The following is a 55983-nucleotide window of genomic DNA, read 5'->3' on the forward strand; positions in this document are numbered from 1 at the left end:
TGGGGGACTGCATCCGGATCTTCCGCAGGAGGCCGGGAGATGGGAACCGAGGCTGTGGACGTACGCCGTCTCCGCGGTCGTTCTCTACAGCCGAGCGGCGGCTGACCGTCTCGGACTACCCCTCCCCCACGTCGCATCGAAAATCGCTGAGGGGCTTGACCTCGAGCTGTCTGCGATGCCGTGAGGCTGAGCTGCAATCTCCAGACCTCCTGCAGTACCGGGACACGACCTCGAAACACCGGCAGCCGCACGTCGTGGCCGAACTGGAGACTTTCCGGAGGTCTCTCCCAGCATCAGGCGGAAGATGGCAGGCAGCGACTGACCGACGGTCGTCGACTGGAGCCGTACCGGAGGCGCCTGGGGACGCTCGTCGACGTGGCCCATCGGACCGACGTGCGCGCCGACGACCCGCTCCTCGCGGTCGCCGAGGTTGGGGACTCTTTCGAGACAGATGAACGCCTCATCCGTCGGCTGATCGCCCAGCGACCCATCACCTACGTGCACAGCTCGGGAAGCACCCGCCTCCAACGAAGGGCCTCGGACGCCTTCATCGACGCCGGCCGAATCACCAACGAGCAGTGACGGCACTCGCGACAGCCGCACTCGTCGTCAACGGGACCCGTTGCCCCACCGGACCGAAAGCCTCCAGAGTCCCGTCATGCCAGCGAGCAGCAGAAGACGGTTCGGCCGCGTCCGCAAGCTGCCGTCCGGCCGGTGGCAGGCGCGCTACCCGGGCCCGGACGGACGGGACCGGTCAGCACCGAGCACGTTCGCCACCAAGACCGACGCGGCACGCTTCCTTTCCGCGGTGGAGGTCGACATGGGTCGCGGCGTGTGGCTCGACCCGTTGCGCAGCGGCGTCACGCTCCGCGAGTACAGCCAGGCGTGGCTGGCCGAGCGGACCGTTCGAGGTCGTCCCCTGGCCGTGCGAACTCGCGAGACCTACCAGCACTCCCTGGACCGCTGGGTGCTTCCCGCGCTCGGAGGCCTGCCGCTCGACCGGATCACCCCGGCCGCGGTGCGGCGGTGGCACGCCGAGACGAGCGCAGCCACCGGCCCGACGGCGACCAGGCAGGCCTATGCCCTCCTCCACGCCATCCTGGCCACGGCCGTCGCAGACGACGCGCTCCCCCGGAATCCCTGCCGGATCAAGGGTGCGGGCCAGGCCCGCAGTGACGAGCGACCGCTGCTGGACGTCGACCAGGTGCAGCACCTCTCCGCGCAGATGCCCGAGAACCTCCGGGGCCTCGTCGACCTGGCCTTCTGGGCCCACCTGCGCCTCGGCGAGCTGCTGGCCCTCCGCATCGGCGACATCGACCTGGACGCGGGCACCGTGGCCGTGCAGCGGCAGGTCGTGGAGACGGACGCGGGCCCCGTGGAAAGCCCACCGAAGGCGGGCAGCCAGCGCGTCGTCCACCTTCCCCCGCAGGGCGTCTCAGCACTGGCCGAGCACCTGAAGACCCGCTCCCCGGCGCTGCCGACCGCTCGGCTGTTCGTGCGAAGAGACGGGAGAGTTCTTCGCGCCCATCACGTCCATGCCGCCTGGACCACGGGCCGGCGAGCAGCCGACCTGTCCGGCGTCCATCTGCACGACCTGCGGCATGCGGGACTCACCCTGGCGGCGCAGAGCGGGGCGACCCTGGCCGAGGTCATGCGACGTGCCGGCCACTCGTCGTCCCGCGCGGCGATGATCTACCAGCACGCGGCTGAGCGGCGCGACGCCGAGGTTGCGGCCCGCCTGGGGCACCTCGCAGCGGGCACGACTCCGAACCGTACGGGCACGTAGCGGGCACGCGAGCGGACGACGGCGCCGGACGCCCCCTGCCGAAGCTCTTCGGACAGGGTAAATCCCCTGGCCAGGAGCGGAGGGCGTGGGATTCGAACCCACGATGGGTGTAACCCCATAGCGGTTTTCAAGACCGCCGCCATCGGCCACTAGGCGAGCCCTCCTGAGGGCTCCGAGGCTAGCCGGTGGCGGACGGCGTGCGGCGGGGCCGGTCGCCGAAGGGGGTGCCGACGACGGCGCCGTCCTCGGGGCGGGGCGGCACGTCGGCGAACAGGTCGACGAGCGCGTCCCAGCGGGTCCGCCGGCCCGGCGGGAAGCGCTCCTCCGACCGGTGGCGACGCCGAGACCCCGACGGGTACCAGCGGCGGGCCCACGGCGACTGCGGCCGGCCCAGCCGCAGCGCGCCGACGATCGCGACGACCGGCACGAAGACGCCGACGACGCCGAGCACGACCCGGCCCTTGAGGATCGCCACCAGCCCGAAGACCAGGGTCACGACCACCGCCAGGGCGAACGCCCCCTCCCCCGCCGCCGGGTCGGCGTCGAACGGGTTCGCGCCGACCAGCAGCAGGCCCCCGACGACGAGGGCGACCAGGACGGCGTCGACCGAGCTGCGGCCCTCCCGGCTCCAGTAGACGTCCTCGAGGTGCAGCCACAGCGCGAACTCGTCGAGCGTCAGCGCCGCGCCCACCCCGAACAGCGCTGCCAGCACGTAGAGCCACGGTGGACTGGGGCGATAGGTCAGCTCGACCGTGCCGGTGCCGAGCAGCAGGAAGATGCCGTACACCTCGTGGTGGATGTGCACGCCCCCGACGCTGGCGTCGCGGAACGGTCCCCGTCCGCTCCGGATCGCACGGGTGACCAGCCGGGTGGTCAGGAAGGTCACGAGGAAGGCCCCGAGCATCCACGCGACGGCCGCACGGCGCCCGGTGAGGTCGGCGAACAGCTCCGGCTCGACCACCGGCGTCACCTCCGCCCGTTCGCGCCCGATCGTCCTGCGGGTGTCAAGACGGCTTGTCCCGGGAGTCCCGACGGCGGCAGGGTCGGCCACACCCCCGAGGGGAGGAGCCCGACGTGGACGACGCCCTGGCGATCGATGCCCTCGTGGCGGTCACCGCGGTCGCCCTGGTGGCGCCGATCGTGGTCGGGCTGTTCCCCCGCCTGCCGGTGCCGCAGGTGGTGCTCCTGCTGGCCGGCGGCATCCTCATCGGCCCGCAGGTGCTCGGCCTCAGCTCCCCCGACTCGGTGCAGGTGCTCGCCGACGTCGGCCTGGGGTTCGTCTTCCTGCTAGCCGGCTACGAGGTCGACCTGCGGCTGTTCGGGGAGGACGCCGGACGGCGGGCGGTCGGCGCCTGGTTCGTCAGCCTGGGCCTGGCCCTCGGCGTGGTCGCGCTGCTCACCGGGGCCGGGCTGGTCCGCGCCTTCGTCCCGGTCGCGCTCGGGCTGACCACCACCGCGCTCGGCACCCTGCTGCCGATCCTGCGCGAACGAGGGCTGCTGCGCGGCCCGCTCGGCCGCTACCTGCTCGCCGCGGGCGGCGTCGGGGAGCTGTTCCCGGTGCTGGCGATCGCCCTGTTCCTCGGCAGCCAGAACCGGTTCGTCGCGCTCGCCTCCCTCGCCGCCGTCGGGGTGCTCGCCCTGGTGCTCGGCCTCGCCCGCCGGCTCGTGCGCCGCGGGGGGCGGCTGGCCGGCGTGATCTCGCGGGGCCAGCACGAGACGGCGCAGATCACCCTCCGCGGGACGATCCTGCTGCTCATCACCCTGATCGCGCTCACCGACGAGTTCCACCTCGACGCCGTGCTGGGCGCCTTCCTCGCCGGCGTGGTGCTGCGCCGCTGGGCGGGACCGGGCGCACCGGTGCTGGAGTCCAAACTCGACGCGGTCGGCTACGGGTTCTTCATCCCGCTGTTCTTCGTCTACTCGGGGATGCGCCTGGACCTGACGGCGATCGCCGAGGCGCCGCTGCGGCTGCTGCTGTTCTTCGCGCTGATGGTCTCGGTGCGCGGGCTGCCCGCGTTCGCCGTGTACCGCGGCGTCCTCGGGCTGCGGCAGCGCGCGCAGACCGCCCTGGTGACGGCGACGGCGCTGCCGGTGCTGGTCGCGCTCACCGAGATCGGCCTGCGCAACGGGACGATGCTGCCGGAGAACGCCGCCGCGCTGGTCGGCGCCGGCGTCGTCACGGTGCTCACGCTGCCCGCGCTGGCGATCGCGATCGACCGCCCCCAGGCCGAGCCGGCCGACACGTCCGGCCTCAGCACCGCGCCGCGCCCGCCTGCGCCCGGTCGCGGCTGAGCCACCGGCGAGCCGTCACGTCTGCCGCTCGCCGGCGTCCGCCCCGACGAAGCCGGTGCGGTAGGCCCACACCACCGCCTGCGTCCGGTCCCGCACCCCGAGCTTGGCCAGGATGCTCTTGACGTGCGTCTTGACCGTCTCCGGCGACAGCCAGACCCGACCGGCGATCTCGGCGTTCGACAGCCCCTCGGCCAGCGCCCGGAGGATGTCGGCCTCGCGGTCGGTGAGGCGTGCGGCCAGCTGCAGCCGGTCCCGGTCGGGCGCCCGCCGGCCGGCGTACGCGGTCAGCAGCCGCCGGGTCACCGCCGGGGCGACCAGCGCGTCGCCGGCGTACACGGTGCGGATCCCGTCGATCAGCTGCTCGGGGGTGGCCCGCTTGAGCAGGAACCCGTCCGCGCCCGCCTCGAGGGCGTCGTCCACGACCTCGTCGAGGTCGAACGTCGTGAGCACGAGGACCCGCGGCCGGCGCGGCCAGGACACGATCTCCCGGGTCGCGGCGACGCCGTCCAGCCGCGGCATCCGGACGTCCATGAGGACGACGTCCGGCCGCGCCGTCCGGGCCTGCTCGACGGCTTCCCGCCCGTCGGCCGCCTCGGCGACCACGGTGAGGTCGGCCTCGGCGTCCAGGAGCGCGCGCAGGCCGCTGCGGACCAGGCGGTCGTCGTCGGCGAGCAGGACGCGGATCACGAGCTCACCCCCGCGCTCACCGGCAGCGTCGCGCGCACCCGGAAGCTGCCGCCGACCGGTCCGGCCTCCAGCTCGCCGCCCTCCAGCCGGGCCCGCTCGCGCATGTTGACCAGCCCCCGCCCGGGCACCGGGTCGACCGGCCGGTCGCACTCGTTGACGACCTCGAGCAGGACGTCGGGACCGGCCTGCTCGATCTCGACGCGGATCGGCCCGCTGGACGTGTGCCGGACGGCGTTGGTCAGCGCCTCCTGCACGATCCGGTACACCGCGCGGGCGCTGCTGCCGGAGAGCTCCGCGCCGTCGGTCCGCAGCTCGACGGGACGGCCGGTGGCCCGGATCCGCCCGGCCAGCTCCTCCAGGTCGGCGACCGTGGGCGCGAACGGTGCCGCCGAGGCCTTCCGCTCGTCGGGTTGCAGCACCCGCAGCAGCCGGTTCAGCTCGTCCAGGGCGCCGCGCCCGACGGTCTCGATGGACTGCAGCGCCTCGCGGGCGAAGGCCGGGTTGTCGGCGAACACCCGCCGGCCCACCCCGGCCTGCAGGACCATCACGTTGACCGTGTGTCCCAGGGAGTCGTGCAGCTCCCGGGCCAGCCGGGCGCGCTCCTGCAGCAGCAGCCGCTCGGCCGCCGTGGCCCGCTGGCGCTCGTCGGCCGCGCGGCGGGCCTCCGCGGCCACGGCGCGGGTGCGCCGGCGGCTGAGCTCCCCGGCGACCATGGAGATGACGAAGCTCGTGACGATCTGGGGCAGGGCGGCGACCGGGTCGGCCCGGTCGAAGGCGACGTACCCGAGGACGCCGAGCCCGGCGAGCCCGGCTCCGGCGACCTGGAGCCGTCGTCCCCCGGCGGCGAAGCAGCTGAACAGCGCGATCCAGGCCGACCAGTCGAGGAACCCGATCGGCGAGCCGGCCGCCGCGGTGGCCGTCACCGCGAGGCTCGCCCCCGCCTGGGCGACCAGCGGGGCGGTCTGGCGCCAGAGCAGCGCCAGCGGGCCGGCCGCGGCCAGCAGGACGGTGACCGCGCCCGCCGGCTCGTACGGGGGCCCGGCCGGGAAGGCGAACACGTAGCCGACGGACACGACCGCGAGCGCGACGGCCAGCACCGCGTCGACGCGGGTGCCGGCCCACGTCCGCGGCCTGCTCAGGGACGACGGCAACACGCCCCATCGTGGCGCCCCGGGACCGCCGGGGGACATACCCGCGCGAGCCGTCCGTCCTCCCTCGCGCGAGGGAGGACGGTGTCCCGGAGGCCACTCCCGCGGGCCGGGAGCCGACCCGCGGGGGGCTGCTCACCGGGGCCGCCGCGGCAGGACGCTGGCGCGGTCCGATTCGTCGGCGTCCCCGGAGGAGCACCCATGACCCTCGCCGCGCCGCGGACCTCCACGTGGCGGACGCGCGCCGCCTACTGGTGGATCTGCCTCAGCGCGCTGGCGATCGCCACGTTCGCCCTGCGGCCGTATCTCACGTCCTCGCTGGAGGAGATGGGCGCCGCCCCCACCGCGCTGGCCGCGACCTACCTGCACCAGGGCCCCGCGGTGCGGACGGCGCTGTACCTGCACGTGTTCTTCGCGGGCGTCGTCCTCGTCCTGTCGCCGCTGCAGTTCGCGGCGCGGCTGCGGGCCCGCGCTCCCCGGGTGCACCGGGCGACCGGCCGGATCGTGCTCGGCTCGATCGCGATCGCCGGCTGCGCGGGCCTGGTCATCGCGCCGTTCAACCGGGCCGGCCTGGTCGGGACCCTCGGCTTCGGCCTGCTGGCGGTGCTGTGGCTGACCTGCGCGGCCGTGGCCTTCCGGGCGATCCGCCGCGGGGACGTGCCCGCCCACCGACGCTGGATGGCGCGCACCTTCGCGCTGACCTACGCCGGGGTGACGCTGCGGCTCTGGATGATGGCGATCCCCCCGGTCGTCGCGGCCCTGACCGGCGTGGACGGGCAGGTCGCGTGGGACCGCACCTACCTCGTCATCGCCTTCCTGTGCTGGGTGCCGAACCTGCTCGTCGCCGAGCTGTACCTGCGCGCCGGACGGCGCCGGTCCCGGCCGGACGACGTCCCTGCTTCTACCCCCTCGCGTACCCCGTCCCTGCACTCCGGAGGTGTCCGGTGATCACCGTCCCGCCCCCCGTCCGCCGGCGGTCCCGCACCGCCGGACGCACCGTCGCCCTGGTGTTCGGGGTGCTGCTCCTCCTGCCCGGGATCGGGCTGCTCGCCGGCGGCGGAGTCCTGCTCTGGGCGCACTGGTTCGACCGGTCCGACGGCTTCGTCCAGTCCCCGGCGGAGGACTTCGGGTCCTACGGCTACGCCCTGGTGAGCGACCGGATCGACCTGCGCGCCGGCCCCGACTGGCTCCCGGTCTCCGCGGCGCTGGGCGACGCCCGGCTCGAGGTCACCGGGAACGGAGCGGACGACGTCTTCGTCGGGATCGCGCCGGTCGCCGACGCGACGGCGTACCTGGAGGGCGTCCAGCGGACCGCCGTCGACGGCCTCGGCTTCGACGGTCCGGCCACCAGCAGCGACCAGCTCCCGGGCGGCGAGCCGGCCGGACCGCCGGCCGACCAAGAGTTCTGGATCGCCCAGACGAGCGGCCCGGGGACGCAGCAGGTCACCTGGGACCCGGCCGAGGGCGACTGGATGTTCGTGGTGATGAACGCCGACGGCTCGGCCCCGGTGGACGTGCGGGCCCGGATCGGCGCCGAGTTCCCCGCCCTCGGCGGCATCGGCTGGGGCGTGCTGGCGGCGGGACTCGTCGTCACCGTCCTCGCCGCGGCCCTCATCCGGCCGACGGTCCGGCGGCTGCCCGAGCGCTCCGTCGACTACGCCACGCGGCGGCCGGTGCGGTCCCGTCCGGTCGAGGACGAGCTGGTCGACGACCGCTCGAGGTGAGTCCCCTACCGGTAGCACCGCGCTCCGGGCGACCCCGTCGAGGGGCCGCCCGGAGCGCGGTCGCCCGGCTCAGCTGCAGCGCGTGACGGTGTCGCCGCTGTCGCGGGTGCAGAGGTTCCTGCCGCCCTGGCCGTCGGCCGAGTCGCCCGCCGCGCCGTCGCGGACGTCGAGCAGGTCGTCGCCGTCCCCACCGCGGACGACGTCCTTGCCGGTGCCGCCGGTGACCACGTCCCGGCCGGCCTCCCCGTCCAGGGTGTCGTTGCCGCTGCCGCCGACGGCGGCGTCGTCGCCGCGGCCGGCGAGCACGGTGTCGTTGCCGCCCAGGCCGCACAGGACGTCGTTGCCGGTGGTGCCGGCCAGCCGGTCGTTGCCCTGGGTGCCGACCTTGGTGCACGCCACGCCGACGACGGACGTGTCCGTGCCGCCAGCGTTGTCGGCGGACGTCGACTCGTTGGTGGTCGTCGAGACCGTTGCACCGAACGCGGCCGTGCCCGGCCGGACGGGCGTGACGGTGAGGGGCAGCGTCGTGGAGGCACCCGCGGCCAGGTCGCCGAGCGTGCAGGTCACGGGACCGGTGCCGGTGCACCCGGCGGGCAGGGTGGCTCCCCGGACGGCGCCGGCCGGCAGAGTGACGGTGACCTTGGACGCGGTCGCCGCGGCGGGGCCCTCGTTGCGCACGCTGACCGTCGCGGTGACGTCGGAGCCCACCAACGAGTTTCCCGGCGCGGTGGCCTGCACCGAGAGGTTGGCGGTCACCGGCGCACCTGCGCTCAGACCCACGTTCCACGCCGAGGCGTGCGAGGACAGCGCCACGATCCGGATGTCGCCGCCCGAGTCCCCGCGACCCAGGACGCACGGGTCGGGAATCGCCTGGGTGTCGCTCTCGCAGGGTGCGATCGGCTGCCCGTCGCGGAACAGCTGCACCGTGGCCGCCGATTCGCCGGGCGGAACGAGCGACGCGTCGATCAGGAACGACAGCCGCAGCGGGTCCTCGACGGTCTGCGTGGGCGCGGTGATGTCGACCTGATGACCGAAGAAGGTGAAGCCGGCCGGCGCAGCCTGGGCCGTCGGCACCTCGGTGATCGTGACCGTGCCGGCCACGGTGGTCGTGACCTCCGCCTCGATCGGATCGCTCACGGTCGCGATGGTGCCCGTGCCCGCTGTGCCGCCACCGTCGCCGAACTCCTCGGTCGTCTCCTCCTCCACGACCGGCGGCGCGAGGTCGGGGTTGAGGATCGCCTGGGCGAAGGAGGTCAACCCATCGGAGTGGGCCTCGACGGCCACCGCCCCGGTGATCCCTGGGACGGGGGCCGGAAGCGGCTGGACCTCGGTCGCCCCGGAGCGGCCGTTGCCCGACCCGCCGTTCCGGTTCGACCCGAGCGCGAGCACGCCGCCGTCCCGGGTCACCACGTACAGGTTCGTCGAGCTGGCGGCCACGACGTCCTCCGGGTTCACGGCGGCGTTGGGCACGTCGCTGATGCCCTCGACGAGCTTCGGGACGGCGTCGGCCACCGGTCGGTCGGTGCCGCTGCCCGCGCCGCCGTCGTCGGCGCGGCCCAGGTTGCCGTAGAAGTTGTCACCGAACGCGTACAGCCGGCCGTCGCGGGTGATCACGTAGCTGGCGAAGGGGCCGGCCTCGACGCCGGCGAACCCGCCGGCCTCCAGACCGACCGGGGTGCCCGGCGTCGCCTGGGACTCGGTGAACGCGCCACCGCCCAGCTGGCCGTCCCGACCGTCGCCCCAGGTGTAGACCCGACCGGCACCGTCGATCGCCACCACGTGGCGCCACCCGACCGCGATGTCGACGATGCCGGTCAGGCCCGGAACGGGCTGCGGCGTCGGGTCGTACTGCTCCGCGGTGGTGCGACCGAGCTGGCCGCGCTCGTTGGCGCCCCAGGTCCACACGGTGCCGCTCGTCCCGTCGAGGGCGACGCCCAGGTCGTCGCCGGCGCCGATGGCGGTGATGGCCTCCGCGGGCAGGCCTTCCACCACGGTGGGGGTGGACACGTCGGCACCGCCCACCGTTACCCACTGGAGTACGTCGGCCAACTTCGTGCGGGCCAGTTGGTAGTTCCGTCCGGCGCTGACCTCCCGGTACCCGCCCGTGCGGACCTCGGGCGGCGGGACCAGCACCGCACCGCGTCCGGCTTGGATCTCCACGAGCGCGTCGTTCCGGACGGCGAAGCCTCCGTCCACCGAGTCGACGATGGCGTCGAGACCTCTGACGCGGGCGGGCGTGGTCAGGGGGTCGGTGGCCGCCCCGGTGCCGAGCGCGCCGCCGGGGTTGCCACCCCAGGCGTAGACGGCCCCGTCGCCGAGGACCGCGGTGGCGGGTGGTGCGAACAGGACCGTGCACGAGGCGACGGCGAGGCCTGTCGCGAGAGCGGGCAGGACGCGGCGCATGATCAGGGGTACAGAGGACTCCTGAGGAGCGGGGACCGGCGGGGAGCGCGCCTTCGGCCGGTGGGGCCTCGGCCGCCGAGACGAGCGGGAAGGCGCAGGGAGACGTCCGCGTGCGAACGATTGCGGACGCTTGTCAGAGTGAATGCTCGACCGTCCGCGCGCAATCCCCCCGCACACAATTATTTTGCGTGCCGAGCCATTCACGGCAGTCATTCCATCTCGCCGGGAAACCATTTGGTCGCCCGAGACGGCCATGAATAGAAACCATTCCTCGCCGGAACCCGGCGGCACCGGAACACTCGACCGCGCAGAATGCACGGCGCTCCGAGCGACCACTCGTGGATCGCCCGGAGCGCAGCGCTTCTCCCGGTCGGCTCAGGTGCAGCGGGTGACGGTGTCTCCGCCGTCGCGGGTGCAGAGATTCCGGCCGGCCTGGCCGTCGGCGGAGTCCCCGGCCGCGCCGTCGCGCACGTCGAGCAGGTCGTCGCCGTCCCCACCCCGGACGACGTCCTTGCCTGTGCCGCCGGTGACCACGTCTCGGCCGGCCTCCCCGCTCAGCGTGTCGTTGCCGCTGCCGCCGACCACGACGTCGTCGCCCCGACCGGCGAGCACGGTGTCGTTGCCGCCGAGACCGCAGATCACGTCGGTGCCGGTAGTGCCGGTCAGCCGGTCGTCGCCCTGCGTGCCCACCTTCGTGCAGGCCACCCCGGTCACCGAGGTGCTGGTCGCGGCGGTGTTGTCACCGGCCAGCGGATCGGGCGCGCCGGAGGAGACGGTCGCGGCGAACTGCGCGGCGCCGGGCTTGACCGGGGTCGCGGTCAGCGTCAGCGTCGCCGTCCCGCCCTTCGCCAGGTTCGGCAGCCTGCAGGTGATCGGCCCGGTGCCGGTGCAGCCGGTCGGCAGGGTGGCCGGGACGGCGCCGGCCGGGAGGGTCACGGCGACCCGCGGCTTGGTCGCCGTGACCGGGCCGTCGTTGCGCACGGTCACCGTGGTCGTGAGGTCGGAGCCCACCAGCGACGTCGCCGGTGCGGTCGCCGCCACCGACAGGTTCGCGGCGATGCTGACCCCCACGTTCCACGCCGAGGCGTGCGACGACAGCGCGGTGATGCGCAGAGCCCCACCGGGCAGCGTCTCCCGGGACACGATGCACGGGTCCGGCTGGGCCTGGGTCTGCGAGGTGCAGCCCACGATCGGCTGCCCGTCGCGGAACAGCAGCACCGAATCCGCCGTCTGCCCCTCCGGGATCACCGACGCGTCGACGGTGAACGCCAGCCGCAGCGGGTTGTCGGCGCTCTGCAGGGGCGCCGTGATGTCCACCTGCCGCCCGAGGAACGTGAAGCCCTCGGGCGCCGCCTGGCCGACGGGGCCCTCGACGATCTGGACCCGGCCGGCCACGGTGGTGGTGACCGTGGCGTCGATGGGGTTGGTCGAGCTCAGCGCCGTGCCGTCACCCGTGCTGGCCGTGCCGCCACCGTCCCCAAAGGTCTCGTCGGCCTCCGCGGCCGGCGGCGGGGGGCACTCCAGCGGCACCGTCATGGCGCTGCCGATCTGCACGTCTTCCGGACCGTTCAGACCGTCCGCGTTGCGGTCGACGAAGGCGACGAGCTCCATCGGGAAGTTGTCACCGCCCGAACTGTCCTTGAAGCCGCCGGACATGGCCCACGCGTCGGTCAGGGCGCCGGTCCCGTCGGTTGTCCCCAGCGACCCCAGCCCGAGCGACAGCCCGGCCGCCGTCCTGCCGACGTAGACGATCGGGGTGTTGGTGGGCCCACCGGTGACCGACGCCCGGACGATCGCACCGACCAGCGGCCCCCCTGGCTCCACGGCGTAGCACTCGGACACGCGGGGAGAGAACGTCCCCATCGAGGTCACGCCCGGAGGGATTTCACCAGGAGGGGGCGGCGGGTCCACCGGAGGCGGCGGCGGGTTCGGGCACCCTGCGAGCGGCAGGGTCACGGGGTCGCCAATCTGCTCGTCGGCAGACCACTGCTCGTCGCCGTTCGTGTCGGCGTACCCGACGATCACCATGGGGTAGTTGTCCCTGCCGTCGGGGGTCTTGCCGCCCGCGGAGAAGCTCACCGCGCTGACCGATCCGGTCCCGTCGGTGGTCCCGACGAGCGACATGGTCGTATCTCCGTACGGCACCGTGAACCGGACAACGATCTTGGTGTTGGCGGGCCCACCGGTGACCCCTGCCTGGATGCGGGCCCCGGCGGGCTCGGACTGTTCGTTGTAAGTGCAGTCGGCGATGCTCGCGGTGAACGTCCCCGGCACCGCCGCCGCGGCGGGAGGGGCGAACAGGGCCGTGGACGAGGCCACGGCCAGGCCCGATGCGAGGGCGGCCAGGGTGCGGCGCGGGGTCAGGGGCACGCGGGACTCCTGGAAGAGAGTGGACCGGCAGAGGAGAGCGCCGTCCGAGCAGGGCTCGACCGCGGAGAAGAGGCGGGATGGCGCCGGGGGGACGTCCGCTGCTAACGATTGCGGACAGGTGAGAGTGTGAGCGCTCTCAGGCGATTCGCGCAATCCCTTGGTGCAAAACTATTTTGCGTACAAGGTCCATTACGGGAGGTCATGCCTCCCGAGGACCGTCGACCATTCCCCCCACGGCCGCGCGATGGGCAGGCATGACCCTCGACCGGAACCAATCGGCGCCGGAATGACCATTCGGATCAGCGGGGCCGAATGGTTCCCACGAGATGGCCCGTGCCGTTGATCGCATTGCGCACCGCGACGTCCCAGCCGCCGCCGGCCTCGGCCGTGGACAGGGCGACGGTCGACGGCAGGTAGAGCGGCTTCTGGAAGCCGACGTCGACCGAGAAGGCGTCAGGCAGCCGGCCGGTCAGTGCGGCGAGCACCCGCGCCTTGACCCACATGCCGTGCGCGATCGCCCGCTTGAACCCGAACGCCTTCGCGGTGAGCCCGGAGAGATGGATCGGGTTCACGTCGCCGGAGACCTTGGCGTAGCGGCGCCCCGCGTCGTCCGGCATCCGCCACGTGGCCGCCGGCCGGGTCTCCCCCACGTGCACCGCCGTGTCGGACTCCGGCGCACCCTCCGGCGCCTTCGCACCCCGGGCCAGGTAGGTCGAGCGACCCCGCCAGACCACCTCGCCGTCCACCGTCGCGCTCGCGCACAGGTCGACCGTCGCCCCCTTGGCGTGCCGCGCGAACCGCTCGGCCCACACCTCGAGGTCCAGGGCCGCGTCGGCGCGGATCGCGCGCAGCACGTCGATGCGGTTGCGCACGTGCACCAGCCCGGGCAGCGCCAGCGGGAAGGAGCGGTCGGCCATCAGCGCGACCTGCAGCGGGAAGGCCAGCATGTGCGGGTACGTGGCGGGCAGGACGTCGGAGAGCGGGAAGCCGCACACCCGGTCGTAGGCCGCCAGCTGCCCCGGGTCGACGACGACGCCGGTACGGGCCACCCGCGCCTCGGGCAGGTCGCCGCCGCGACCCCGCGCGGTGAGCACAGCCCGCGCGAACAGCGCCGGCATCGCGGGCGGGGAGGTGAGCACCGTGCGGGCGTCCATCGCAGTCCCTTCCTCAGGCGCCCAGCATCGACTGGCCGCAGACCCGCACGACCTGGCCGTTGACGCCCGCGCTGCCCGGCTGCGCCAGCCAGGCGATCGTCTCGGCGACGTCGACCGGCAGCCCGCCCTGCTGCAGCGAGTTGATCCGCGACCCGATCTCGCGGCTGCCGAAGGGCATCTTCGCCGTCATCTCGGTGACGATGAAGCCCGGCGCCACCGCGTTGATCGTCGCGCCGCGCTCGGCGAACGCCGGCGCCCACGCCCGCACCATGCCGATGACCCCGGCCTTGGATGCGGCGTAGTTGGTCTGCCCACGGTTGCCGGCGATGCCGGACTGCGAGCTGACGCAGATTACGCGGGCGCCGGGCCGGAGCACCCCGTCGGCGTCCAGCAGTGCCTGGGTGAGGTCCAGTTGCGCCTGCAGGTTCACCGCCATGACCGAGTTCCACCGGCCGGCGTCCATGTTGACCAGCAGCTTGTCCCGCGTGATGCCGGCGTTGTGGACGACCACGTCCACCCCGCCGTGCCGCTCCTCGAGGTGCGCGATCAGCCGCTGCGCGGCGTCCGGGGCGGTGATGTCGAGCTGGAGCGCCGTCCCGCCGATCTCGTTGGCGACGTCGGCCAGCGACTGGCCCGCGGCCGGGACGTCGACGGCGACGACGTGCGCGCCGTCCCGGGCCATCACCTTCGCGATCGCGGCGCCGATGCCCCGCGCGGCACCGGTGACGACGGCGACCTTGCCGGCCAGCGGCTTCTCGTCGTCCGGCTCCGCCGGCACGTCGGCGGGAGCGAGGGTGACCACCTGGCCGTCGACGTAGGCCGAGCGGCCGGAGAGGAAGAACGTGAGCGGGCCGGCCACCGACGCCTCGGCGCCCGCCGGAACGTAGAGCAGGTTGGCCGTCGAGCCGTTCAGCAGCTCCTTGCCGATCGAGCGGACCAGTCCGTCCAGCGCCTGCCGGGCCGCGGCCTGCGCCGGGGAGTCCGCCTGGGCCGGCGGGTCGGCCAGGATCAGCACGCGCCCGCTCGGCCGCAGCCGCTTGATCGCCGGGGCGAGGAAGTCGTGCGCGGCGGCCAGGTCGGCCGGGGTGGTCAGGCCGGTGGCGTCGAGGACCACCGCGGCCGGCTTCTCGCCGTCCGTCGACCCGTCGGCGGCGACCGGGGACAGCACGGTCACGCCGGCGTTCTTCAGGACGTCGATGACGGTGTCGCGCAGCCGGCCCTCCCCCGCCGAGCCGACGACCGCCGGGCCGGGCAGCAGCGGCTCGCCGGGCTCGTAGCGGCGCAGCACCGCCGGCCGGGGCAGCCCGAGCCGCTTGGTGATCGTCGTCCCGACGCCGGAGTTGGCGAAGTCGCGGTACCAGTCACTCACGTGCAAAGCCTCCAGAAGGTGGTTTAGCCCGATAAGCCACGCGTGGTTCATCGGGCTGAACCACGCGGGACGGGGTCAGGACTCGAGGATGGCGACGACGCCCTGGCCGCCGGCGGCGCAGATGGAGATCAGGCCGCGCTTGCCCGGGCCCGCCTCGTGCAGCTGCTTGGCCAGCGACGCCACGATCCGGCCGCCGGTCGCCGCGAACGGGTGCCCGGCCGCCAGCGACGAGCCGTTGACGTTGAGCTTGGCGCGGTCGATGGAGCCCAGTGGCGCGTCGAGGCCGAGCTTGCCCTTGCAGAACTCCGGGTCCTCCCAGGCCTTGAGCGTGGCGAGGACGGTCGAGGCGAACGCCTCGTGGATCTCGTAGAAGTCGAAGTCCTGCAGGGTCAGGCCGTTGCGGGCCAGCAGCACCGGCACCGCGTAGACCGGCGCCATGAGCAGGCCCTCCCCGCCGTGCACGTAGTCGACGGCGGCGGTCTGCGCGTCGACGAGGTGCGCCAGGACCGGCAGCCCCTGCGCCGCGGCCCACTCGTCGGAGGCCAGCAGGACGGCGGAGGCGCCGTCGGACAGCGGTGTCGAGTTGCCCGCCGTCATCGTGGCCTCGGCCTCGGGCGGCAGGGCCCGGCCGAAGACGGGCTTCAGCGTGGCCAGCTTCTCCAGCGAGGAGTCCGGGCGCAGGTTCTGGTCGCGGGTGAGGCCGAGGTACGGGGTGACCAGGTCGTCGAAGAAGCCGCGGTCGTAGGCGGCGGCGAGGTTCTGGTGCGAGCGGACGGTCAGCTCGTCCTGCTCCGCGCGGCCGATCTCCCACGCGTGCGCGGTGAGCTGCGCGTGGTCGCCCATCGCCAGGCCGGTGCGCGGCTCGGCGTTGCGCGGGATCTCCGGCGCGAGCATCCCGGGCCGCAGCCCGGCCAGGGCCTTGAGCCGCTGCTGCACCGTCTTCGCGCTGTTCAGCGAGATGAGCACCCGCCGCAGGTCGTCGTTGACCGCGAGCGGGGCGTCGGAGGTGGTGTCGACGCCGCCGGCGATGCCCGACTCGATCTGCCCGAGGGCGATCTTGTTGGCGACCAGGATCGCCGCCTCCAGGCCGGTGCCGCACGCCTGCTGGACGTCGTAGGCCGGGGTGGTCGCCGACAGCCTGGAGCCGAGGACGCTCTCCCGCGTCAGGTTGAAGTCGCGCGCGTGCTTGAGGACGGCGCCGGCGACGACCTCACCGACCTGCTTGCCCTGCAGCCCGAACCGGGCGACCAGCCCGTCGAGCGTCGCGGTGAGCATGTCTTGGTTCGAGGCCTGCGCGTAGGCCGAGTTGGACCGGGCGAACGGGATGCGGTTCCCGCCGACGATCGCCGCCTTGCGAGTCGTAGCCATGGGGTCCTCCGAAGTCGTCGAATTGCTCGGTACCAACAGTATCAGGTACCGTTCGACACATGAAAGCTGAGTCGGTGAGACCTGCGTCGCAGGACAAGATCGCTCAGGACGAGGGCTCCCGCGAATCGGCACCGGCCGCTACCGCTCGCGATCGCCGCGACTCGAGATGGGACGAGCACCGGGCCCAGCGGCGCCGGGAACTGGTCGATGCGACCCTCGCCGCCGTCGGCAAGCACGGCTCGGCCGTGGGCATGGAGGAGATCGCGGCCGAGGCCGGGACGAGCAAGACCGTCGTCTACCGCCACTTCGCCGACCGCGCCGAGCTGCACGTCGCCGTCTGCAACCGGGTCGCCTCGCAGCTGCTGCCGAAGCTGCGCGAGGCCATCGAGGGAAGCGCGCAGCCCCGGCAGATGGTGGCCGCGGCGATCGAGACCTACCTGGCCTTCGTCGAGGCCGACCCCGAGCTCTACCGGTTCGTCGTCCACCCGCCCGACGGGGCCGGAGCGGCCGACCCGATCGGCAGCCTTTCCGACCTCGTCGGTGAGCAGGCAGCCGCCGCCGTGTCGGTCGCCCTGCAGCAGGCCGGTCGCGGCACCGAGGCCGCGGCGCCGTGGGGCCACGGCGTCGTCGGGCTGGTCCGCTCCGCCGCCGACTGGTGGCTCCGGGCCGACCGACCCATGCCCCGTGGCGAACTCGCCGCTCATCTGACGGATCTCGCCTGGGCCGGGCTCAGCGCGATCGGAAGCACCCCCCAGGAGGAGAAGTGACCTCGACCCTGCCGACGGCCGTGGACCCGGCGAGGATCCAGGAGGTCCTCGACGGGCGCTGGCGGCACGTGCGCCGCGACGCCCGGGAGCATCTCGGCGACCCCGAGTTCGCGCCGGTCTACGGCGAGACGATGCAGGAGGCGCGGGAGCGGATCACCCGGCTGGCCAAGAAGCTCGCCGAGAGCGGGCGCGTGGGCCTCGGCTTCCCCGAGGAGTACGGCGGTCAGGACGACGCCGGCGGTTCCGTCGCCTCGATCGAGATGCTGGCCTTCGGCGACCTGTCGCTGATGGTCAAGGCCGGCGTGCAGTGGGGGCTGTTCGGCGGCGCCGTCCAGCTGCTCGGCACGAAGCGGCACCACGAGGCGTACCTGCGCGACATCATGAGCTTCGACCTGCCCGGCTGCTTCGCGATGACCGAGACCGGGCACGGGTCCGACGTCCAGCAGCTGCGCACGACCTGCACCTACGACCCCGAGACGCAGACCTTCGACCTGCACACCCCCCACGAGGCGGCGCGCAAGGACTACATCGGCAACGCGGCCAAGGACGGCCGCATGGCCGTCGTCTTCGCCCAGCTGATCACCCGGGGGAGGAACCACGGCGTGCACGCCTGGCTGGTGCCGATCCGCGACGCCGACGGCAACCCCTGCCCGGGCGTCACCATCGGGGACGACGGCCCCAAGGCCGGACTGCTCGGCGTCGACAACGGCCGGCTGACCTTCGACCACGTGCCGGTCCCGCGGGAGATGCTGCTCGACCGGTACGGCCAGGTCGCCGAGGACGGCACCTACACCTCGAGCATCGAGAACGAGACCCGCCGCTTCTTCACGATGCTGGGCACCTTGGTGCGCGGGCGGGTCAGCGTCGGCGGCTCGGCCGGGTCGGCGACGAAGATGGCGCTGGACATCGCGGTCCGCTACGGCGACGTGCGCCGCCAGTTCGCCGCTCCCGGCAAGGACCGCGAGATCGTCGTCAACGACTACCTCGTGCACCAGCGCAAGCTGCTGCTGGCGCTGGCCACCTCCTACGCGCTGCACTTCGCGCAGGAAGAGCTGGTCGGCACGATGCACGACGTCCAGCACAAGACCCACGTGCTCGGCGAGGAGATCGACGAGGCCGGGCAGCGCGAGCTGGAGTCGCGGGCGGCCGGGCTGAAGGTGGCCAACACCTGGCACGCCACGCGCACGATCCAGCTGTGCCGCGAGGCGTGCGGCGGCGCCGGCTACCTGGCCGAGAACCGGCTGCCCGCTCTGAAGGCCGACACCGACGTCTTCACGACGTTCGAGGGCGACAACACGGTGCTCCTGCAGCTGGTCGCGAAGGGCCTGCTCACCGGATACCGGGACGCCTTCGGCTCGCTCGACGGCTGGGGCAAGGTGGGCTTCATCGCCGACATGGTCCGCGAGACGGTCCTGGAGCGGACGGCGGCCCGCAACCTCATCGCCCGCCTGGTCGACGCCGTCCCCGGCCGGGACGACGACGTCCCGATGCTCGACCGCGGCTGGCAGCTGAAGATGTTCGAGTTCCGCGAGAAGCACACCCTCGAGGGCGCGATCAAGCGGCTGCGCAGGAACGCGGCCACCGCCGGCATGGAACCCTTCGACATGTTCAACGACGTCCAGGACCACGTCCTGCGGACGGCGCAGACGCACATCGACCGCGTGATCCTGGAGGCGTTCGTCGCCGGCGTCGACCGCACCACCGACCCGGACGCGCGGGCCCTGCTCGACCGGCTCTGCGACCTCTACGCGCTGTGGACGATCGAGCAGGACAAGGGCTGGTTCCTCGAGCACGGCCGGCTCACCCCGACCCGCGCCAAGGTGCTGACGGCGACGGTGAACCAGCTGCTCAGGGAGCTGCGGCCGCACATGGTGACGCTGGTCGACGCGTTCGCCATCCCTGCCGCGTGGAAGGCCGCGCGGATCCTCGACGAGGAGGCCGGCCGGCAGGAGGCGATGGCCGCCCGCGACGCCGAGGTGCGCGCCCAGGCCACCGCGACCGAGATGGAGGTCGCCCCCGCCTCGTAGGGACCAGCTAGTTGACCATCGGCGAGTGGCTGCTCGACACGCCGCCAGCGGCAGCCACTCGCCGATGATCACGGCCGAGGGCGGCGGTCAGACGAGGGCGGGCTCGCGGGCGGGCGGGGCGGGGAAGCCGCCGACCAGCTGCTCGAACGCGTGCGCGACCGTGAGGCAGGTGGCGTCCTCGAAGCGCCGGCCGACCAGCATCATCCCGACCGGCAACCCCTCGGAGAGACCGGCCGGGACGCTGGTCGCCGGGTGCCCGCTCACGTCGAACGGCGCGCAGTTCACGATCATCTCCAGCGCGCGGGCGACCTGGATCTCCAGCGGGTCGTCGGGCGCCGGGATCTCCCGGGCCACCATCGGCACGGTCGGCAGCACGAGCAGGTCCACGTGGTTGAGCGCCTGGTCGTAGTGCTCGCGGACCTCGATCGCGAGGTTCTGGGCCATCGCGTAGTGCCGGCTGTGCAGCTGTTCGGTGGACCAGCGCCCGGCCATGGCGACGAGCTTCACCGTCGGCGACCAGCGGTCGGGCACCTCCCGCCGCTGCCGGCCGTAGTACTCCACCAGCTCGGGGTCGAAGAGGCCCTCGTAGTTGTGGCCGTAGCCCTCGCCGTTGATCATCTGGACCGAAGCGCCGGTCGTGGCGATCACGTTCCACACGTGCATCGCGTGCCGGTGCCACTCCAGGTCGACGTCGACGACCTCGATCCCGAGCTCGCCCAGCCGGCCGGCCGCCGCCCGCACGGTCTCGTCGACGCCCGGCTCGGAGAGCTCCGGGATGCCGAAACCCTGGGCCAGGACGCCGACCCGCAGGCCGGAGACGTCGCCGCCGAGCGCGGCCGCGTACTGCTGCGGCTCCAGGCCGGCCGGCTGGCGGGGGTCCAGTCCGTCGCGGCCGGCGATCACGTCCAGGACGGCGGCGGCGTCGGCGACGGTGCGGGTCATCGGGCCGAGGTGGTCGAGGGTCAGCTCGATGGGGAACGCGCCGGTGTAGGGCACCAGGCCGTGGGTGGGCTTGTGCCCGACGATGCCGCTGAACGCCGACGGCATGCGGATCGAGCCGCCCTGGTCCCCGCCGAGTGCGAAGTCGACCTCGCCCGCCGCGACCAGCGCGGCGCTGCCGCTGGAGCTGCCGCCGGTCGTCCGCGACGGGTCCCACGGGTTGCGCACCGGCCCGGTGCACGAGGTGTGGCTGCCCCCGGAGAAGCAGAGGTCCTCGCAGACGGCCTTGCCCGCGATCGTCGCCCCGGCGCCGAGCAGCCGGCTCACGACCGTGGCGTCCCGGGCGGGGACGAAGCCCTCGAGGGTGTCCGAGCCGTTCATCATCGGGACGCCGGCGACCTCGACGTTGTCCTTGATCGCGACGGTGCGGCCGGCCAGCGGGCCGTGGTCGGCGCCGCGGATCTCGGTGCGCACGTACCAGGCGCCGAGCGGGTTGTCCGCGGCGTCGGGCCGGCTGCTGGGGCGGTCGGTGCGGGGCTGCGGCGCGATGCCGGAATACAGCTCCTCGACCGCGTCGTAGGAGTCGAACGCTCCGGCGACCATCAGCGCGTAGGTGTCGAGCTCCGCGTCGCTCGGCTGCATTCCGTAGGAGCGGGCGAGTGCGGCGACGTCGTCCCTGTCGGGGCGGGAAACGGCCATGACGACTCCCTGGGCGAGACCGGTGGCGGCCACGCTAGTGAGCCGCGGCCGCCCCTGTCACCGCCCCCGGGCGGCGATGGATCAGCCGCGCACCGGCGGCGACGGCTCGATGCCCGGCGGCACCTCCTGCGGGCCGGCCTCCGGCGGCCGCAGCCGGTCCTGCGGGTGCAGGCGCACGGCCAGGACGGCGACGTCGTCCTCGGCGTCGGGCAGGAACAGCCGGGCGAGCACCCGGTCGCACATCTCGGCCAGCGGCAGCCCGGCGCAGCCGCGCAGCACCTCGACCAGCTCCGCCGTCCCCGCGTCGATGTCGCGGTCCCGTCGCTCGACCAGCCCGTCGGTGTAGAGCAGCACGGTCGACCCGCGGGACACCTCGACCACGCGGTCGGTGCGGCTGGTGTCCGGGGCCACCCCCAGGAGCAGGTCCGCCCGGCCGTCGTCGAGCACCCGGACGTCGCCGTCGGCGCCGAGCACGAGCGGCGGCGGGTGGCCGGCGTTGGCCCAGCGCAGCCACGTCGTCCCCGCCGGCCCGTCCTGCTCCATGCGGGCGACCAGGCAGGTGGCCATCGTGTCCAGCGCCAGGCCACGGACGGCGCGGTCGAGCTGGGTCAGCGTCTCGGCCGGCGACGAGCCGCTGGTGTAGCTGATCCCGCGCAGCAGGCCGCGGACCTGGCCCATCGCGGCGGCCGCCCGGCTGTCGTGGCCGACGACGTCGCCGATGGCGAGCACGGTGGCCCCGTCGGACTGCAGGAACGCGTCGTACCAGTCGCCGCCGATCTCCGCGCCGGCGGCGGCCGGGACGTAGCGGACGACGATCTCGCTGTGGTCCGGCTCCGGCGGGGCGGTGAGCATGCTGCGCTGCAGGGTCTCCGCCAGCGCCCGCTGCTGGCCGTAGAGCCGGGCGTGGTGCAGCGCCAGGCCGGCCCGGCGGCCCACCTCGACGGCGGTGTCCACCTCGGCCTGCGACAGCGGGCCGCGCCGCGAGCCGGTGAACAGCCCCAGCGCACCCAGCGTCTGGCCGCGCGCGACCAGCGGGACGACCGCGCCCGCGGCCGCGCCGAGGCGCGCGAGGGCCTCCCGCGCCGCCGGGTCGGGCAGCGCCCGTTCCACCCGCGCGCAGTCGATCTCCGGCATGACCAGCGGCCGGCCCGTGCTCGTGACCACCCGGGCCGCCGCCTGGTCGGTCATCGAGGTCACCATCGACCGGACGTACTCCTCGAGCTCCCCCGCCCTGCGGGGGTCCCGGTGCGCGGAGGCCATGTCGTGCAGCCGGCCCTGGTCGTCGGTGACGACCAGCCAGCACCAGTCGCCCAGGGTCGGGACGACGAGGCCGGCCAGCTGCTCGATCTGCGCGGCGATGTCGAGGGTGCCCGAGAGCACCTGGCCGGCGTCGGCGAGCAGCTGCAGGTGCCGGTTGGCCTCGGCCATCGCGGCCACCGCCGCCGCCCGCTCGGCCGCCGCCTGCAGCCGGGAGACCGAGAGGGCGATCTGCGCGGCGAGCGCCTCCAGCACCTCGAGGTCGTCGCCGGCGAAGGGGTGCTCCGTCGCCCACACGACCACGAAGCTGCCGAGCACCCGGCCCTCCACCCGCAGCGGCAGCGCGGCCAGCGCGTGCACGCCCAGGACGGCGGTGATCTCCTCCATCCGCGGGAACTGCGCGCGGGCCTCCTGGGGGGTGGAGAGGAACACCCGCCGGCCGTGGCGGGCGGCGTACTGGGTGGGCAGGGAGTCGTCGAGCTCGATCTCGATGCCGTTGGGCGGGAGTTCGACGTCGGCGCCGGTGCGGGCCGCGTCGACCAGCCAGTGCGTCAGGTGCAGCCGGAGGGGACCGCCGTCCGGGTCGAACACCGCCAGGGCGCTGGAGCTGGCGCCGAGCACCTGCGCGCCGCGCTGGGCGACGTCGGCCAGCTCCTCGATGCGGGTGGCGTTGGCCAGCGCCGCGGCGACCTCGGCGATCGCGGCCGCGCGCTGGACCGCCGTCAGCCGGCGCTCGGCCTGCTCCCGGGCGTCGGTGACGTCGACGACCGTGCCGAGGACGCGCACCGGCCGGCCGCTCGGGTCGACGACGACGCGGGCCCGCGAGACGGTCCACCGCACCGCTCCGTCGGTGCGCAGCACCCGGCACTCGACGAGGAACGTCCCCCGCTCGGCGAGGGCCGTCTGCATCTCGGCCTGGACGGCGGCGTGGTCCTCCGGGTGGATGTGGCTCATCAGCTGGTCGAGCGACTCCAGCTCGACCGCGCCGTCGAAGCCGAAGATGCCCGCGCAGCGCTCGTCCCAGAAGACGGTGCCCGTGCGCAGGTCGCGCTCCCAGATGCCGACCGAGCCGGCCTCCAGCGCCACGTCCAGCCGGGCCGACGTCGCCCCGACCGCCGACTGCGCGGCGGAGAGCTCGAGCTCGGCGACCACCGAGGCCGACAGCTGCTCCAGCAGCCGGGCGGCGTCGTCGGTCCAGGTCCGCGGGACCGGGTCGTAGACCGCGAGGACGCCGACGACGTGCCCCGAGGCGGCGACCAGCGGGGCGCCGAGATAGGCCTGCACCTGACCGGAGGTGACGGCGGGCAGGTGCGCGACGCGCTCGTCCTCCTGCGCCGCGGGGATGTTCATCGGGGCGCCCTGGCGAACGACGATCTCGGAGAGGGCGCCGGTGAGCAGCGCCGGACCGCCGATGACGCCGGCCGGCAGGCCGTAGCCGCCGATGACCGTGTCCTGGTCGGTGAACAGGGTGACCTTGGCGTGGCCGGCGCCCACCAGCCGGGCGGCGAGGGCGGAGAGCCGGTCGAACGCGGCCGGGCCGGGCACCTCCACCAGCAGCCGGCGGGCGCTGGCGATGCGGTGCGCGTCCCGCAGGACGTCGGAGGTCGAGGGGGCAGGCAGCGCCGACACGCGTCGTCTCCCCTCGGACTCGCGGATGGGCGCGGTGCTGGCCCGGATCGCCGTCCATGCTGTCATGCGCGCCGGCCGGAACGGCATCGTGCCGCAGAGTGACGCCGCGCCGCGTCACCCGGGAGGGTGAGACGCCGTCCCGCCGCAGTTCACGAGCGCGGGCCCGGGGCCGATGCCCTCCCCATGCCGGGGACCCGTGTGCTCGCCCTGCCGGACTGCCGGCCGCTGCTGGCGACCCCCGACGACCTGACCCTCGCCTTCCAGCCCATCGTCGATCTCGCCGGCGCCACCGTGGCCGGGTACGAGGCGCTCGCCCGCTTCCCCGGCACCGCCGGCCCGGACGTCTGGTTCCGCGCGGCCGCGGAGGCGGGGCTCGGTGCCGAGCTCGAGGCGCTGGCGATCCACAAGGCCCTGGCCGCCGTCCCGGACCTGCCCGACAACACCTTCCTGACCGTCAACGTCAGCCCGCACCTGCTCGGCACCGACCCGGTGCAGGACGCGCTGGCCACCCGCCGCGATCTGCACCGCGTCGTCGTCGAGCTGACCGAGCACACGCCGGTCGACGACCTGGCCGCGCTCAAGCGGCAGACGGCGGAGCTGCGCGAGCGCGGCGCCCTCATCGCCCTGGACGACGCCGGCTCCGGCTACTCGGGGCTCCAGCAGATGGCCGAGCTGCGCCCGCAGGTGGTCAAGCTCGACCGGGCGCTGGTGACCGACGCCGACAGCGACCCGGTCCGCGTGGCCCTGGCCGAGATGGTCGGCGAGTTCGCCGGCCGGATCGACGCCTGGCTGCTGGCCGAGGGCCTGGAGACCGCCGGCGAGCTGGCCGCCTTCATGCGCCTGGGCGTGCCGCTGGGCCAGGGCTGGGTGCTCGGCCGGCCGGCGCCGGGGTTCGCCCCGCTCGCGCCCGAGGTGGTCCGGCTGGTCAAGGCGCAGGCCGCCCGCGCCCAGCTGACCGAGAGCGTGGCCAGCCTGCTGCGCCCCGTGCGCCAGGTCGAGTCCGGCGGGGACGGCGCCGAGCCGCCGCCGGCCGTCCTGGTCGGACCGCTCGGTGAGCCCACCGCCCTGCTGCTGCGCGACCTGCGGACGGCGGAGGTCTACCTGGCGCCGGTGTCGCTGCGGGTGCACCCGTCGGCCGACATCGCCGAGACCCTGCAGCGGGCGCTCACCCGGCCGCCGGCGCAGCGCTTCGACCCGGTGCTGTGCACCGACCCGACCGGCGCCGTCCTCGGCCTGCTGCGCGTCGAGGACCTCGCCTCGGCCCGGCACGCGAAGTAGGGCGGGCCGGGAGACCGACACAGACCCCGACCGCCCGACCGGGCGGCTCGGCCCCGTGACAAGGAGTCCCCAAATGAAGACCTTCGCCTGCGGCGACGTCATCCCCGGGTGCAACGCCCGGTTCTCGGCCGCCGACGAGAGCGGCATCCTCGCGCAGGTCGCGGGCCACGCCGCCGCCGACCACGGCGTCCACGACGTCACCCCGGAGCTGGTGCAGGCCGTCCGCGACCGCATCGCGTGAGGGTGCGGAGGAGATCTGTGCGCGTGACGCGCACGGATCTCCTCCGCGACTACGCCGAGGCGTCGGTCAGCAGGGCGCCCTCGTCGTCGGTGAGGACGAGGTCCTGCATCGGCAGCAGGTCGGCCAGCTGCTCCACATTGCGGGCGCTGGCGATCGGCGCCACCACCGTCGGCTGGTCGGCCAGCCAGCGCAGCGCCACCGCGGCGCCGGTCACGCCGTGCGCCCCGGCCACCCGGTCCAGCGCGGCCAGCACCCGGTCGCCCTTCTCCCCCACGTACTTCGACGCGCCCTCCGCGCGCGGTGAGTCGATCCGCTCCCCGGCGCGGTACTTGCCGGTGAGGAAGCCGCGGGCGAGCCCGTAGTACGGGAAGCTGCCCAGCCCGTACCGGGCGACGACGTCGCGCAGCCCGTCCTCGTAGACCGGCCGCTCCATCAGGTTGTAATGCGGCTGCAGCGCCACGTAACGCGTGACCCCGAGCCGCTCCGAGGTCTCCATCGCCTCGCCCAGCCGGGCCGCCGAGTAGTTCGACGCCGCGACGTAGCGCACCTTTCCGCTGGTCACGAGCTCGTCGAAGGCGGTCAGCGTCTCCTCGAGCGGCGTCGTCTCGTCGTCGCGGTGCGCGTAGTAGACGTCGATGACGTCGGTCTGCAGGTTGCGCAGGGACCGCTCGGCCGCCGTCCGGATCTCCGCCGCCGACAGCGGGTGCTCCTTGTCCAGCTTCGAGGCCTTCGTGGCGACGACGACGCGGTCGCGGACGCCGCGCTCGGCCATCCACGCGCCGAGGATCTGCTCCGAGCGGCCGTTGCCGTAGCTCTCCGCGGTGTCCACGAACGGCCGCAGCGTGCCGGGCGTCCCGTCGAGGTAGCGGTCGAGGACGGCGTAGGACGTCGGCTGGTCCGCCGTCCAGCCGAAGACGTTCGCACCCAGGCACAGGTCGCTGACGTCCAGATCGGTCCCGGGGATCACAGGCACCCTCCCACGCTAGGACGGCGACCCGAGGGCGCCCGCGCCGGGGCCTCGCAAGGGAGCGAAACGCCTGTGACATCAGGGATTTCCCGAGGTCCGGGCTGGCGAGACCCCCGGTCGGCATGGCAGCGTGCCCCCGGTCCGACCTTGCTGCCGAGGTCGGACCGCATCCGGGCGGTCCGCGAGATCCCGCGGGCCCGGGGGAACTCCCTGCCGGCGCTGTCGCGTCCAGGGAAGGGGCCGGTCCCGCGCCGCGCCCGGAAGCCAGCTGTCACACCGACGAGAGGAACCCTGTGAACAAGAGCGAACTGGTCTCTGCCATCGCCAAGCGCGCCGACGTCCCGGCCTCGACCGTGAACTCGGTCCTCGACGGCCTGCAGGACGAGCTCGTCGAGGCGATCACCCGCGGCGAGAAGGTCGCCGTCTCCGGCCTCCTGACCGTGGAGCGCACGCAGCGCTCCGCGCGGACCGGCCGCAACCCGCAGACGGGTGAGTCGATCGACATCCCGGCCGCCAACACGGTCAAGGTCACCGCGGGCTCGAACCTGAAGAAGGCCGCCAGCAACGTCCCGGTCTGATCGACCGGCGCCTGCCCCTGTGTCCCTCGCCACGTCGCGTGGGTGAGGATGCGGGGGCAGGCGTCGTCCGACGGGGGACGGCGCGCGACGCGGAGGTGCACGTGGCAGCCGAGCTGAAGGTGGACATCGATCCCGCGGAGGTCGGCCTCGACCCCGACCGCCTGGACCGGCTGGACCGGCGGTTGTCCCGCTACGTCGACGAGGGGCTGCTCCCCGGCTTCCTCGTCACCGTCGCCCGGCACGGCCGGCTGGCCCACGTCGGGATCGGCGGGCAGCGGCACGTCGAGGACGGCCTGCCGGTGGAGACCACCACCCGCTGGCGGATCTACTCGATGACCAAGGCGATCACCTCGGTGGCCGCGATGATGCTCTACGAGGAGGGCGCGTTCCTCCTGACCGACCCGATCACCCAGTGGCTGCCCGAGTACGCCGACACCCGGGTCTACGTCGCCGGCTCCGCGCAGCGGCCGGTCACCGAGCCGCAGACCGAGCCGATCCGGGTCTGGCACCTGCTCAGCCACACCTCGGGGCTGACCTACGGCTTCCACCACGCGCACGCGGTCGACGAGATGTACCGGACCGCGGGGCACGAGTGGTGGGTGCCGGAGGGGTTCGACCTGGCGGCCTGCTCCGAGCAGTGGGCCTCGATGCCGCTGCTGTTCCAGCCCGGCAGCGAGTGGAACTACGGCGTCTCCACCGACGTCCTGGGCCGGCTGGTCGAGGTCGTGTCCGGGCAGTCGCTGGACGAGTTCTTCGAGCAGCGGATCTTCGCCCCGCTCGGCATGACCGACACGAGCTTCGGGCTGCGGGAGGACGACGACCCGGCGTCCCTGGCCCGGCTCTACGCGCCGGTCCGGGAGAACCCGCTCGGCCCGCCGGTCGGCATCCAGCCGCTGGACGCGCTCGGCGCGCTCGCCCTGGCCAAGCCGCACTTCCTCTCCGGCGGCGGCGGGCTGGTCTCGACCGCGGCGGACTACCTGCGCTTCGTCGAGATGCTGCGCCGCCGCGGCGAGCACGACGGCGGCCGGCTGCTCGGGCCGCGCACCGTCGACCACATGACCCGCAACCACCTGCCGGGCAACGCCGACCTGGAGACCTTCGGGCGGCCGCTGTTCGCCGAGACGCCGCTGCGCGGGGTCGGTTTCGGCCTCGGCTTCGCGACCGTGATCGACCAGGCCCGCTACGGCGTGGTCTCCAGCCTCGGTGAGTACAACTGGGGCGGCGCGGCGTCGACGGCGTTCTGGGTGGACCCGGTCGAGGACCTGACCGTGACCTTCTACACGCAGCTCATGCCGTCGTCCACGCTGCCGGTCCGCACCTACCTGCGCGCCCTCGTCTACCAGGCCCTGGTCGACTGAAGACAGTGGTTTTTCGGGCCGAAGCGCCGCGCTTCGGCCCGAAAAATCACCCTTCACAGGTAACGGCGGGAGACCGTCGTCGCCACGCAGGCGGGCTTGCTGGAGCCCTCGACGCCCTCGAGCGGGGTCTGAGCCATCTGCGCTGTCCCCTCCGGCACGGTCTGGTTGGCTGACTCCACCACACGGTCGTCGGCGGAGGTGGGCGGGCTTGCTCCGGGTCGGTGCGCTGGACGTGCCAGACGGCGCGTTCGTGCTGATGGCGATCGTGAACCGGACACCCGACTCGTTCTACGACCGCGGCGCCACCTATGCCATGGCCGCGGCCCTCGAGCGGGTCGACCGGGTGGTGGCCGAGGGCGCCGACATGGTGGACGTCGGCGGCGTGAAGGCGGCCCCCGGCGAGGAGGTGGACGCCGCCGAGGAGATCCGCCGGACCGTCGACCTGGTCGCCGCGATCCGCGCCGCCCACCCGGCGCTGCCGATCTCGATCGACACCTGGCGGGCGGAGGTGGCGAAGGAGGCACTGGCCGCGGGCGCGGACGTCGTCAACGACGCCTGGGGCGGCGTGGACCCGCAGCTGGCGCACGTCGCCGCCGCGGCCGGCGCGGGGATCGTGTGCACGCACGCCGGCGGGCTGCCGCCGCGCACCCGCCCGCACCGCATCACCTACGACGACGTCGTGGCCGACATCGTCGCCCGGACGACGGCGCTGGCGACGGCGGCCGTCGCGGCGGGCGTCGCGCGGGACCGGGTGATGATCGACCCGGGCCACGACTTCGGGAAGAACACCCGCCACTCGCTGGAGGCCACCCGCCGGCTCGGCGAGCTGGTCGGCACCGGGTGGCCGGTGCTCGTGGCGCTGTCCAACAAGGACTTCGTCGGCGAGACCCTGGACGTCGCGCTCGAGGAGCGGCTGACCGGGACCCTGGCGACCACCGCGGTCAGCGCCTGGCTGGGCGCCCGCGTGTTCCGCGCGCACGACGTCGCCCCGACCCGGCAGACCCTCGACATGGTCGCGTCCGTCCAGGGCGCCCGGCCGCCGGCGCGCACCACCCGAGGCCTCGCCTGAGCGGCCGGCCGCCGACCGCGGTCAGGCCACCCGGGGCGGGATGTTCTGGTTGTGCCGGAAGACGTTGTCCGGGTCCATCCGCGCCTTCAGCGCGGTGAGCCGCCGCCACGTGGCCGCCGGATACGCCTCGCGCATCCGGTCCTGCCCCTCGTCCTCCAGGTGGTTGACGTAGGTGCCGGCCGCCAGCCGGCGGGTGGATGCCCAGGTCCGCCGCGCCCACGCGGTCTCCGGTGCCGGATCCGCGTCGGCGTCCCACGCGCCCAGGATCAGCGACATCGAGGCGGCCTGGCGGTGGGCGAAGGCCGTCGCGTCGCCGGCCCGGTCGGCCACCGCGCCCCCGAGCCGGCGCAGCAGCACGTGCGACTGCGGGTGCCCGCGGCCGGCGGCCGCCTCGGCCAGCGCCTCGATCGCCGGGTCGTCGAGCTCGTCCAGGAAGTCGCTCTTCACGTAGCCGCGCATGCCCCACGGCGCGCTGGCGTCGACCGACTGCTGCAGCGCCGTGTAGGGCAGCACGCCGAGCAGGTCCACGACCGGCCGGCCGAGCGCGGTCCGCAGCGGCGCCAGCGCGCGCTCGCCGTCGGCCGGATCGCCGATCCAGGCCGTGGAGAGCCCGGCCAGCTGGTGCCCCACCAGCTCCGGCGGCACGAACGGTGCCGGGGGCGCGGTCACCAGGGCGGTGACCAGCGACAGCTCGCGGGGGGCGGTGGCGCCCAGCTCCCGGAACAGCCGCAGCACGTCCGCCGTCCGGTCGCCGGGGAAGAACACCGGGCCGCCGTACACGGGGCCGACCGGGTGCAGCCGGAAGGTGAAGGCGGTGACGACGCCGAAGTTGCCGCCGCCCCCGCGCAGCCCCCACATCAGCTCCGGGTCGCTCGCATCGTCGACCGACCGGATCTCCCCGTCAGCGGTGACCAGCTCGACGGCGAGCAGGTTGTCGCAGGCCAGCCCGTGCAGCCGGCTCAGCCAGCCGATGCCGCCGCCGAGGGTCAGCCCGGCGACGCCGGTGTGCGAGACCTCCCCGCCCGGGGTGGCCAGCCCGTGCGCCTGGGCGGCGGCGTCGAACCCGGCCCAGGTGACCCCGGGGCCTACGACGGCGGTCCGCGCGACGGGGTCGACGGTCACCGCCGTCATCGGGGACAGGTCGACGACCAGGCCCCCGTCGCAGACCGACCATCCGGGGATGCTGTGCCCGCCGGCGCGGACGGCGACCACCAGGTCGTGCCGGCGGGCGAAGGCCAGGGCGGCGACGACGTCGGCGGCGCTGGTGCAGCGGGCGATGAAGGCCGGCCGCCGGTCGATCCCGCCGTTCCAGAGCCGGCGGGCCTCGTCGTAGCCGGCCGAGTCCGGGGTGAGCAGCGTCCCGGTGAACGCCGGCGCGGTGGCGGTGGACATGTCGGTCTCCTCGGGCAGCGGGAGCGGTTCGGTCGGGGCCGACCGTGCGCCTCGGGGGGACGAGCGGCCATCCCTCGTTCCAGGGATCTCCCCCGCCGGCCGCGCAGCGGCGACACTGCGCTCATGCGGGCGGAGATCACGGTGGACATCGACGCGCCACCGGAGGTGGTGTGGGCGGTGCTCACGGACGTGGAGTCCTGGCCGGAGTGGACGCGGTCGGTCACCTCGGTGCGCCGGCTGGGCACGGAACCGCTGAAGGTCGGGTCACGGGTGCGCCTCCGGCAGCCGAGGATCGGCACCACCGTGTGGACCGTCTCCGACCTGGTCGACGGCGAGCGGTTCACCTGGACGGCCACGAACCCGGGCGTGCGCACCCGCGCCGACCACTCCGTCGCCGCGCGGCCCGGAGGGTCGGCGGTCACCCTGTCCGTCGACCAGCAGGGCCTGCTCGGCGGGTTGGTGGGACGGCTCTACGGCGGCCTCACGCGTCGCTACCTGCAGATGGAGGCCGCCGGCCTCAAGCAGCGGGCCGAGGAGTCCGCACCGCGGATCTGAGACCGCCATCCCTGGTCCGGGGGATTCCGCCGGAAGGTGCCGCGGCGGAGACTTCGGCCATGGACCGCCGGCGCCGGGTGCTGGCCGAGGTGGAGCGGATCTGCCGGAGTGAGGCGGACCCGACGGGCCTGCAGCGCGCGGTGGCCCGGGCGCTCTCCGCCGCGCTGCCGTTCGACCGCTGGTGCGCGATGAGCTTCGACCCGGTCACCGCGCTGCCCACCGGCGGTTTCCACGCCGAGGGCCTGCCGATGCCCGTGCTGCCGCGGCTGCTCGAGCTCGAGTTCGGGCCGGAGGCCGACGTCGGCCGGCTCCGCGACGTGGCCCGCGCCGAGCGGCCGGTGGCCGTCCTGTCGGAGCTGACCGGGCCCGATCCGCTGCGCAGCCCCCGGTTCCGCGACGTCCTGCAGCCCTCCGGCCTGCCGCACGAGGCCCGGCTGGTGCACCGGGACGGCCGGACGCCCTGGGGCGCCATGATCCTGCTCCGCGGCGGCGACGTCCCCGACTTCACCCCCGGCGAGGCCGACCTGCTCGCCGCGCTCGGGCCCCGCATCGCCGCGGCCCTGCGGGCCGCGCAACTGCGGGAGGCGGTGGCGACGGCGGGAGCGGACGACGCACCGGGGGTGGTGCTCCTGGCGTTGACCGAGCGCACCGTCGGCATCGAGTCCGGAACGCCGTCCGCCCGGCGCTGGCTGGCCGAGATCGACGACAGCGCGCTCGACGGCGTGCCGGTCGTCGTCGCCTCGCTGGCCCGCAGCGCCCTGGCCCGGCAGCGCGTGGCCCGCTGCCGGCTGCGGTCGCGCACCGGGCGCTGGCTCACCCTGCACGCCGAGCGGATGTCCGACGCGACGGTGAGCCTGGTCGTGGAGCCGTCCCGGCCGGCCGACGTGGCGGCCCTGCTCAGCGACGCCTACCGGCTGACCGCCCGCGAGGCCGAGGTGGTCGCGCTCACCGTCCGCGGGCACAGCAACGCCGAGATCGCCCGGCTGCTGTGGCTCTCGCCGTGGACGGTCGCCGACCACCTCAAGAGCGTGTTCGAGAAGACGGGCGTCCGCAGCCGCGGTGAGCTGACCAGCCGGTTGTTCTTCGACCACTACCTGCCGCGGTCCGGCGGATAGCTTCCGGCGCCGGAATCCGGTCCGCGCAGGATGGGGCCATGAACGCCGTCCCCCTGCTCGAGCCGGACGCCCGCACGCTGCACGGCTGGTTCGACCGGGACCTCCCGCCGGTGCTCACCGTCGACCCGGGGACGACGGTCCGCTTCGCCACCCTGGACTCCGGCTGGTCGGCGGGGCCGTACACCGGCGGGGAGCGGCAGCGGGTGCCCGAGCACACCGCGGGCGCCGGCCACGCGCTGACCGGGCCGGTCGAGGTCCGCGGCGCCCGGGCCGGCGACGTGCTCGCCGTCCGCGTCGACGACGTCGTCCCCGGACCGTGGGGCACCACCTTCGCCGGGGCCCGCGCCACGGCCTGGAACGTCCGGCTGGGCGTCGAGCAGCCCGCCGTCGTCCCCTGGCAGATCGACGTCGCCGCCGGCACGGCCTCCAGCTCCGTGGGCACCGTCGCGCTGCGGCCGTTCCTCGGCGTGATGGGGATGCCGCCGGCGGAGCCTGGCAGGCACTCGACGATCCCGCCGTACTGGCACGGCGGGAACCTCGACTGCCGCGAGCTGGTCGCCGGCGCCACGCTCTACCTGCCCGTCCCGGTGGACGGCGCGCTGTTCTCGGTCGGCGACGGGCACGCCGCGCAGGGGGACGGCGAGGTCAGCGGGACGGCGATCGAGTGCCCGATGGTGCGCGCCGACCTGACCCTCGACGTCCGGCCCGACCTGTTCGGCCGGCCGCTGACCACCCCGGTCGCCGACACCCCGGCCGGCTGGGTGGCGATGGGCCTCGGCGACGACCTGGACGAGGCGGCGGCCGACGCGCTGGACGCGATGCTCGGCCTGATCGGGGCGCTGCACGGGCTCGCCCGCTCCGACGCGATGGCGCTGGCCAGCGTCGTGGTCGACCTGCGGGTCACCCAGGTCGCCAACCAGGTGTTCGGCGTGCACGCCGTCCTCCCGCGGAACGCCGTCCGGGCATAGCGTCGCCGCCGTCGTGTCGTCCGACGACAGGAGGTGGCGAGATGAGCGGCCGGGTCGTGCACTTCGAGATCCCCTTCGACGACGGGGACCGTGCACGCAGCTTCTACAAGGAGGCGTTCGACTGGCAGCTGCAGGAGATGCCGGGCATGGACTACACGCTGGTCATGTCCGGACCGAGCGGGGACCAGGGACCGACCGAGCCGGGCTTCATCAACGGCGGCATGCTGTCGCGGTCGATGAGCGCCGCGCCCGGGCCGGTGATCGTCGTCGACGTGGAGAGCATCGACGTCGCCCTGGAACGGGTGGGTGAGCTCGGTGGGTCGACCGTCGTGGGGAAGACGCCGGTCGGCGACATGGGCTTCACCGCCTACGTCACAGATCCCGAGGGCAACGTGATCGGGCTCTGGGAGACCGCCTCGGCCTGAAGGACGGGCTTTCTGTACCGAAAGCCCCCGGGCTTTCGGTACAGAAAGCGCGGCGGCGTTAGGTTGCCCGGCATGGCCGCCACCGGGTTCCACACCGTCGAGCAGCTCAACGACCTGCTCCCGGGCACGCTGCCCGGGCTGCTCGGCCTCGTCTTCACCGCGCACGAGCCGGGCCGCATCGAGGCCTACGTCGACATCCGCCCCGAGATCCTGGCACCCAACGGCTACCTGCACGCCGCCACCGTGGTCGGGCTGGCCGACACCGCCTGCGGTCTGGGCACCCGCGCCCTGCTGCCGGAGGGCTCGACCGGCTTCACCACGATCGAGCTCAAGACCAACTACCTGGGGACGGCGCGCGAGGGCCGGATCGGCGTCGTCGCCACCAACGCGCACGCCGGGCGGACGACGCAGGTGTGGGACGCGACCGTCCGCGCCGAGGCCACGGGGAAGACGATCGCGCTCTTCCGCTGCACCCAGTCGGTCCTCTGGCCGAAGTGACCCGGCGGTAACCGCGGGCCGCCGCGATGTGAGACTGGCGCCACAGTCATCAACGAGGAGGACACCCCCGTGGCGCTGGCCAGCCCCTTTCCCGACGTCGACATCCCCGACCTGTCGGTCCCCGCATTCGTCCTGGCCGCGGGCCGCGAGCGGCCGGAGGCCCCGGCGCTGATCGACGGCCTCAAGGGCGACGTCATCACGCACGGCCAGCTGGCCGGCTACGTCGACCGGCTGGCCGCCGCCCTGCACGAGCGCGGCCTGCGCAAGGGGGACGTCGTCGCCGTCTTCTGCCCGAACACCATCTGGTACCCGGTCGTCTTCCACGGCATCGCCGCGGCCGGCTGCGTGATGAGCCCGATCAACTCGCTCTACACGCCCGAGGAGATCGCCTTCCAGCTGCGCGACTCCGGCGCGAAGATCATCATCACCATCTCGCTGTTCCTGGACCGGGTGACCGCCGCGGTCGAGAAGACGCCGGTCGACGAGATCGTCGTGATGGACGGCGCCGAGGGCCATGCCTCGCTGGTCGACCTCCTCAGCAGCCAGGCGCCCACGCCGCAGGTCGACATCGACCCGGCGAACGACCTCGTCACGCTGCCCTACTCGAGCGGCACGACCGGCCTGCCGAAGGGCGTCATGCTGACCCACCGCAACCTGGTGGCCAACGTGTCGCAGTGCCGGCCGCTGATCCAGCTGGCCGCGGACGAGCGGATCATCGCCGTCCTGCCGTTCTTCCACATCTACGGCCTGACCGTGCTGATGAACCAGGGCCTGGCGTGGGGCGGCGCCGTCGTCACGCTGCCGCGGTTCGACCTCGAGGACTTCCTCCGCACCATCCAGGACCACAAGATCACCCGTGCGTTCGTGGCGCCGCCCATCGTGCTGGCCCTGGCCAAGCACCCGGTGGTGGACCAGTACGACCTCTCCTCGCTGACCTCGATCATGTCCGGCGCCGCGCCGCTGGACGCCGACCTGGCGCTGGCGGCGGAGAAGCGGCTGCGCAGGGGCGCCGACACCGGCGTCACGGTCGCGCAGGGCTACGGCATGACCGAGCTGTCTCCCGTCTCGCACACGACACCGGACCCCGGCCAGCTGCCGGCCGGCGTGACCGAGGTGCCCAAGGGTTCGGTCGGGTTCGCGATCCCGAACACCGAGTGCCGGCTGATCGACCCCGAGACCGGCAGCGACGCCGCCGAGGGCGAGCGCGGCGAGCTGTGGGTCCGCGGACCGCAGGTGATGAAGGGTTACCTGAACAACCCGTCGGCCACCGCCGACACCCTGGACGCCGACGGCTGGCTGCACACCGGCGACGTCGCGGTCGTCGACGAGCACGGCTGCTACACCGTCGTCGACCGGGTCAAGGAGCTGATCAAGTACAAGGGCTACCAGGTGGCCCCGGCCGAGCTCGAGGCCGTGCTGCTCTCCTCGCCGGACATCGCCGACGCCGCGGTCATCGGCGTCAAGGACGAGCAGACCGGCGAGGAGCTGCCGAAGGCGTTCATCGTCCGCGCCCCCGGCTCGACGATCGACGAGCAGGCGGTCATGGAGTACGCCGGCAGCCGGCTCGCGCCGCACAAGAAGATCCGTGCGGTCGATTTCATCGAGGCCGTGCCGAAGTCCGCGGCCGGCAAGATCCTCCGCAAGGAACTGAGGTAGGTCGGAGGGGATTCGTGCGCGTCACGCGCACGGATCCCCTCCGCTCACGCGCCGAGGACGGCGTCGCGGGCCCGGGCGTAGCGCCGCTGCCCGACCCGCAGCAGCAGGCGGGCACGCGGGTCGGCCTCGGCCAGCACGGCCGACAGCTCCGCCGGGTGGCACTGGTCGGCCAGCCACGGCACGAGGAACCGCAGCCGCGCGGTCGGGGTGCCCGCCCGCAGCCGCGTCCGGCAGCGGTCGAGCTCGGTCCGCGTCACGTGCTGCCGGAGCTGCCCGAACACCCGTGCCTCCTCCTCGGCGAGGTGCTCCTCGACCAGGTCGGCGAGCCGGCCGAGCACCGGGGCCAGGTGCGGCGCCCCGGAGCTGGGGCAGCGGGCGAAGATCCGCAGCGCCGACCACGCCCCGGTCAGCAGCTCCGCGAACTCGGCGTGCTGCGCGGCCAGCGGAGCGAGGTCGGCCCACCCGTCCGGGGACTGCACGGCCAGCGGCCACAGGGCGGCGTCCTCCCGCTCGACGTGCGCGCGGACCTCGGTCAGCACCGCCCCGGCGAACGCGACGATCCCGCGCTGCCGGTCGGCGTCGCAGGCGTCGTCGCGGGCGATGCCGTCGACCGCGTCGGCCAGCAGGCGGGTGCCCGAGCGCAGCGCGCGGTGCGCCAGGGTGAACCCGGTGAGGTCGACGGCGGTGCGGGCAGTGGCGGTGCGGGGAGTCGCGGCGTCCGTCACGGCGGCGGGAGGAACGATCGTCGTCATGGCGCACACGGTGGCGGGGAGCGCTGGGGAGCTACTTGCGCGCCACTAGGACGTAGGCTGCCGCCCGCTATGACGGTCGCATTCGGGGTGCTGGGCGGCGTGTGGGCCACCCGGGACGGCGCCCCGGTCGACCTCGGCGGCCACCGGCAGCGCTCGGTGATCGCGCGGCTGCTGGTCTCCCGCGGCGCCGTCGTCCCCGCCGATCTGCTGGTGGCCGACCTCTGGCACGCCGAGACCCCGCCCCGCGCGCAGGCCGCCCTGCAGGCGCACGTCAGCCACCTGCGCCGCGCGCTCGAACCCGACCGGCCCCCGCGCACGCCGGCCCGGCTGCTGCTCACCGTGCCCCCGGGCTACGCGCTGCGCCCCGACGACGACGCCGTCGACGCGCTGCGTGCGGCCCGGCTGCTCGCCGACGGCGACCGGCTCGCGGACGACGACCCCGCCGCCGCCCGCGACCGCTACGCCGCCGCGCTGGAGCTGTGGCGCGGTCCGGCATACGCCGAGTACGCCGACGAGCCGTGGTGCGCGCCCGAGGCCGCCCGCCTCGACGAGCTGCGGCTGACCGCGGTGGAACGGTGGGCCGCCGCGGCGCTGGCCGCCCCCGGCCGCGCCGACCCGCTGGCCCGGCTGCGGGCGCACGTGGCCGAGCACCCGCTGCGCGAGGAGGGCTGGCGGCTGCTCGCCCTGGGTCTCTACCGCGCCGGGCGGCAGGCCGACGCCCTGGCCGCGCTGCGGGAGGTCCGCGCGCGGCTGGCCGACGAGCTCGGGGTGGACCCGGGCCCGGCGCTGCGCGCGCTGGAGGACGACGTCCTGGCCCAGGCGCCGCACCTCATGCACCCCGGCTCCCCACCCGTTGCCACCCGCGCTGGTGCTCTGAGTGCAGGGCGCACTCAGAGCACAAGGACGCCGGACGACGTGCCACGGCCGGCGCTGGTCGGCCGGGACGCCGAGCTGACCGAGCTCCGCGACGCCGCGACACGGGCGGCGGCGGGACGGCCGGCGGTCGCCGTCGTCACCGGCGAGGCCGGCAGCGGCAAGTCGGCGCTGGTCGAGGCGCTCGCCGCCGAGCTGGGCGCCACGGGCTGGACGACGTGCCTGGCCCGCTGCCCCGAGACCCGAGGGCGCGCCGAGCGGCTGGCCGTGGACCGAGGCGCTGGGCCGGCTGGCCCGCGCGCACCCGCCGGCCGACCGGGCGCGGCTGGCGCCGCTGCTCGAGGACGCCCCCGCCGACGAGGCCGGTGACGCGCTGGCGTCGCGGTTCCGGCTGCACCGCGCGGTCGCCGAATGGCTCGGCGGTCTCGCGGCGCAGGCGCCGCTGCTCGTCGTCCTCGACGACCTGCACCGCGCCGACCAGGAGACGGCGTCCCTGCTGCTGGACCTGGTCGCGGCGCTGCCCGACGTCGCCCTGCTGGTCGTCGTCGCCACCCGGCCCGAGCCGCTGGCCGAGCTGGACGCGGTGCTCGCCGCGCTGGCCCGCCGCTCGCCGGTGCGGCTCACGCTCGCCGGCCTGGACGACGAGGCGGTCGGCCGGCTGGTCGACGACGTGTCGGCCACGCCGGTCGACGACGCAGTCCGCGCCGCCATCGCCGAGCGCACCGGCGGCAACCCGTTCCTCGTGCGCGAGCTGGCCCGGCTGGTCTCCACGGGCGCCGACGTCGGCGCGGTGCCGGGCGGGGTGCGCGACGTCGTCCGGTCCCGGCTCGCCGCGCTGCCCGCGCAGACCGGCAGCCTGCTGCGGCTGGCCGCCGTCTGCGGCCGGGACGTCGACGTCGACGTCCTGCTCGCCGCCGCGCAGATGGACCGCGACGACGACGAGGCGGTCGTCGACGCACTGGAGTCCGCGCTGGTCAGCGGGCTGCTGGTGGAGCCCGGACCCGGCCGGCTGCGGTTCGTGCACGCGCTGGTGCGCGACACGCTCTACGAGGACCTCTCGTCGCTGCGCGCCACCCGGCTGCACGGGCGGGTCGCAAAGGCGCTGGAGCGGCTGCGCCCGCAGGACGTCACCGCGCTGGCCCACCACTCGGAGGCGGCCGGCCCGTCGCACGCCGCGGCCACCGCGCGCTGGGCCGCCGCCGCCGCGGAGCTGGCCGAGCGGCGGTTCTCCCACCGCGATGCGCTGCACTGGTGGCAGCGGGCGGCGGCGGCCTGCGCGCTGGCCCACCCCGACGACGAGGCCGGCCGGCTGCGCCTGGTGGCCCGCGCCGCGCGGGCGGCGACGCTCGCCGGCGACATGCCCACCGGCCGCGAGCTGCGCAACGGCGCCCTGCCGGCCGCGACCGCGCTGGACGATCCGCTGGTCGCCGCCGAGGTGCTGCTCTCCTGCGACGTCCCGACCCTGTGGGCACCGCGCCAGACGCCGGCCGAGCCGGCCCTGGTGACGGCGATCGAGCGGACCGTCGCGGCGCTGCCCGACCGGCCGGACCTGCGCTCCCGGCTGCTCGGCGTGCTCGCCGTGGAGACCGCCGGCGCGGTCCACCCGCGGGGGTACGAGGCGAGCCTGGAGGCGGTGCAACTGGCCCGCAGCACCGGGGATCCGATCGTGCTGGCCTCGGCCCTCAACGCCCGCTACATCAACACCTACCGGCACGGCGGGCTGGCCGAGCGCGGCGAGCTGGGCCGGGAGCTGCTGGAGCTGGCGCAGCGCGAGCAGCTGGGCCTGTTCGAGGCGACCGCCCGGCTGGTGCTCGTGCAGTACAGCTGCGGCGTCCTCGATCTCGAGGCCGCCGACGAGCACGCGACCGAGGCCGAGCGGCTGGCGCTGGTCCACGGGCTGCCGCTGCTGCACGCGATCGCGACCTGGTACCGCGGCCTGCGGGCATCGATCGCCGGCGACTACGCCGCGGCCGAGGCGGCGTACGGCGCGGCGGTCGCGAGCGTCGGCTCGACGGGGTTCTGGGCGCGGCAGGCACAGGCGCTGTGGTGGGTGTCGGTCTTCTGCCTGCGCCTGACCGCCGGGCGCTACGACGACCTCATCGCGCAGTCGCGGGACCTGCTCGACGTCGCCCCCGACGAGCTCGCCGAGCTGCTCGCGGTGGCGCTGATGGTCGACGGGCAGACCGAGGAGGCGCGCCGGTTCGCCGCGGTGAAGCCCTCGGTCGGGCGGGACTACTTCACGCCGGTCCTGCTGGGGCTGCGGGCGGTCCTCGGGCTGGGCCTCCGGGACGACGCGCGGGTCGAGGAGGCCTACGCCGGCCTGCTGCCGCACGCGGACACCGTCTGCGGCGCGTGGACGGCGACGATCTCGCTGGGCCCGACGGCGACGCTGCTGGCGCGGCTGGCCGCCTACCGCGGGGACGCCGCGGCGGCGGCAGCCCACCAGCGCACCGCCCTCGAGGTGGCCGAGCGGACCGGCAACCCCGACTGGATCGCCGCCGCCCGCCACGCCCTCGACTGAGGAGGGGCCAAAGTGGCCACTTTGGCCCGTCAGAGGCCGAGGACGAGGGCGCGGCGGCGCTGCCAGCGGCCCTCGCCGAGCCTGAGCAGCAGCTTCAGCGGCGCCGGGGCGTCGGCGAGCGCGGCCGACCGCTCCTCGGGCGTGCACCGGGAGATCACCCACGGCAGCACGAAGAGCAGGTGCTTCGGGCTCGAGCCCTTCTGGAACCGCTTCTCGCAGGCGGCGAAGTCCGCGGCCGAGACGTGCTCGCGGATCACCGGGAAGACCTCGGCCTCCTCCTCGACGATGTGCTCGTCGAGGAGGTCGGCCAGCTCGGTCAGCACCGCGCCGAGCGGCGCGGCTGCCGAGACGTCGGCGGCGAACGCGGCCAGCGCCTCCTCGGCCCGGGCGAGGACGGCCTGCAGCTCGGCGTGGTCGTCGGTGAGCGGCTCGAGGTCGACGGCGGCGCCGGCCGAGGCGGCGATCACCGGCCACAGGACGTCGTCCTCGCGGCTGTGGTGGGAGTGGATCTCGTGCAGCACCTCGGTGGCGAAGCGGACGTAGGCGTCGCCGCGGACGGCGGAACACGGGGCACCCCGGCCGATGGAGACGGCGGCGTCGGCCAGGTCGCGGGTGCCGGAGCGCAGCGCGCGGTGGATGAGCGTGAAGCCGGTCAGGTCGGCCTCGGGCTCGCCGGGACGGCGCGGGGTGACGGGGAACGGCAGGGCGGGCAGCTGAGTGGTCATGCCGGCACGGTGCGGCCGGCCACTTGCGAACGACTTGCCGGTCACAGCGCGCCCGCCAGCTCGGTCACGACGTCGGCGGCCGGACCGGAGCGGGCCAGCCGGAACCCGGTGCCCGCCCACAGGTGCAGCCGGTCGGCGTCGCCGGCCTTGGCGGCCGCGGTGCGCAGCGGGCGGGTCAGGTGGTGGATCTCCGGATAGCCGATCGGCGCGGTGCCGGAGTGCCGCTCGAGGAAGCCGTTGACCAGGCCGCGGGCCGGGCGGCCAGTGAACGCCCGGGTGAGCGCGGTGCGGGTGAACCGCGGGTCGGCCAGGGCGTCGCGGTGGGTGCCGGATGCGCCGCTCTCGTCGGTGCGCAGCAGCGCCGTTCCCACGAGGACGGCGACTGCCCCGGCGGCGACGGCGTCGCGCACCTGCGCCGCGGTGGCCAGCCCGCCCGCGCCGAGCAGCGGCAGCGGCGTGACCGCCCGGACCCGGGCCAGCAGCTCGGGCAGCGGAACCGCGGACGGCGTCCGCGCGGGGTCGTGCACGCCGCTGTGCGCCCCGGCGTCCGCGCACTGCACGACCAGCCCGTCCGCGCCCGCCTCCTCGGCGGCGCGGGCCTCGTCGTCGGCGGTCACGGTCACGAGCACCCGGGAGCCGGCCCGCCGGAGGGCGGCGACCACGTCGGCCGGCGGGACGCCGAAGGTGAAGCTGACCACCGGCACCGGATCGGCCAGCAGCAGGTCGATCTTCGCCGTCCACGCGTCGTCGTCCCACCGCGGCTCGGCGGCGGCGAGGTCCAGGCCGTACGGTTCCCCCTCCGGGGCGAGCTCGGCCGCGTACCGGCGGAACTCCTCCTCCGGCATCCGCGCCGGCGAGGGCACGAACACGTTGACCCCGAACGGGACGTCGCGGACCTGGGCGATCTCCGCCGCGACCGCGCCGGGCTCCTTGTAGCCCGCGGCGAGGAAGCCCAGCCCGCCGGCGGCGGCCACCGCCCGCACCAGCGAGGGCCCGGACGGGCCGCCGGCCATGGGCGCGGCGACGACCGGCAACTCGGCACCCAGCAGAGCAGCGGCGTTCATCGAGGCCACCCTAGGGTGCGGGCATGCGCGCGGTGACGATCAGCGAACCCGGCGGTCCGGAGGTGCTCGGCTGGGGCGAGGTCCCCGATCCGGTGTGCGGCCCCGGTGAGGTGGTCATCGACGTCGCGGCCACCGCGGTGAACCGCGCCGACCTGCTCCAGCGGCAGGGCTTCTACCCGCCGCCGCCCGGCGCCAGCGAGATCCTCGGGCTGGAGTGCAGCGGGATCATCAGCGAGGTCGGCGACGGCGTGGACGGCTGGGCGGTCGGCGACGAGGTGTGCGCGCTGCTCTCCGGCGGCGGGTACGCCGAGCGGGTCGCCGTCCCGGCCGGGCAGGTGCTGCCCCGCCCCTCCGGGGTGGAGCTGGCCACGGCCGCCGGCCTGCCCGAGGTGACCTGCACGGTCTGGTCGAACGTGTTCATGCTCGCCGGGCTGCGTCGCAGCGACGCGTTCCTCGTGCACGGCGGCTCCAGCGGCATCGGCACCATGGCCATCCAGCTGGCCGCCCGCGCCGGCGCGCGGGTCTTCACCACGGCCGGCAGCGCCGCCAAGCTCGAGTTCTGCCGCGAGCTCGGCGCCGAGGTGCTCATCGACTACCGCGAGGAGGACTTCGTCGAGCGGGTGCAGGAGGAGACCGACGGCGCCGGCGTCGACGTCGTCCTCGACAACATGGGCGCGAAGTACCTGGCCCGCAACCTCGACGCCCTCGCCATCGGCGGACGGCTGGTCAGCATCGGCATGCAGGGCGGCACCAAGGCCGAGCTGGATCTCGGCAAGCTGATGCGCAAGCGCGGTGCGGTGCACGCGACGACCCTGCGCTCCCGGCCGGCGACCGGTCCCGGCGGCAAGGCCGAGATCGTCGCCGCCGTCCGGCACGACGTCTGGCGCGACGTGGAGCGCGGCGTGGTCCGCCCGATCATCGACCGGCGGCTGCCGATGTCCCGGGCCGCCGAGGCGCACCGCGTGGTCGAGGCCAGCGAGCACATCGGCAAGGTCCTGCTGCTGGCCGGGGAGTGACCGGGCCGGGTCGTGGCCATCCGCGGGGGCCGGTTCGGCCACGACCCGGCGGTCGGTCAGTAGACGGGGCCTCCGGGCGCCGGCGCGGGCGCCGAGGACGACGACGAAGCCCCCTCGTCGGTGATCTTGGTGCCGTCCGGCGCGACGACCCACCAGACGCCCTGCACGCCCTGACCTGTAACGTCGCCGGGCTTGCGGTCCTTCACCCAGGTGTAGAGCGGCAGGCCGTTGAGCGTCACCTGCGTCGTGCCGTCGTCCCGGGTGATCGTGCCGACGGTCCCGGTGACGCCGTCGACCTCCGGCGAGTCGGAGTCGGCGGTCACCGGCGGCCAGTTGGCCAGGCACTGCCCGGAGCACGCGCTGGTCCCGGAGGCCGCGGTGTCCTTGTCGAAGTAGTAGACGGTCATGCCCTCGCCGTCGACGACCACGGTGCCCAGATCGGTGTCCGCCGTCTTCAGCACCGCGTCGGCCGACGCCGCCGACGAGCTGCCCGTAGCGGCGGACGAGGAGTCGGTGGAGTTCGAGCCGCAGGCCGCGAGGACGAGCACGGCAGCGGACGACAGCGCCAGGATCGAGGACCTGCGCACGAACGGGCCCCCTTCCTCGCGGGCGCCGGTCGGTGCCCCTTGCCAGGGAGCACGGCGCTGTGCGGCCGCGCGGTTCAGGGGCGTCAGCGCAGGCGGAGGGCGGCGACCGAGTCGATCACGTAGCCGACCTCCTCGGCGGTGTTGTAGTGCAGCAGCCCGAGCCGCACCGCGCCGCCCTGCTCGTTGACGCCGAGCGCGTCGAACAGCTCGCGGGCGTAGTAGTCGCCGTCCCAGGCGCAGATCCCCCGGCGCGAGAGCTCGGAGGTGACCGCCCGCGGGGACATGCCGGCCACGGTGAACGACAGCGTTGGCGTCGGGTCCTCCGGCCGCCCCAGCACCTGCACGTGCCGCATCGCCCGCAGCGCGTCGTCCAGCCAGCCGAACAGCTGCCCCTCGTAGTCGGCCACCGCCGCCATCGACGCCCGCAGCCGGTCCCGCCGCGACCCGGTTGCCTCGGCGCACAGCCCGGCGAGGTGGTCCACGGCCGCCGGCACCCCGGCGAGCAGCTCGAACGGCGGTGTGCCGGTCTCGAACCGGTCGGGCACGCGGTCGGAGGCCGGCACGAGCTTGTCCGGCCACAGCCGCTCCAGCAGCGCCGGGTCGGCAACGACGGCACCCACGTGCGGCCCGCACCACTTGTAGGCCGAGACGGCGAGGAAGTCCGCGCCCAGCGCCGTCCGGTCGAGCAGGCCGTGCGGGGCGGCGTGGACGGCGTCGACGTAGACCAGCGCCCCGACCGCGTGCGCCCGGTCGGCGATCGCCGCGACGTCCGGGCGGGTGCCGAGAGCGTTGCTCGCGGCCGTGACCGCCACCAGCCGGGTCCGCTCGGTCAGCAGCTGGTCGTACTGCCAGGCGGGCAGCTCCCCGGTCTCGATGTCCACCTCGGCCCAGCGGACCAGGACGCCGGCCTCCGCGGCCAGCTGCAGCCAGGGGCGGATGTTGGCGTCGTGGTCGAGCCGGCTGACCACCAGCTCGTCCCCCGGTCGCCAGGTCCGGGCCAGCGTGCGGGCGAGGCTGTAGGTCAGCGTCGTCATGTTGGCGCCGAGGACGACGCCGGCCGCCGCCCCGCCGGTCAGGTCGGCCACGGCCGAGCGGGCGGCGGAGACGATCGCCTCGGCCCGCCCGGACGCCGGGAAGACCCCGCCCCGGTTCGCGACCGGCATGCGCATGGCGTGGGCCACGGCGCGCGCCACGCTCTCCGGCATCAGGGAGCCGGCCGGGCCGTCGGTGTGCACGAACCCGTCGGCCAGCGCGGGGAACAGGCCGCGGACGCGTGCGACGTCCAGCCGGCCCTCCCCCATGCTGCGCACCCTAGTGCGCCGCGGGTTTATGGTGCCGGGCCGTTCCGTTGCCGGCGTCCCGGCCGCCGACCGCCTCGGTCGGCGGTCAGCGGCACGGGGCAGGATGGGGTCATGACTGCACCGGGAAACGGCAGCGAGCGTCCGCACCAGGTCGTCGTCGTGGGCCCCGACGGTCGGCCGGTCGGCGCGATGCCGATGCCGGCCGCCCCGGCGGGCGACGAGGACGGCCAGGCCGGCGGCATGACGGTCGGCGACATGGTCGAGGAGCCGGCCAAGGTCATGCGGATCGGCACGATGATCAAGCAGCTGCTCGAGGAGGTGCGGGCGGCGCCCCTGGACGACGCCAGCCGCAACCGGCTGCGCGACATCCACGCCGCGTCGATCCGCGAGCTGGAGGAGGGACTCTCCCCCGACCTGCGCGACGAGCTGGAGCGGATCACCCTGCCGTTCAGCGAGGACGCGACGCCGTCCGACGCCGAGCTGCGCATCGCCCAGGCCCAGCTGGTCGGCTGGCTGGAGGGCGTCTTCCACGGCATCCAGACGGCGCTGTTCGCCCAGCAGATGGCCGCTCGCGCGCAGCTCGAGGAGATGCGCCGGCGGGCGCTGCCCGGCGGGTCGCCGCAGGCGCCGCAGCAGCCCGACTTCCGCCCCGGCGGCGGCCAGTACCTGTAGTCGTTCGCCGTGTGTGATCGCTTCACCCGCGCGGGTGAAAGAGCGATCTCGCGTTGCCGCCCCGACCTGGGGTGATCACCGTCGGTTCCGACGGCCGGGAAACCCCGGCCCCGAGGAACCGGAGGCACGTGTGAGCACACCAGGGTCGGCCGCCCCGACGCGCAGCACCCAGAACGGCATGGGCATCGCCGGATTCGTCACGGGCCTGCTCGGCCTGCTGCTCTGCTGGATCCCGCTGCTCGGCGTCATCCTCGGCGCGCTCGGCGTGATCCTCGGCGGGGTCGGCATGAGCCAGGGCCGCAAGCGGGGAGGCCCGACCGGCCTGGCGCTCACCGGCGTCGTCCTGGGCGCGATCGGCGCCGTCATCGCCGTCGTCCTGTGGGTGATCGCCTACAACGCCCTCACCTGACACGAGAACGACGACGGCCCCGGCGCAGCGTCGCGCCGGGGCCGTCGTCGTCCTCGCTAGACGGTGAAGCGGCGGACGGCGTGCGGGTGTTGCTCGGCGTCCAAGGGTGGTTCTCCTGGTCCCAGACGCCTGGTTGCCGGCGTCACACCCCTGGAGTGTCGGCGGACGGGTTCCGGGCTGAAGTCGACCGACACCTTCCGCAGTGACGAAACCGGACCGCGCCCCCGGCAGAAATGGACATCGGCGGGTGACCGGCGCCGTTGCCGGTCACCCGCCGATGCGGGAGCGGAGCCGCGTCAGAAGCGGAAGCCGCCCACGAGTTCCTCGAGGCGGTGCGACACCGTCGCCAGCTCGCCGGCCGCCTCCTGAGCGGCGCCGACGTGCTGGGTCGTCGACTGGGCGACGGCGGCGACCGCGTCGATGTTCTCGGCGATCTGGCCGGTCCCCGTGGCGGCCTCGCCGACGCTGCGGTTCATCTCGTTGGTCGTCGCGGTCTGCTCCTCGACCGCCGAGGCGATGGTCGTCTGGTAGTCGTTGATCTGCGAGATGACCTCGGCGACCTCGGCGATGGCGCCGACCGCGCTGGTGGTGTCGGCCTGGATCGCCTCGACCCGGCGGGCGATGTCCTCGGTGGCCCGCGCGGTCTCCTGCGAGAGCTCCTTGACCTCGTTGGCGACGACCGCGAAGCCCTTGCCGGCGTCACCGGCGCGGGCGGCCTCGATGGTCGCGTTCAGGGCGAGCAGGTTGGTCTGCTCGGCGATCGAGCTGATCACCTTGACGACGTCGCCGATGGTGCGGCTGGACTCGCCGAGGCGCGAGACGGTCTCCGTCGTCGTCCCCACGGCGACGACCGCCTTGCCGGCCACCGTGGCGGCCTCGTTGGCGTTGTGCGCGATCTCGCGGATCGAGGCGCCCATCTGCTCGGACCCCGCCGCCACCGTCTGGACGCTGCGGGACACCTCACCGGCGGCCGCGGCCACGACGCCGGCCTGGGCGGAGGATTCCTCCGCGCCGACCGAGATCTGCTGGCTGAGCGCGCCGACCCGCTCGCTGGCGGTGCTCAGGGCCCGGACCGCCTCGTGGAAGGTCGACATGACCTCGCCGATGGAAGCGAGCGCGGTGTTCGTCGAGGTGGCCATGCGGCCCACCTCGTCCTTGGCCGAGACGTCGAGCCGCTGGGTCAGGTCACCCTTGGCGACGGCGGCGAACACGACCTCGGCCTGCGCGAGCGGCCGGGTGATGCCGCGGGTCAGCTGCCAGGCGATGAGCACGGCCAGGACGGCGGCCGCGGCGCAGAACAGCACCATGGTGAGGAGGAAGCCAGAGGCGACGTCGCGGGCGTCGGCCGACAGCCCCTGGTTCATCGCCTCCTCCATGTCGATGAGCACGTTGATCGTGCGCAGCCACTCGACGAACAGCGGCTTGGCCTGCAGCAGCGCCAGCTGCGCACCGATGAAGTCGCCCGTGGACTGCGCCTGGACGATCCGCTCGATCAGCGGGAGCGTCTGCTGCTCGACGTTCTCGATGTCGGCCAGCGCGGCGCGCTCGTCGGCGTTGGCGTTGGACTCGACGGCGAACAGGTCGTCCATCGGCCCGGCCGAGTCGGTGTACTTCTTGGTGAGCTCCCCGATCAGGTCGACCTGGGTCTGCAGCTCGGCCGGCGAGGTGGACAGCACGACGTCACGGACGGCGATCGACCGGTCGTGCACGCTGCCGCGGAAGTTGATCGCGTAGCGCTGCTTGACCGCGTTCAGGTCGTTGATGGTCGTGAGGTGGTCGTTGATCGTGTCCACGCGGGTCACGCCGATGGCGGTGAGCCCGACCATGCTCAGGACGACGATCAGGAAGCCGAGGGCGAGCCGCCGGCTGATCGACAGGTTCTTCAACATCGTTGTCTCCGTGGACCGATGAGGGTGGTGGCGAAGCACCGAGCGGCTTCACCGTCCTTCTCGGCTGTGCGTCCAGTCACTCGAGCCGACGGCCGGGCACGATCCACCCACGGCCGTCACACGCGTCGCGTGCGTCCCGGTGGTCTCAGAGGCCGGCGAGGAAGGCCGCGACGCCGTCGTCCTCGTTGGTGCCGGTGACGTCGGTGGCCGCGGCGAGGAGGTCGGCGTGGGCCTGCGCCATGGCCACGGCCCGGCCGCCAGCCTCGCGCACCCAGTCGAAGGCCGCGATGTCGTTGGGCATGTCCCCGAAGACGACGATGTCCTCCGGCCCGACCCCGTGCCGGGCGGCCACCCTCGCCAGCCCCGAGGCCTTGGTGACCCCGGCCGCCGAGATCTCGGCGAGCGCCTCGCCCGAGGAGGTGGTGACGGTCGCCCGGTCGCCCACGACCTCCTCGACGAGGGCGACGAAGGGGTCGCGGGGCAGGTCCTCGTGGCGGGCGAGCAGCTTGGCCACCGGGTTGCGCAGCAGCTCCGGCAGGGGCGCGGCCGCGACGCCGGGCACGTCGACGTCCCAGCGCGGGTGGTAGTCCGGCTCGTGCCGGAACTCCATGCCGTACTCCACGCCGAAGCGGGTGCCCGGGGCCCGCCGGCGCAGCTCACCGACGAGCTCCCGGAGCACCTCGGGGGCCAGCGGGTCCTCGTCGACGATCGTGAAGGACTCCAGGTCGAGCAGCACCGCGCCGTTGCAGCAGACCGCGGTGCCGAACTCCAGCACCCGGCGGATCCGCTTCATCCAGCGCGGCGGGCGGCCGGTGGCGAGCACGACAGGGACGCCGTCGGCCCGCCAGCGCGCCAGCTCGGCCACGGTGCTCTCGCTGACCGTGTCGTCGGAGCGCAGCAGCGTGCCGTCCATGTCGCTGGCGATCAGCCGCGGTCGCCAGTCAGACACCCAGCACCGCCTCCAGGTAGCGGGCCACGCCCTCGGCGTCGTTCCCGCTGGTCAGCTCGGGGGCCGCGGCGCGGACGGCGGGGTGCGCGTTCGCCACGGCCACCGCCCGGCCGCCGGCCTCGGTCACGGCGAGGATCATCGGCAGATCGTTCGGCATGTCCCCGAAGACGAGGACGTCGCCGAAACCGACGCCGTAGCGGGCCAGCGCCACGCCCAGCCCGGTGGCCTTGGTGATGCCCGGCGGCAGCACCTCGATGAAGCCGAGCCCGGCATGGGTCACCTCGGCGACGGCCGGGTCGACGACCCGCCGGGCCCGGGCCAGCAGCTCGTCCTGCCCGAGGGTCGCCGAGCGCAGGAACACCTTGAGGACGGCGCCCTCCGGGAGCACGCGGTTGCGGGGCAGCAGGTGCGCCGGCTCCGGGTAGGGCCAGTTGAAGCCGTGCTGCACGCGCAGCGGCCGGCGCGCCTCGGCCTGCTCCGCGGCGTCCTCGACGGCGAGCACGAGCGGGCCGGCGACGTCCTCGATCTGCTCGATCACCGCCATGGCCTGCGCGCGCGGCAGCCCGACGGTGCGCAGCACCTCGTCGCGCTCGAGGTCGACGACGAACCCGCCCTGGGCGAGGACGGCGATGCCGCGGCCGTCCAGCGCCGCGCGCACGCTCTCGAGGAGCCGGGGGCCGCGGCCGGTGACGCCGACGACCGGGATCCCCGCCGCCCAGCAGGCCTCCAGCGCCGCGCGGGTGCGCGCGCCGACCTCGCCCGCTGAGGTGAACAGGGTGCCGTCGAGGTCGGTGGCCACCAGCCGGGGGCGCCAGTCGTCGAGGACGGGCGGTTCGACGACGAGGTCCGCGCCGGGCGCGGCGTGCCCGGAGGAGGGCAGGGGAACGCTCATGCGGGCCGCCCGACGACAGCCGTTCCCCGAGGGGCATCGCAGCGAGCTCTGCGAGCGAGGAGCGGACCGAGGCGCGGAGTCGGGCTCATGCGGACGGCTGCGGAACAGCCGCCGCCAGGGTCATGCCCGGGCTGAGCAGCTCGACACCGCCCAGCCACGGCCGCAGGGCCTTGGGCACGTGGACCGAGCCGTCGGCGCGCTGGTGGACCTCGAGCAGGCAGGCGATGGTGCGGGCGATCGCGCAGAGGGTGCCGTTGAGCGTCGCCGCGGGCTGCGGCTTGCCGTCGTCCCCGCGGTAGCGGATGTTGAGCCGCCGCGCCTGGAAGGTCGTGCAGTCCGAGGTGCTGGTCAGCTCGCGGTAGGTGTTCTGGCTCGGGAACCAGGCCTCGATGTCGAACTTGCGGGCGGCGCTGGAGCCCAGGTCGCCGGCGGCGATGTCGACCACGCGGTAGGGCAGCTCGAGGGCGGTGAGGAACTCCTCCTCCCAGGCGAGCAGCCGGCGGTGCTCCTCGGCGGCCTCCTCCGGGCGGCAGAAGCTGAACATCTCGACCTTGTCGAACCAGTGCACGCGGATGATCCCGCGGGTGTCCTTGCCGTAGGAGCCGGCCTCGCGCCGGAAGCAGGAGGACCAGCCGGCGTAGCGGCGCGGGCCGACGGGGAGATCGAGGACCTCGTTCATGTGCATGCCGGCGAGCGCCACCTCCGACGTCCCGACGAGGTAGAGGTCGTCGCGCTCGACCTTGTAGACCTCCTCGGCGTGCGCGCCGAGGAAGCCGGTGCCCTCCATCGCCTCGGGCCGCACCAGGGCGGGCGCGACGACGGGCGTGAAGCCGGCGGCCACCGCCTGGCTGACCGCGAACTGGGCCAGGGCGAACTCGAGCAGGGCGCCGGGGCCGGTGAGGAAGTAGAAGCGGGCGCCGGAGACCTTGGCGCCGCGCTCGATGTCGATCGCGCCGAGCGCCTCGCCGATCTCCAGGTGGTCCTTGACCGGGAAGTCGTAGGCCGGGATCTCGCCGACGGTGCGCAGCGTCACCGCGTCGTCCTCACCGCCGGGCGGCACGTCGTCGTGGACGACGTTGGGGATCTGGAGGTGCACCTCGCGCAGGGCCGCGTCGGCGGCGCGCTGCGCCTCCTCGGCGTCCTTGACCTCGGCGGCGAGCGCCTTGGCCCGCTCCAGGACGGCGGGGCGCTCCTCCGGCGTGGCCTTCCTGACCGCCTGGGAGGCCGCCTTCTGCTCGGCGCGCAGGTCGTCGGCGCGCTTGACCGCCTGCCGGCGCGCCTCGTCGGCGGCCAGCAGCTGGTCGACCAGGGACTCGTCGGCTCCCCGGGCCCGCTGGCTGGCCTTGACCCGCTCGGGGTCCTCACGCACGAGTCGCAGGTCGATCACCACCCGATCGTAATGAGCCGCCAGGACGGCGCCCGATGTGCACACGTGGCCCGGAGCGCGCAAGCCCTCGCCGAGATCTGTGGACGGGCCCCTGGCCTGGGGATTCAGGTCGCGGCGACACCTCCTCGGCGGTATGATTCGAACAAGTGATCGAGCTGCTCGGGGAGGTGGCCGTGGACGCGTTCATGTCGCAGATCGACGCGCTCGCGGCCGAGGAGCTCCACGGCCGGGGCCCGGCGCTGCTGGACCGCACCCGCGCACTGGTCGCCGCGCGCAACCGGATCGACGCCGAGCTGGCCCGCACCGTGCGGCAGGCCGAGAGCCAGCAGGCCTTCGCGCACGACGGGACGAACTCGCCGCAGTCGTGGCTGCGCGGGCACACCCGGCTGTCTGCCGGCGCGGCCTCGCAGGTGGTGCGCAACGGGCGGGCGCTCGACCAGCTGCCGGCGCTGGCCGCCGCGCACGCCTCGGGTGCGGTGACCGGCGATCAGGTGGCGGTGATCGGGCGGATCACCGCACCCCGCTACCTGCGGCTGCTGGCCGAGCAGGGCGGCGACCTCGCCGGCATCGACCAGGTGCTGGCCGGGTTCGCCGCCACCCGGCGGCACGAGGAGCTCGCCCGGCTGGTGCACACCTTCCTGGACCGGCTCGACGCTGACGGCCCGGAGCCGGATCCGACGGAGGAACGGTTCCTGTCCGTCGCCAAGCACACCGACGGGTCGGTGTCCTTCCGCGGGCACCTCGACGCGGTCGGCGGGGAGAAGGTCCAGGCCGCGCTGGAGTCGTTGCGGCAGGCCCACCGGCCCGCCGGCGACCAGCGCTCGCACGCCCAGCAGCAGGCCGACGCCCTCGTGCAACTCGCCGACCTCCACCTCGGCTGCGGCACCCTGCCGCTGCTGCGCACCGTCAAGCCGCACGTCGCGGTCCGCGTCGACCTGGAGGACCTGCTCGACCCCTCGACCGGACCGGCCAGCGGGCAGCTCGGCTTCGGCGGGATCCTGTTGGCGGCCAGAACACGCTGGGCGGCCTGCGACGCGGACCTCACCAGGATCGTGCTCGACCCCGACGGGGTTCCGCTCGACCACGGCCGCACCAAACGCCTGGTCCCCCCGGAGCTGCGCAGGGCGGTCGAACTCCGCGACGAGACCTGCGTGTTCGCCGGCTGTGACGCCCCGCACCACTGGTGCGAGGTTCATCACGTCATCCACTGGCTGTTCGGCGGCCAGACCAACCCGGAGAACTCCGGGCTGCTCTGCGAACGCCACCACACCCAGGTGCACCACGGCTTCCGCATCGAACGCGACGAGACCACCGGCCGCTGGCACACCTACCGCCCCGACGGCAGCGAGATCCTCGTGATCCGCCCACCCGCCGACGAACCGCGGCTCGCCCGCGCCGGCTGACGGGCCAACACCAGAAGAGTCACTCCCCCACGGTGCGGACCGTGGGCAGGGAACCGCCGTGCGCTGCGCGAAGGACGGTCGTCAGATCGCTCCGCAGGGCGGCCAGCCGGTCCTCGCCGAGTTCGGCGGCCCAGCCGTCCTCGAGCTCGGTCCAGATGCCGTCCACCGCTTCGAGCAGCGCACGCCCGCGCGCGGAGAGCTGGACCCGCTTGGCGCGGGCATCACCGGGATCCGCGGCGCGCTCGACGTAGCCCGACGCGACCATCGCCTCGACGAGCTTGGACACCGCCTGCTTGCTCGTGCCGAGCACGCCGGGCAGCTGCCGCAACGAGACGGGCCCGGCGCGCAGCGCGAGCAGCACGAACCCGAAGGCCGGACGGACGTCGGTCCAGCCCCGCTCGGGGAGCCGCTCGTGCAGCCCGTCGACGAGCAGCCGGTAAGCCATGGCGAACAGCCTGGCCAGCGGCACCGGCGGCTCGGTCACTCCGCCCACGGCGGCGTGAACGGCTGCCCGCCCTCGTGCTGGGCCTGGCCGCCCACCGGCAGGATGCACAGCGCACGGAGCGGTTCCTCGCCGGCAGACCCGAGGGTGAACGGGGTGTCCGCGGGCACGACGATCGCATCGCCCGGATGGGCGTACGAGCGCTGCCCATCCAGGGCAACGTCAGCCACCCCGGAGAGAATGACGAAGACCTCCTCCCGGGTGATCCGGTGCAGCATTCCCGGGCTGCCCGGGGCGATCTCCACCGACCACACGCTGGTCTCGGTCGATCCGCGCGACGGCGTGGCAAGGGAGGTGAACCGCGCGTGGCCCAGCTCGTGGGTCGGCGCAGAGGGGGCGGGCAGGACGGCCATGGCGGACTCCTTCGTCAACATGGTTGACCGTTGTGGGGAAAGCGTGCACCCGCCTCCGCGAATCGTCAATCTGGTTGACGAACTCGGCGACCGTCGCCGGAGTCAGGGACACTGACGGCATGCGTTTCCTCGGCGACCGGCCGCAGCACGACCTCACCTACGCCGACGTCTTCATGGTGCCCAACCACTCGACGGTCGGTTCGCGGCTCGAGGTGGATCTCACGACGCCCGACCGCGTCGGCACGACGATCCCGATCGTCGTCGCCAACATGACCGCGATCGCGGGCCGGCGCATGGCCGAGACCGTCGCCCGCCGCGGCGGCCTCGCGGTCCTGCCGCAGGACATCCCCGTGGAGGTCCTCGGCGAGGTGCTGACCTGGATCAAGGCGCGCCACCCGGTCTACGACACCGCGATCACTCTGGGCCCGACGTCCACGGTCGCCGAGGCGCTGTCGCTGCTCACCAAGCGCGCGCACGGCATCGTCGTGGTCGTCGAGGACGGCGTCCCCGTCGGCGTGGTCACCGACGGCGCCTGCCAGGGCGTGGACCGGTTCACCCAGCTCTCCCAGGTCATGTCCCCGGACCCGCTGACCATCCCCGCGGGCACCGACCTGCCCAAGGTGTTCGACGTCCTCACCGACGCGCGGGTCAACGCCGCGCCGGTGGTCGAGGGCGACCGCCTCGTGGGCGTCATCACCCGCAAGGGCGCGCTGCGCTCGGCGCTGTACCAGCCGGCGGTCAACGACCGCGGCCAGCTGCTCACCTCCACGGCGATCGGTATCAACGGCGACGTCCGGGGGAAGGCGGAGGCACTGCTGTCCTACGGCGTCGACGTCCTCGTCGTCGACACCGCGCACGGGCACCAGGAGAAGGCGGTCGAGGCCGTGCGCACGGTCCGGTCGGTGGCCGGCTCCGTGCCGATCGTCGCCGGCAACGTGGTCACCGCCGAGGGGACCCGCGACCTGATCGAGGCGGGGGCGGACGTCGTCAAGGTCGGCGTCGGCCCCGGCGCCATGTGCACGACCCGGATGATGACCGGCGTCGGGCGACCGCAGTTCTCCGCCGTCGAGGAGTGCGCCGCCGCGGCGCGCGCGCTCGGCAAGCACGTCTGGGCTGACGGCGGCGTGCGGCACCCCCGCGACGTCGCGCTGGCACTGGCGGCGGGCGCGGCCAACGTGATGGTCGGCTCGTGGTTCGCCGGCACCTACGAGAGCGCCGGCGACATGGCGAGCGACGGCACCGGCCGGCTGTACAAGGAGTCGTTCGGCATGGCGTCGGCGCGCGCGGTCAAGGCCCGGACGTCGGCCCAGTCCGGCTTCGAGCGGGCCCGCGCCGGGCTGTTCGAGGAGGGCATCAGCTCCTCCCGGATGTACCTGGACCCGGAGCGGCCGGGCGTCGAGGACCTGATCGACGGCATCGTCGCCGGGGTGCGCTCGTCGTGCACCTACGCCGGCGCGCGAACCGTCGACCAGCTGCACGAGCGCGCGGTGCTGGGGGTGCAGAGCGCGGCCGGCTACGAGGAGGGCCGCCCGCAGCCGACCAGCTGGTGAAGCCCCTGCCGCCGGCGCAGTTCGAGGAGCTGGTCGCCGACGCCCTCGACGAGGTGCCGGCCGAGCTGATGGCGCTGCTCGACAACGTCGTCGTCCTGGTCGAGGACCGCAACGCCGATGAGCCGGAGCTGCTCGGCCTCTACGAGGGGTATGCGCTCACCGAGCGCGGCTGGCACTACGGCGGGGCCCTGCCCGACCGGATCATGATCTACCGCGAGGCGATCTGCGACATCTGCGAGACCGAGGACGAGGTGGTCGACGAGGTCACCATCACCGTCGTCCACGAGATCGCCCACCACTTCGGCATCGACGACGCCCGGCTGCACGAGCTCGGCTGGGGCTGAGAGGGCACCGTCCCCGGCTGAGAGCAAGCGCGGGCCCGACCCGGCGGTGGGTACCGTGATCGGCGTGCCGGAGACCGCAGGGAAGCTGCCGATCAAGATGCTGCACGACCGCATCCTGGTCGCGCTGCGCAAGGAGGACGGCGAGCGGCGATCGACCGGCGGCATCCTCATCCCGGCCACCGCGCAGGTGGCCAAGCGGCTGGTGTGGGGCGAGGCGCGGGGCGTCGGCGCCAACGTCCGCCAGGTGAAGGTGGGCGACCAGGTGCTCTTCTCCCCCGATGACCAGCACGAGGTCGAGGTGCACGGCGAGGACCTGATCATCCTGCGCGAGCGCGACGTGCACGCCGTCGCCGCCGAGCGCATCGAGGAGCAGACGGGCCTCTACCTCTAGTCCTTCCGGTGCCGGACGATCACGTCGGTCATCTCGGTGAGGAACCGGCGGACGACGGCGAGCTCCTCGTCCGAGTAGCCGGCCATCGCGCCGACGAGGTCGCGCTGCAGGCCGCCGAAGAACTCCGCGCCCGCCGCCATCGCGGTGGGCGACATCTCCAGCACCACCCGCCGGCGGTCGGCCTCGTCGCGCACCCGGCGCACGTGCCCGACCCGCTCCAGCCGGTCCACCAGCGCGGTCACCGACGCCGAACTGAGCTCCACGGCGGCACCGAGGCCACCGGCGGTCATCGGCCGGCCCGCGCGCGCGGCGTCCATGATCGCCACCAGCGCGCGGACGTCGGTGCGGTTGAGCCCGTGCAGGTCGGCGAACCGCTGCCCGACGGCGTCCAGCTCGACGGTCAGCCGGCGCAGCATCAGGGCCAGCTCCTGCCGCGCCGCAGCATCCACCGGAACTCCCTCGCCGATTGCCCGCAGTGAGACTCGGGCCTAATCTCTCGACTGTCGAGATTATCGAGCATCAAGGAATGTTCTCGCCATGCAACGGCTCCGCTGGCTCCTCCCGGCCCTGATCCTCCTCGTCTGGCTGGGCGCCGCCGGTCCGCTGGCGAGCCTGCAGGCGGGGCTCTCCGACCTGCAGGAGAACGACACCGCCGCCTTCCTGCCCGACAGCGCCGAGTCGACC

54 protein-coding genes and 1 tRNA gene (2 of these 55 cut by a window edge) are annotated in these 55983 nt (G+C 74.3%); 29 read left to right on the plus strand and 26 right to left on the minus strand.

The window, feature by feature from the left end; translation table 11 throughout:
* The 3 genes from ACWIYF_RS27020 to ACWIYF_RS27030 form a co-directional block, all read left to right on the plus strand.
* Positions 1–184: the 3' end of a hypothetical protein gene (locus tag ACWIYF_RS27020; protein ID WP_448625912.1), read on the plus strand. The gene continues 320 nt to the left of window position 1, outside the view; only the last 184 of its 504 coding nucleotides appear in the window; its start codon lies off the left edge, out of view; the stop codon is at positions 182–184.
* A gap of 191 nt (positions 185–375) precedes the next feature.
* On the plus strand, positions 376–582 hold the full coding sequence (locus ACWIYF_RS27025; RefSeq protein ID WP_448625913.1) for an excisionase family DNA-binding protein: 207 nt from the start codon (positions 376–378) through the stop codon (positions 580–582).
* A 76-nt stretch (positions 583–658) separates the two neighbouring features.
* Complete coding sequence (locus ACWIYF_RS27030) at positions 659–1786, plus strand: site-specific integrase (protein ID WP_448625914.1); 1128 nt, start codon at positions 659–661, stop codon at positions 1784–1786.
* 77 nt (positions 1787–1863) lie between these two features.
* On the opposite strand, the gene ACWIYF_RS27035 is transcribed toward ACWIYF_RS27030, so the two are convergent.
* Positions 1864–1950 (minus strand) — tRNA-Ser (locus ACWIYF_RS27035).
* Positions 1951–1964: 14 nt separating this feature from the next.
* Positions 1965–2747 (minus strand): hypothetical protein, encoded by a 783-nt coding sequence (locus ACWIYF_RS27040; RefSeq protein WP_448625915.1) that lies wholly within the window; start codon positions 2745–2747, stop codon positions 1965–1967.
* A 113-nt stretch (positions 2748–2860) separates the two neighbouring features.
* On the opposite strand from ACWIYF_RS27040, the gene ACWIYF_RS27045 reads away from it, so the two are divergent.
* Positions 2861–4078: a cation:proton antiporter gene (locus ACWIYF_RS27045; RefSeq protein ID WP_448625916.1), complete on the plus strand. Its 1218-nt coding sequence runs from the start codon at positions 2861–2863 to the stop codon at positions 4076–4078.
* Positions 4079–4093: 15 nt separating this feature from the next.
* On the opposite strand, the gene ACWIYF_RS27050 is transcribed toward ACWIYF_RS27045, so the two are convergent.
* Positions 4094–4765 (minus strand): response regulator, encoded by a 672-nt coding sequence (locus tag ACWIYF_RS27050; RefSeq protein ID WP_448625917.1) that lies wholly within the window; start codon positions 4763–4765, stop codon positions 4094–4096.
* Positions 4762–5919: a sensor histidine kinase gene (locus tag ACWIYF_RS27055; RefSeq protein WP_448625918.1), complete on the minus strand. Its 1158-nt coding sequence runs from the start codon at positions 5917–5919 to the stop codon at positions 4762–4764. The genes ACWIYF_RS27050 and ACWIYF_RS27055 overlap by 4 nt, the downstream gene beginning before the upstream one ends.
* Positions 5920–6114: 195 nt before the next feature.
* On the opposite strand from ACWIYF_RS27055, the gene ACWIYF_RS27060 reads away from it, so the two are divergent.
* Positions 6115–6861: a DUF2306 domain-containing protein gene (locus tag ACWIYF_RS27060; protein WP_448625919.1), complete on the plus strand. Its 747-nt coding sequence runs from the start codon at positions 6115–6117 to the stop codon at positions 6859–6861.
* Positions 6858–7637 (plus strand): hypothetical protein, encoded by a 780-nt coding sequence (locus tag ACWIYF_RS27065; protein WP_448625920.1) that lies wholly within the window; start codon positions 6858–6860, stop codon positions 7635–7637. Before ACWIYF_RS27060 ends, ACWIYF_RS27065 begins: the two co-directional genes overlap by 4 nt.
* Before the next feature lie 69 nt (positions 7638–7706).
* Here ACWIYF_RS27065 and ACWIYF_RS27070 read toward each other — a convergent pair whose 3' ends face one another.
* The 5 genes from ACWIYF_RS27070 to ACWIYF_RS27090 all read right to left on the minus strand — a co-directional run bounded on the left by ACWIYF_RS27070 (position 7707) and on the right by ACWIYF_RS27090 (position 16301).
* Positions 7707–10040 (minus strand): CARDB domain-containing protein, encoded by a 2334-nt coding sequence (locus tag ACWIYF_RS27070; RefSeq protein WP_448625921.1) that lies wholly within the window; start codon positions 10038–10040, stop codon positions 7707–7709.
* A 375-nt stretch (positions 10041–10415) separates the two neighbouring features.
* A complete protein-coding gene (locus tag ACWIYF_RS27075) occupies positions 10416–12410 on the minus strand; it encodes a hypothetical protein (RefSeq protein ID WP_448625922.1) in 1995 nt (664 codons plus the stop codon).
* A 299-nt stretch (positions 12411–12709) separates the two neighbouring features.
* Positions 12710–13564, minus strand: coding sequence for a MaoC/PaaZ C-terminal domain-containing protein (locus ACWIYF_RS27080; RefSeq protein WP_448625923.1), 855 nt, complete (start codon positions 13562–13564; stop codon positions 12710–12712).
* A gap of 13 nt (positions 13565–13577) precedes the next feature.
* Complete coding sequence (locus ACWIYF_RS27085) at positions 13578–14933, minus strand: 3-oxoacyl-ACP reductase (protein ID WP_448625924.1); 1356 nt, start codon at positions 14931–14933, stop codon at positions 13578–13580.
* Positions 14934–15008: 75 nt separating this feature from the next.
* The gene (locus tag ACWIYF_RS27090) at positions 15009–16301 is read right to left on the minus strand and encodes an acetyl-CoA C-acetyltransferase (protein ID WP_448625925.1); all 1293 of its coding nucleotides are present in this window, start codon (positions 16299–16301) and stop codon (positions 15009–15011) included.
* A gap of 74 nt (positions 16302–16375) precedes the next feature.
* On the opposite strand from ACWIYF_RS27090, the gene ACWIYF_RS27095 reads away from it, so the two are divergent.
* Together ACWIYF_RS27095 and ACWIYF_RS27100 are read left to right on the plus strand one after the other, a co-directional pair.
* Positions 16376–17068 carry a TetR family transcriptional regulator gene (locus tag ACWIYF_RS27095; protein WP_448625926.1) on the plus strand — a complete coding sequence of 231 codons (693 nt, stop codon included), beginning with the start codon at positions 16376–16378 and terminating at the stop codon, positions 17066–17068.
* On the plus strand, positions 17065–19095 hold the full coding sequence (locus ACWIYF_RS27100; protein WP_448625927.1) for an acyl-CoA dehydrogenase family protein: 2031 nt from the start codon (positions 17065–17067) through the stop codon (positions 19093–19095). The genes ACWIYF_RS27095 and ACWIYF_RS27100 overlap by 4 nt, the downstream gene beginning before the upstream one ends.
* 87 nt (positions 19096–19182) lie before the next feature.
* On the opposite strand, the gene ACWIYF_RS27105 is transcribed toward ACWIYF_RS27100, so the two are convergent.
* Both ACWIYF_RS27105 and ACWIYF_RS27110 read right to left on the minus strand, forming a co-directional pair.
* Positions 19183–20733: an amidase gene (locus ACWIYF_RS27105; RefSeq protein WP_448625928.1), complete on the minus strand. Its 1551-nt coding sequence runs from the start codon at positions 20731–20733 to the stop codon at positions 19183–19185.
* An 81-nt stretch (positions 20734–20814) separates the two neighbouring features.
* Entirely contained in the window at positions 20815–23619 is a 2805-nt protein-coding gene (locus ACWIYF_RS27110; RefSeq protein WP_448625929.1) for a SpoIIE family protein phosphatase, read from the minus strand.
* A gap of 183 nt (positions 23620–23802) precedes the next feature.
* On the opposite strand from ACWIYF_RS27110, the gene ACWIYF_RS27115 reads away from it, so the two are divergent.
* Together ACWIYF_RS27115 and ACWIYF_RS27120 are read left to right on the plus strand one after the other, a co-directional pair.
* A complete protein-coding gene (locus ACWIYF_RS27115) occupies positions 23803–24897 on the plus strand; it encodes an EAL domain-containing protein (RefSeq protein ID WP_448625930.1) in 1095 nt (364 codons plus the stop codon).
* A gap of 73 nt (positions 24898–24970) precedes the next feature.
* Complete coding sequence (locus ACWIYF_RS27120; protein ID WP_448625931.1) at positions 24971–25138, plus strand: DUF1059 domain-containing protein; 168 nt, start codon at positions 24971–24973, stop codon at positions 25136–25138.
* Between the two features lie 49 nt (positions 25139–25187).
* Here ACWIYF_RS27120 and ACWIYF_RS27125 read toward each other — a convergent pair whose 3' ends face one another.
* A complete protein-coding gene (locus tag ACWIYF_RS27125; RefSeq protein ID WP_448625932.1) occupies positions 25188–26111 on the minus strand; it encodes an aldo/keto reductase in 924 nt (307 codons plus the stop codon).
* Positions 26112–26227: 116 nt separating this feature from the next.
* Here ACWIYF_RS27125 and ACWIYF_RS27130 point away from each other — a divergent pair, with 116 nt between their 5' ends.
* Together ACWIYF_RS27130 and ACWIYF_RS27135 are read left to right on the plus strand one after the other, a co-directional pair.
* Entirely contained in the window at positions 26228–26683 is a 456-nt protein-coding gene (locus ACWIYF_RS27130; RefSeq protein WP_448625933.1) for an HU family DNA-binding protein, read from the plus strand.
* A 101-nt stretch (positions 26684–26784) separates the two neighbouring features.
* On the plus strand, positions 26785–28041 hold the full coding sequence (locus ACWIYF_RS27135; RefSeq protein ID WP_448625934.1) for a serine hydrolase domain-containing protein: 1257 nt from the start codon (positions 26785–26787) through the stop codon (positions 28039–28041).
* A gap of 53 nt (positions 28042–28094) precedes the next feature.
* On the opposite strand, the gene ACWIYF_RS27140 is transcribed toward ACWIYF_RS27135, so the two are convergent.
* Positions 28095–28220, minus strand: a complete 126-nt coding sequence (locus ACWIYF_RS27140) for a hypothetical protein (protein ID WP_448625935.1) — start codon at positions 28218–28220, stop codon at positions 28095–28097.
* 29 nt (positions 28221–28249) lie between these two features.
* Here ACWIYF_RS27140 and folP point away from each other — a divergent pair, with 29 nt between their 5' ends.
* Positions 28250–29110 (plus strand): dihydropteroate synthase, encoded by an 861-nt coding sequence (gene folP / locus ACWIYF_RS27145; protein WP_448625936.1) that lies wholly within the window; start codon positions 28250–28252, stop codon positions 29108–29110.
* A gap of 21 nt (positions 29111–29131) precedes the next feature.
* Here the strand turns inward: folP and ACWIYF_RS27150 are convergent, their stop codons facing one another.
* The gene (locus tag ACWIYF_RS27150; RefSeq protein WP_448625937.1) at positions 29132–30502 is read right to left on the minus strand and encodes an FAD-binding oxidoreductase; all 1371 of its coding nucleotides are present in this window, start codon (positions 30500–30502) and stop codon (positions 29132–29134) included.
* A gap of 123 nt (positions 30503–30625) precedes the next feature.
* Between ACWIYF_RS27150 and ACWIYF_RS27155 the strand changes: the two genes are divergently transcribed.
* From ACWIYF_RS27155 to ACWIYF_RS27180, 6 genes are all read left to right on the plus strand, one after another.
* A complete protein-coding gene (locus tag ACWIYF_RS27155; RefSeq protein ID WP_448625938.1) occupies positions 30626–31057 on the plus strand; it encodes an SRPBCC family protein in 432 nt (143 codons plus the stop codon).
* A 59-nt stretch (positions 31058–31116) separates the two neighbouring features.
* Complete coding sequence (locus tag ACWIYF_RS27160) at positions 31117–32172, plus strand: helix-turn-helix transcriptional regulator (protein WP_448625939.1); 1056 nt, start codon at positions 31117–31119, stop codon at positions 32170–32172.
* 38 nt (positions 32173–32210) lie between these two features.
* Complete coding sequence (locus ACWIYF_RS27165) at positions 32211–33140, plus strand: acetamidase/formamidase family protein (protein ID WP_448625940.1); 930 nt, start codon at positions 32211–32213, stop codon at positions 33138–33140.
* 41 nt (positions 33141–33181) lie between these two features.
* Entirely contained in the window at positions 33182–33565 is a 384-nt protein-coding gene (locus tag ACWIYF_RS27170; protein ID WP_448625941.1) for a VOC family protein, read from the plus strand.
* A gap of 72 nt (positions 33566–33637) precedes the next feature.
* On the plus strand, positions 33638–34063 hold the full coding sequence (locus tag ACWIYF_RS27175; protein ID WP_448625942.1) for a PaaI family thioesterase: 426 nt from the start codon (positions 33638–33640) through the stop codon (positions 34061–34063).
* Between the two features lie 69 nt (positions 34064–34132).
* Positions 34133–35719 carry a 4-coumarate--CoA ligase family protein gene (locus tag ACWIYF_RS27180; protein ID WP_448625943.1) on the plus strand — a complete coding sequence of 529 codons (1587 nt, stop codon included), beginning with the start codon at positions 34133–34135 and terminating at the stop codon, positions 35717–35719.
* Positions 35720–35763: 44 nt separating this feature from the next.
* Here the strand turns inward: ACWIYF_RS27180 and ACWIYF_RS27185 are convergent, their stop codons facing one another.
* Positions 35764–36471: a hemerythrin domain-containing protein gene (locus tag ACWIYF_RS27185; protein ID WP_448625944.1), complete on the minus strand. Its 708-nt coding sequence runs from the start codon at positions 36469–36471 to the stop codon at positions 35764–35766.
* Between the two features lie 69 nt (positions 36472–36540).
* On the opposite strand from ACWIYF_RS27185, the gene ACWIYF_RS27190 reads away from it, so the two are divergent.
* Both ACWIYF_RS27190 and ACWIYF_RS27195 read left to right on the plus strand, forming a co-directional pair.
* Entirely contained in the window at positions 36541–37713 is a 1173-nt protein-coding gene (locus ACWIYF_RS27190) for a BTAD domain-containing putative transcriptional regulator (protein WP_448625945.1), read from the plus strand.
* Between the two features lie 214 nt (positions 37714–37927).
* Positions 37928–39865 carry a hypothetical protein gene (locus ACWIYF_RS27195; RefSeq protein ID WP_448625946.1) on the plus strand — a complete coding sequence of 646 codons (1938 nt, stop codon included), beginning with the start codon at positions 37928–37930 and terminating at the stop codon, positions 39863–39865.
* Positions 39866–39894: 29 nt separating this feature from the next.
* Here the strand turns inward: ACWIYF_RS27195 and ACWIYF_RS27200 are convergent, their stop codons facing one another.
* Both ACWIYF_RS27200 and ACWIYF_RS27205 read right to left on the minus strand, forming a co-directional pair.
* On the minus strand, positions 39895–40590 hold the full coding sequence (locus ACWIYF_RS27200) for a hemerythrin domain-containing protein (protein ID WP_448625947.1): 696 nt from the start codon (positions 40588–40590) through the stop codon (positions 39895–39897).
* A 41-nt stretch (positions 40591–40631) separates the two neighbouring features.
* Positions 40632–41654 (minus strand): nitronate monooxygenase, encoded by a 1023-nt coding sequence (locus ACWIYF_RS27205; RefSeq protein WP_448625948.1) that lies wholly within the window; start codon positions 41652–41654, stop codon positions 40632–40634.
* A 23-nt stretch (positions 41655–41677) separates the two neighbouring features.
* On the opposite strand from ACWIYF_RS27205, the gene ACWIYF_RS27210 reads away from it, so the two are divergent.
* A complete protein-coding gene (locus ACWIYF_RS27210) occupies positions 41678–42670 on the plus strand; it encodes an NAD(P)H-quinone oxidoreductase (RefSeq protein WP_448625949.1) in 993 nt (330 codons plus the stop codon).
* A gap of 56 nt (positions 42671–42726) precedes the next feature.
* On the opposite strand, the gene ACWIYF_RS27215 is transcribed toward ACWIYF_RS27210, so the two are convergent.
* Positions 42727–43257: a COG4315 family predicted lipoprotein gene (locus ACWIYF_RS27215; RefSeq protein WP_448625950.1), complete on the minus strand. Its 531-nt coding sequence runs from the start codon at positions 43255–43257 to the stop codon at positions 42727–42729.
* A gap of 83 nt (positions 43258–43340) precedes the next feature.
* Positions 43341–44558, minus strand: coding sequence for a cysteine desulfurase-like protein (locus tag ACWIYF_RS27220; protein ID WP_448625951.1), 1218 nt, complete (start codon positions 44556–44558; stop codon positions 43341–43343).
* A gap of 111 nt (positions 44559–44669) precedes the next feature.
* Between ACWIYF_RS27220 and ACWIYF_RS27225 the strand changes: the two genes are divergently transcribed.
* A complete protein-coding gene (locus tag ACWIYF_RS27225) occupies positions 44670–45230 on the plus strand; it encodes a bacterial proteasome activator family protein (RefSeq protein WP_448625952.1) in 561 nt (186 codons plus the stop codon).
* A 130-nt stretch (positions 45231–45360) separates the two neighbouring features.
* A complete protein-coding gene (locus ACWIYF_RS27230; protein WP_448625953.1) occupies positions 45361–45639 on the plus strand; it encodes a hypothetical protein in 279 nt (92 codons plus the stop codon).
* A 296-nt stretch (positions 45640–45935) separates the two neighbouring features.
* Here the strand turns inward: ACWIYF_RS27230 and ACWIYF_RS27235 are convergent, their stop codons facing one another.
* The 4 genes from ACWIYF_RS27235 to serS all read right to left on the minus strand — a co-directional run bounded on the left by ACWIYF_RS27235 (position 45936) and on the right by serS (position 50756).
* A complete protein-coding gene (locus tag ACWIYF_RS27235) occupies positions 45936–47528 on the minus strand; it encodes a methyl-accepting chemotaxis protein (protein WP_448625954.1) in 1593 nt (530 codons plus the stop codon).
* Between the two features lie 145 nt (positions 47529–47673).
* On the minus strand, positions 47674–48477 hold the full coding sequence (locus tag ACWIYF_RS27240; protein ID WP_448625955.1) for an HAD family hydrolase: 804 nt from the start codon (positions 48475–48477) through the stop codon (positions 47674–47676).
* Complete coding sequence (locus ACWIYF_RS27245) at positions 48470–49369, minus strand: HAD family hydrolase (protein WP_448625956.1); 900 nt, start codon at positions 49367–49369, stop codon at positions 48470–48472. Before ACWIYF_RS27245 ends, ACWIYF_RS27240 begins: the two co-directional genes overlap by 8 nt.
* A gap of 85 nt (positions 49370–49454) precedes the next feature.
* On the minus strand, positions 49455–50756 hold the full coding sequence (gene serS / locus ACWIYF_RS27250; protein WP_448625957.1) for a serine--tRNA ligase: 1302 nt from the start codon (positions 50754–50756) through the stop codon (positions 49455–49457).
* A 146-nt stretch (positions 50757–50902) separates the two neighbouring features.
* Here serS and ACWIYF_RS27255 point away from each other — a divergent pair, with 146 nt between their 5' ends.
* Positions 50903–52159, plus strand: coding sequence for a DUF222 domain-containing protein (locus ACWIYF_RS27255; RefSeq protein WP_448625958.1), 1257 nt, complete (start codon positions 50903–50905; stop codon positions 52157–52159).
* A gap of 19 nt (positions 52160–52178) precedes the next feature.
* Here ACWIYF_RS27255 and ACWIYF_RS27260 read toward each other — a convergent pair whose 3' ends face one another.
* Both ACWIYF_RS27260 and ACWIYF_RS27265 read right to left on the minus strand, forming a co-directional pair.
* Positions 52179–52643: a MarR family winged helix-turn-helix transcriptional regulator gene (locus ACWIYF_RS27260; protein WP_448625959.1), complete on the minus strand. Its 465-nt coding sequence runs from the start codon at positions 52641–52643 to the stop codon at positions 52179–52181.
* Positions 52640–53014, minus strand: a complete 375-nt coding sequence (locus ACWIYF_RS27265; protein ID WP_448625960.1) for a cupin domain-containing protein — start codon at positions 53012–53014, stop codon at positions 52640–52642. Before ACWIYF_RS27265 ends, ACWIYF_RS27260 begins: the two co-directional genes overlap by 4 nt.
* 119 nt (positions 53015–53133) lie before the next feature.
* Between ACWIYF_RS27265 and ACWIYF_RS27270 the strand changes: the two genes are divergently transcribed.
* The 3 genes from ACWIYF_RS27270 (at position 53134) to ACWIYF_RS27280 (ending at position 55299) form a co-directional block, all read left to right on the plus strand.
* Complete coding sequence (locus tag ACWIYF_RS27270; RefSeq protein ID WP_448625961.1) at positions 53134–54564, plus strand: GuaB1 family IMP dehydrogenase-related protein; 1431 nt, start codon at positions 53134–53136, stop codon at positions 54562–54564.
* Positions 54561–54908: a metallopeptidase family protein gene (locus ACWIYF_RS27275; protein WP_448625962.1), complete on the plus strand. Its 348-nt coding sequence runs from the start codon at positions 54561–54563 to the stop codon at positions 54906–54908. The genes ACWIYF_RS27270 and ACWIYF_RS27275 overlap by 4 nt, the downstream gene beginning before the upstream one ends.
* A 64-nt stretch (positions 54909–54972) precedes the next feature.
* Positions 54973–55299, plus strand: coding sequence for a GroES family chaperonin (locus ACWIYF_RS27280; protein WP_448625963.1), 327 nt, complete (start codon positions 54973–54975; stop codon positions 55297–55299).
* Here ACWIYF_RS27280 and ACWIYF_RS27285 read toward each other — a convergent pair.
* Positions 55296–55748 (minus strand): MarR family winged helix-turn-helix transcriptional regulator, encoded by a 453-nt coding sequence (locus tag ACWIYF_RS27285; RefSeq protein WP_448625964.1) that lies wholly within the window; start codon positions 55746–55748, stop codon positions 55296–55298. The genes ACWIYF_RS27280 and ACWIYF_RS27285 overlap by 4 nt on opposite strands.
* A gap of 88 nt (positions 55749–55836) precedes the next feature.
* Between ACWIYF_RS27285 and ACWIYF_RS27290 the strand changes: the two genes are divergently transcribed.
* Positions 55837–55983, plus strand: the 5' portion of a protein-coding gene (locus ACWIYF_RS27290) for an MMPL family transporter (RefSeq protein WP_448625965.1). It continues 1959 nt past the right edge of the window; the window shows 147 of its 2106 coding nt (coding positions 1–147); its start codon is at positions 55837–55839; its stop codon lies beyond the right edge, outside the window.

This window comes from Geodermatophilus sp. URMC 64 (assembly GCF_053502555.1).

What these genes read in the sequence shown, in the direction of transcription:
- ACWIYF_RS27130 (WP_448625933.1), top strand. Translation starts at nt 26,228, where the DNA reads ATGGCAGCGTGCCCCCGGTCCGACCTTGCTGCCGAGGTCGGACCGCAT.
- ACWIYF_RS27060 (WP_448625919.1), top strand. Translation starts at nt 6,115, where the DNA reads ATGACCCTCGCCGCGCCGCGGACCTCCACGTGGCGGACGCGCGCCGCC.
- ACWIYF_RS27115 (WP_448625930.1), top strand. Translation starts at nt 23,803, where the DNA reads ATGCCGGGGACCCGTGTGCTCGCCCTGCCGGACTGCCGGCCGCTGCTG.
- ACWIYF_RS27105 (WP_448625928.1), bottom strand. Translation starts at nt 20,733, where the DNA reads ATGGCCGTTTCCCGCCCCGACAGGGACGACGTCGCCGCACTCGCCCGC.
- ACWIYF_RS27070 (WP_448625921.1), bottom strand. Translation starts at nt 10,040, where the DNA reads ATGCGCCGCGTCCTGCCCGCTCTCGCGACAGGCCTCGCCGTCGCCTCG.
- ACWIYF_RS27120 (WP_448625931.1), top strand. Translation starts at nt 24,971, where the DNA reads ATGAAGACCTTCGCCTGCGGCGACGTCATCCCCGGGTGCAACGCCCGG.
- ACWIYF_RS27225 (WP_448625952.1), top strand. Translation starts at nt 44,670, where the DNA reads ATGACTGCACCGGGAAACGGCAGCGAGCGTCCGCACCAGGTCGTCGTC.
- ACWIYF_RS27155 (WP_448625938.1), top strand. Translation starts at nt 30,626, where the DNA reads ATGCGGGCGGAGATCACGGTGGACATCGACGCGCCACCGGAGGTGGTG.
- ACWIYF_RS27270 (WP_448625961.1), top strand. Translation starts at nt 53,134, where the DNA reads ATGCGTTTCCTCGGCGACCGGCCGCAGCACGACCTCACCTACGCCGAC.
- ACWIYF_RS27245 (WP_448625956.1), bottom strand. Translation starts at nt 49,369, where the DNA reads ATGAGCGTTCCCCTGCCCTCCTCCGGGCACGCCGCGCCCGGCGCGGAC.
- ACWIYF_RS27170 (WP_448625941.1), top strand. Translation starts at nt 33,182, where the DNA reads ATGAGCGGCCGGGTCGTGCACTTCGAGATCCCCTTCGACGACGGGGAC.
- ACWIYF_RS27200 (WP_448625947.1), bottom strand. Translation starts at nt 40,590, where the DNA reads ATGACCACTCAGCTGCCCGCCCTGCCGTTCCCCGTCACCCCGCGCCGT.
- ACWIYF_RS27175 (WP_448625942.1), top strand. Translation starts at nt 33,638, where the DNA reads ATGGCCGCCACCGGGTTCCACACCGTCGAGCAGCTCAACGACCTGCTC.
- ACWIYF_RS27190 (WP_448625945.1), top strand. Translation starts at nt 36,541, where the DNA reads ATGACGGTCGCATTCGGGGTGCTGGGCGGCGTGTGGGCCACCCGGGAC.
- ACWIYF_RS27030 (WP_448625914.1), top strand. Translation starts at nt 659, where the DNA reads ATGCCAGCGAGCAGCAGAAGACGGTTCGGCCGCGTCCGCAAGCTGCCG.
- ACWIYF_RS27090 (WP_448625925.1), bottom strand. Translation starts at nt 16,301, where the DNA reads ATGGCTACGACTCGCAAGGCGGCGATCGTCGGCGGGAACCGCATCCCG.
- ACWIYF_RS27210 (WP_448625949.1), top strand. Translation starts at nt 41,678, where the DNA reads ATGCGCGCGGTGACGATCAGCGAACCCGGCGGTCCGGAGGTGCTCGGC.
- ACWIYF_RS27185 (WP_448625944.1), bottom strand. Translation starts at nt 36,471, where the DNA reads ATGACGACGATCGTTCCTCCCGCCGCCGTGACGGACGCCGCGACTCCC.
- ACWIYF_RS27150 (WP_448625937.1), bottom strand. Translation starts at nt 30,502, where the DNA reads ATGTCCACCGCCACCGCGCCGGCGTTCACCGGGACGCTGCTCACCCCG.
- ACWIYF_RS27220 (WP_448625951.1), bottom strand. Translation starts at nt 44,558, where the DNA reads ATGGGGGAGGGCCGGCTGGACGTCGCACGCGTCCGCGGCCTGTTCCCC.
- ACWIYF_RS27080 (WP_448625923.1), bottom strand. Translation starts at nt 13,564, where the DNA reads ATGGACGCCCGCACGGTGCTCACCTCCCCGCCCGCGATGCCGGCGCTG.
- ACWIYF_RS27205 (WP_448625948.1), bottom strand. Translation starts at nt 41,654, where the DNA reads ATGAACGCCGCTGCTCTGCTGGGTGCCGAGTTGCCGGTCGTCGCCGCG.
- ACWIYF_RS27160 (WP_448625939.1), top strand. Translation starts at nt 31,117, where the DNA reads ATGGACCGCCGGCGCCGGGTGCTGGCCGAGGTGGAGCGGATCTGCCGG.
- ACWIYF_RS27165 (WP_448625940.1), top strand. Translation starts at nt 32,211, where the DNA reads ATGAACGCCGTCCCCCTGCTCGAGCCGGACGCCCGCACGCTGCACGGC.
- ACWIYF_RS27235 (WP_448625954.1), bottom strand. Translation starts at nt 47,528, where the DNA reads ATGTTGAAGAACCTGTCGATCAGCCGGCGGCTCGCCCTCGGCTTCCTG.
- ACWIYF_RS27265 (WP_448625960.1), bottom strand. Translation starts at nt 53,014, where the DNA reads ATGGCCGTCCTGCCCGCCCCCTCTGCGCCGACCCACGAGCTGGGCCAC.